Genomic DNA, 54951 nt, shown 5'->3' with positions numbered 1-54951 from the left:
TGGTTGTTTTGACGAAAGCCACCCTTTGTCGCGCAGCAAACATGGGGTCCAGTAGCGCACTCAATCGCGGTGGTCCGGCATTCCGGCAGAGTCCCCTCCGACAACGGGCTGTTCATCGTCCTGCTCTGCCGGGCGCTTGCGCAGTTCGCTGACGATCACGCCCAGCACGATCAGGGCGCCGCCCAGCAGCGCCAAGCCTGGCAGGCGCTCGCCGGCCAGGCGGCCGACAATGCCGGCCCACACCGGCTCGCCGGCGTAGATGACCGTGGCGCGGGTCGGCGAGACGCTTTTCTGTGCCCAGTTCATTGCCACCTGGATCACCGCGCTCATGGCGCCCAGGCCCAGGGCGGTGCCCAGCAGCAGCCAGGAAAAATCGGGCAGGCGCTCGCCGGTGGGCACCACCATCAGGAAGGCCAGCAGCGAGGCGGTGGCCAGTTGCACCACGGTGACCCGGCGCACGTCGACCTGGCCTGCGTAGGCGCTGATCATGATGATTTCGGCTGCAATGGCCACGGCGCTGATGATGGTGGCGATTTCGCCAGGGCTGAAGTTCAGCGCAGCGCCTTCAGGGCCTGACAGCAGCATCAGCCCGGTGAAGGCCAGGGCAATACCCAGACTCGGCATCAGGCCGGGGCGGCGACCCAGTATCAGCCATTGCAGCAACGGCACGAACGGTACGTACAGCGCGGTGATGAACGCCGACTGACTGCTGGGGATGGTTTGCAGGCCCACGGTCTGCAACCCGTAGCCGAGCATGATCGCTACCCCGATGAACACCCCGGCACGCAGCTCCAGCGCCGTCAGGCCGCGCATGACGTTCATCGAGCACAGCGCCACGATCGCCGCGGCGGCGGCAAAGCGCAGGCCGACGAAAAACATCGGCCCGCTGACGGTCATGGCGTGCTGCACCAGCAGGAACGTGCCGCCCCAGAGCATGGTGATAAAGATCAGGACAGCTTCTGCCTGGCTGACGCGCGGCAGGCGGCGAGGAAGTTTCATGGCGGTACCGGACAGGAAGGCTTGCAGGAGCAGGAAAGAGCGACTCACACTGTGTCGCAAAGTTGGGCAGTATAATGCGCAATGGCCTTGAGTGAGCACCCTTATGCACAAAGAAAATTCCCCGCGCCCGCCTGTGTTGCAACACGTCAGCCACAACGTGCGTCGCCTGCGCAATGCCGCCGGTATCAGTCAGAGCGCCTTGGCCGACAAGTCCGGGGTCAGCCGGCGCATGCTGGTGGCCATTGAGGCCGGCGAGAACAATGTCAGCCTGGCGACCCTGGACCGGGTGGCCGAAGCCCTGGAAGTGGCCTTCAGCGACCTGATCCAGGCCCCGGAGCTGCGCGATCACAGCCGCATCAATGAACTGGCCTGGGCCGGCACCCGGCCGGGCAGCAAGGCAGTGCTGTTGTCCAAGGCCACGGCCCGGCGTGAAGTGGAGCTGTGGGAGTTCACGCTGGAGCCGGGCGACCACTACGACGCCGAGCCGGACCCCGACGGCTGGAGCGAACAGGTGTATGTGATCGAAGGCCATTTGCGCCTCACGCTGGGCGGGCGTGAACCGTCACAGCAGGTTGGCCCCGGCGAGTTCTTCATGTTTCCCAGTAACCAGACCCATGTGTTCAGCAACGACGGTACGGTGCTGCTGCGTTTCGTGCGCAATGTGGTGCTGTAACGACCAGGCCCGAGAACGGCTTCAGGACGGGTCAAGCAAGCGTGGCCCTGGTCCCTGGCTGGCCAGTGTGTCACCCCAGTTGCGCAGTGGGCAGGCCTGCATCGACAGGCAGCCGCAACCGATGCAGCCGGTCAACTGGTCACGCAGGTCGGTCAGGCGCTGGATGCGCTCGTCCAGTTCGGTTTTCCAGCGCATCGACAGGTTTTCCCAGTCTTCAGCTGTCGGGGTACGGCCCTGGGGCAGGGCCTCAAGGGCTGCGTGAATCGTGGCCAGTGGAATGCCCAGTCGTTGGGCCACCTTGATCAAGGCCACCCGGCGCAGCATTTCCCGGGCGTAGCGACGCTGGTTACCGGCGTTGCGCTGGCTGCTGATCAGGCCTTTGCTCTCATAGAAATGCAGCGCCGTGACCGCCACGCCACTGCGTGCGGCCAGTTGTCCGACGCTTAGCAAGGGGTGAGGGCTGCCAGTCGATGGCTTGTTCATGGAGTTATTTCGCGCTTGACCTCAAGTTAACTGGAGGTTTTACCCTGCGCAGCCATGACCTGCAACTATCCGGAGCCATGACCCATGGAGATGCCCATGCCTGCCTACAGCCAATCTGTCGAATTCAGCGTCGACCCACGCCAGCAAGCGGCTCTGGTAACCGCATTGACCTGGGTGGATGAGCAGTTCACCTCGACGTGCCCCGGCTTCATGGGTGCCCGCGTGCAGGCCAGCGAAGACGGGCAGCGGGTATTGCATCAGGTGCTGTGGCAGTCGCGTGAGTCGTGCGAGGCAGCACTGCGCAACCTCGAGGCCGGCGTGCCGGATGTGCAAGCGCTGATCCGCCAGCATCGTGTACAGGCGGCGCGCTTTTCCAGTTATCAGGTGGCCAGCCAGACCACGCCCCGGACGTGAGTGGCTTCAGACCGACAGATTGAGCACCCTGCCGCCTTGCAGGTTCTCGCCGGCGCGGCGCTTGTTGACGCTCAGCTCACCGATGCGGATCAGGTGGCTGCGCGTCACATGACGGGTCAGGCCCAGCAGGTTGGCGGTGTGCACCTGGTTGCGATGGCAGAAGTGATAAGCGGCACGTACCAGCGCATCCTCGACTTTCTCGTGCAGGGCGCCGGCCTGTTGCTCGAACAGTTTGCCGAAGGCCTGGGCCAGCAGGTCATCGGCGGATTGCCCGGCCGATGGCCCGCCAGGCGCCGGCGTTTCCTGACGCTCGATGCGCAAGCCCGACAGGCGCAGGTCCGCCGCCTCGATCAGGTCATTGCGGCACAGCAACAGGGTATGGTGAATGACGTTTTCCAGCTCGCGGATATTGCCCGGCCAGTCATAGGTCTTGAGCCGCTGTTCGGCGTCGGCGCTGATGCGCACCGGGGCAAAGCCCAGGCGCTGGCGGTAGATGTCGATGAAGTGGCGGGTCAGCGGCAGAATGTCACCGGGCCGCTCACGCAGCGGGCTCAGCGGCAGCGTCACGACATTGAGCCGGTAGAACAGGTCTTCGCGAAAGTGTCCGGCGTTGATGGCCTTTTCCAGCTGCACGTTGGTTGCGGCCAGCACCCGCACATTGATGGGCTGGCTCTTGCGCGAGCCAAGGCGCACCACCTCACGCTCCTGCAGCACGCGCAGCAGCTTGACCTGCAAGGCCATCGGCATGTCACCGATTTCATCCAGAAACAGCGTGCCGCCATTGGCCGCCTCGAACCAGCCGGCCTTGGCGCAATGAGCCCCGGTAAAGGCGCCTTTCTCATGGCCGAACAGCTCGGCCTCGAACAAGGATTCGGAAAAGGCCCCGCAGTTGACCGCCACGAAGGGCGCGGCCCGGCGCGCGCTCAAGTCATGGATCTGCCGGGCGACCAGCTCCTTGCCGGTGCCAGTGTCGCCGATGATCAGCACGCTCGCTTCACTGGGCGCGACCTGGCGGATGTGGCCCAGCAAGGCGCGGGACCTGGGGTCTTCGAACACCTGGGCGACGGTCGGCGCGCTGGCCAGGGCGGTCAGGGGCAAGGCCATCAGCGGTCCTGCCGGGGGGGCAGGTCGTTGGCGATCATTTCGCCAAACGGCCCGGTCAGGTTGGTGATGCCGCGCCCGGCCAGGCTGGCGTAAGGCTCGGGCAGCAGCGGGAACACCAGCTCGGCAAAGCGGTAGGCTTCTTCCAGGTGCGGATAGCCGGAGAAAATGAAGCTCTCGATGCCGAGGTCGGCATATTCCTTGATCCGGTCGGCCACTTCCTGCGGGTTGCCGACCAGTGCAGTACCGGCTCCGCCACGTACCAGGCCGACGCCGGCCCACAGGTTGGGGGCAATTTCCAGGTTGTCGCGGCGCCCGTCATGCAGGGCTGCCATGCGCCGCTGGCCCTCGGAGTCGAAGCGGGCGAAGGATTTCTGCGCCGCGGCGATGGTTTCGTCGCTGATGGCGGCAATCAACGTGTCGGCCGCCTGCCAGGCCTGTTCGCTGGTTTCACGCACGATCACATGCAGGCGAATCCCGAACTTCACGGTACGACCCTTGCGTGCGGCACGCTCACGGACATCGGCGATTTTTGCCGCCACCGCCGCCGGGGGCTCGCCCCAGGTCAGATACACATCCACCTGATCGGCCGCCAGATCATGCGCCGCCTCCGAGGAGCCGCCAAAGTACAACGGCGGGTAGGGCTGTTGCAGGGGCGGGTAGAACGCCTTGGCGTTCTCGACGTGCAAGTGCTTGCCCTTGAAATCCACCGCTTCGCCTTGCATGACCCGGCGCCAGATCTGCAGGAACTCGTCGGTGACTTCATAGCGCTCACTGTGGCTGAGGTGAATGCCGTCGCCACGGTTTTCGTCAGGGTCGCCGCCGGTGACCACGTTGATCAACAGCCGCCCGCCGGACAACCGGTCCAGGGTCGCAGCCATGCGTGCCGAAACTGTGGGCGAAATGATCCCCGGGCGGATCGCGACCAGGTAACGCAGGCGCTGGGTCAGCGGCGTCAGGGCCGAGGCGACGACCCACGAGTCTTCGCACGAGCGCCCGGTGGGAATCAATACCCCGTAATAGCCCAGGTCATCGGCGGCCTGCGCGACTTGCTTGAGGTAGTTGAGGGTGACAGGGCGAGCACCTTTGGTAGTGCCCAACAGATGGCCGTCGCCGTGGGTGGGAAGAAACCAGAACACATTCATGACAGATCCTTTGGCTGTAGGCGGCGCAACACCGGTGCCGCGAAAGGCCTGTCGCGTGGCGGACAGTGGGCAGCGGTGCGTGAGTGACAGCCTTTATAAAGGCTTGCGAATATTCCGTAAAAGAACGTAAATCCATATTTTTAGATCTTAAGTGAATATGGACCGTCATCAGTGTGCCTGTGCCTACAGTGGTCACTGTTGCTCTGCCAACACTCTGCTGGCGGGCTCGGGCCTACAGCCCGCCACGCCTGTCAGGGCAGCGAAACTTTTGCACCATGACCTGAGTCATCCCTGAACATCACCGGCAGGGAGTCAGGCAATGGCAAGGGCAATCTGGAAAGGCGCGATCAGCTTCGGACTGGTGCACATCCCGGTGGGGCTGGTATCGGCCACCGCCTCGCAGCGGGTCGATTTCGACTGGCTGGACAAGCGCAGCATGGACCCGGTGGGCTACAAGCGGGTCAACAAGGCCAGCGGCAAGGAAGTCAGCGCCGAGAATATCGTCAAAGGCGTGGAGTACGAGAAGGGCCGCTACATCGTGCTCAGTGAAGAAGAAATCCACGCCGCCCACCCCAAGGCCACCCAGACCATCGAGATCTTCGGCTTTATCGACAGCCGGCAGATTCCCCTGCAGAACATCGACACGCCGTATTACCTGACCCCCGACAAGCGCGGTGAAAAAGTCTATGCGCTGCTGCGCGAAACCCTGCATGACACGCGCAAGGTAGCTTTGGCCAATCTGGTGCTGCACACCCGCGAGCATCTGGCCGCCGTGGTGCCGGTGGACGCCGCACTGGTGCTGGTGCTGTTGCGCTGGCCCAGCGAAGTGCGCGACCTGGCCGACACCCTGGAACTGGATGAAGCGGTGACCGACGCACCCTTGACCAAACGTGAACGTGACATGGCCAAACGGCTGGTCAAGGACATGAGCGTCGACTGGCAACCGGACGATTACCGCGACACCTTTCAGGACAAGATCATGACGCTGGTCGAGACCAAGGCCCGCGACGGCAAGCTGCAAGCCGTGGGTGATGAACAGCAAGAGATCGAGCGGCGTGGGGCCGATGTCATTGACCTGACCGACCTGTTGCGCCGCAGCCTGGCCGGCAAGGGCGGCAGTACCCCGCGCGCAGCGGGCAAGTCAACTGCCAGGGCCAAGGTCGCCAGCAGCAAGGCTGCCAGCAAACCGGCTGCGAAGAAGGCCGGTAGCGACAAAGGCAAGGCATCACGCAAGGCTTCATAAGAGGTTGAAGGAGGTCCACCGCCATGGCCAAGCCTGTCAGTGAATACACCCGCAAGCGTCATTTCGACATTACCTCGGAACCGCCAGAGTCCAGTGCCCCGGACGACCGCAAGGGCAAAGACGCGGCGCTGGCGTTTGTCGTCCAGAAACATGATGCACGTAACCTGCACTACGACTTTCGCCTGGAACTGGATGGCACGCTCAAGAGCTGGGCAGTGCCCAAGGGGCCGAGCCTTGATCCGACGCAAAAGCGCCTGGCGGTGCATGTGGAGGATCATCCGCTGGGCTATGCCCGTTTCGAAGGCAGCATTCCGGCTGGCCAGTATGGCGCCGGCGATGTGATTGTGTGGGATCGTGGCATCTGGCAACCGCATGGCGACCCGCACCAGGCTTATGCCGCCGGCAAGCTGGAGTTCACCCTGGTGGGCGAGAAGCTGAGCGGCGACTGGGCGCTGGTGCGCACCCGGCTCAAGGGCAGCGGCAGCAAGGAACAATGGCTGCTGATCAAGGCCCGTGACGCCATGGCCCGCCCGGCCGAGACGTTCGACATTACCCGCGAGCAGCCTGACAGCGTGCTGGGCGGCGGATCGGTGGGCGTCAAGGCTGTCAATTCAGCCAAGCCTGCGAGCAAGGCCAAACGCAAACCGTCGAGCAAGCAGGCAGGCAAGCTCGTAACCGAAACACCGCCGGCCTTTCCCGACAGCCTCACGCCGCAACTGGCCACGCTGGTCGACAGCCCGCCAAGCGGCGAATGGCTGTATGAGATCAAGTTCGATGGCTACCGGATCATGGCCTGTGTCCAAAGCGGCAAGGTGCGTCTGCTCAGCCGCAACGGCCATGACTGGACCCGGCGCATGCCGGCACTCGCCAAGGCGCTGGCGGCGCTCAAGCTTCAAGACAGCTGGCTGGACGGAGAGGTCGTGGTGCTCGATGACCAGGGCTTGCCGGACTTTCAGGCGCTGCAACGCGCCTTCGAAGACGGTCGCGACCAGTCGATTGTCTATTACCTGTTCGATGCGCCCTGGCTCGATGGCCACGATCTGCGCCAACAGCCTCTGGAAGCACGACGTGACGCCTTGGCCAGGGCCCTGGCCGGGCACGAAGGATCGTTATTGCGTTTTTCCGCTGCGTTTCGCTCCAGCGCCGCGGAGATCATCGAGAGCGCCAATGCGCTGGGCCTTGAAGGGGTGATCGGCAAGCACAGGGGCAGCCGCTACACCGGGCGTCGCAATGCCGACTGGATCAAGCTCAAGTGTCGCCTGCGCCAGGAGTTCGTGATCGTGGGCTACACCGCGCCACAAGGCAGCCGTTCTGGTTTTGGTGCGCTGTTGCTGGGGGTGTATGAAGAGCGCGCGCTGGTGTATGCCGGACGGGTCGGCACCGGTTTCACTGCGGCCATGCTCAGGTCCTTGAGCGAACAGCTCAAGCGCCTGCGGCGTGAGCGCTCGCCGCTGGCGACGCCCCTGAGTGGTGCCTTGAGCCGTGGCGTGCAATGGGTCGAGCCGCGTCTGGTGGGCGAGGTGCAATTTGCCGAGTGGACCCGCGAAGGGTTGCTGCGCCAGGCGTCGTTTGTCGGCTTGCGCACCGATAAACCCGCCACGCAAGTGGTGCGCGAGCATCCGCAACGACTCGACCAACAGGGCGCGCATGATCCTGACGACGCACTCGATGCACCGGTGACGCCGGTGCGTACAGCCCCGCACAAGTCGGTGATTGCCGGCGTACCGATCACTCACCCTGAGCGGGTCATCGACCCTGATACTGAAACGCAAAAACATCAGCTGGCGCAGTTCTACGCGTCGATCGCCGACTGGCTGCTGCCTGAACTGGCCCGTCGCCCAGTAGCATTGTTGCGTTGCCCGGAAGGCGTGCAGGGCGAGCAGTTCTTTCAAAAGCACGCTCAGCAAATGGCATTGCCGCACATCACCCGGCTTGACCCGGCACTGGATCCTGGCCATGCGTCGCTGTTGCAGATCGACAGCCTGGCGGCACTGATCGGCGCGGTGCAGATGGGCGCTATCGAGTTTCATACCTGGGGTGCGACCAGTGAGCGTATCGAGGCACCGGACCGGCTGATCCTGGACCTGGACCCTGACCCGGCTTTGCCGTGGCGCAGCATGATCGAAGCCACGCAGATGCTGCTGGCGGTGCTCGACGAGCTGGGGCTGGATGCGTTTCTCAAGACCAGTGGCGGCAAGGGAATGCATGTAATCGTGCCCTTGGCGCGGCATGCCGGTTGGGACGAGGTCAAGGGCTTTGCCAAGGCCATTGCCGGTTTCATGGCCGGGCAACTGCCTGAGCGCTTCAGCGCCACCGCCGGTCCGAAAAACCGGGTCGGCAAGGTCTTCATCGATTACCTGCGCAACACCCGTGGCGGCAGCACGGTGGCGGCCTGGTCGGTGCGGGCACGGCCCGGCCTGCCGGTGTCGGTGCCCATCGCCCGGGAGGAGCTGGCAGGCCTGGTATCGGCGGCGCAATGGCATATCGGCAATGTGCAGGCGCGCCTGCAATCGCTGCATCAGGACCCCTGGGCGGGCTATCAGCACCGGCAGCGCATCACACGCGCCATGTGGCGTCAATTGGGAGCGACCCCGCCCGTACGGCGCTGAACGTTTTTGCAATCAAGGCTTCATCAACGGGGCTCAGGGTCTAGGCTTGGTGTTTTGTCGCACAGACGGTGACCGGACTTTGCGCGTTCGTAAAGCCCAGCGCCTGTGCAAGGAGCATTCAATGTGTCCATCACGCCTGACGCGTCGCCATGTGCTGACGCTGGCGGCCGCAAGCGTTGCCGCCCTGGGTTTCGATTCGGCCGCTGGCAGCCCGGCATTCACATCGTCCGCACTTGCGTCACGCACCGTAGGAGGCCCCGCCATGCAGACCCGTGTCATTCCATCGAGCAACGAGCTTTTACCGGTCATCGGCCTGGGCACTTATCGCGGCTTTGACGTGGACAAAGGCAGCGAGGCCTATCAGCCCCTGCGTGCCGTGCTTGACGCATTATTTGCCGCTGGCGGCAGCGTGATTGACAGCTCGCCGATGTATGGCCGTGCCGAAGCCGTTACCGGCGAGTTGCTGTCAATCCACGAGCCACGCTCACCGGCCTTTCTGGCGACCAAGGTCTGGACCCGCGGCCGTGAAGAGGGCATTGCGCAGATGGAAGAATCATTCCGGCTGTTGCAGACCGATCGCATTGACCTGATGCAGATTCATAACCTGGTCGACTGGCAGACGCACCTGCCGGTGTTGCGTGAGTGGAAGACGCAAGGCCGGATTCGCTATATCGGCATCAGCCACTACACCGCCCAGGCTTATGATCAGGTCGAAGCGGTGCTCAAGGCCGAGGCGCTGGATTTTCTGCAGATCAACTACGCGCTGGATGACCGTGAGGCCGAGAAACGCCTGCTGCCCTTGTGCCGCGAGCGCGGCGTGGCGGTGATCTGCAACCGGCCGTTTGGCGGCGGTGGGCTGCTCTCGCGCCTCAAGGACAAGCCATTGCCCAAGTGGGCGGCGCAAGTGGAGGTCAACAGTTGGCCACAACTGGCGCTGAAGTTCCTGCTGGCTCACCCGGCGGTGACCTGTGTGATTCCAGGCACCGGCAACCCGCGCTACATGGCGGAAAACGCCGGTGCCGGCACCGGCCCGAGCCTGACCGATGCCCAACGCCAGCAGTTGATTGCCCTGGTGGGCTGAACACGGTCCGGTAGGAGCGCGCTTGCCCGCGACCGAGTGCGAAGCGCTCGCAGAAATCTCGGAAACGCCACAAATTTACGACTGCTGACGCAGCCGGTCGCGGTGGTCCGGCATACCGGCAAGCGCGCTCCTACGAAAGGCGTCCTTATGCCCGGGGCTTTTTCGGCACCGGTGGCAGCGGGGCGAACAGGGCTTGCAGGTCTTCCTCGCCCAGTTTCCAGTCGCCGCTGGTGCGGCCGTCCAGCACGCCGGCGGCCAGGGCGGTCTTTTCCTGTTGCAGGCGCTGGATCTTTTCTTCCACCGTGCCCCGGGAAATCATCTTGTAGACGAACACCGGCTTGTCCTGGCCGATCCGGTAGGCGCGGTCAGTGGCCTGGTTTTCGGCGGCCGGGTTCCACCACGGATCGTAGTGGATCACCGTGTCGGCGGCGGTCAGGTTCAGGCCGGTGCCACCGGCCTTGAGGCTGATCAAAAATACCGGCAGGCGACCCTCCTGAAATTCGCGGATCGGTGTGCGCCGGTCGCGGGTGGCGCCGGTCAGCAGGGCATAGGCAATGCCGCGCTGCTTCAATTCCTGCTCGATCAGGCTGAGCATCGAGGTGAATTGCGAGAACAGCAGAATGCGTCGCCCTTCGGCCAGCAGCTCTTCGAACATTTCCATCAGGCTGCCCAGCTTGGCCGAGCTGCCGTGGCGCGGGTTGATCGGGTTGTCATTGACCAGGCGCAGGTCGCAGCACACCTGACGCAGCTTGAGCAGCGCTTCAAGGATCACGATCTGGCTGCGCGCCATGCCTTTGCGGCCGATCTCGTCGCGGACCTTCTTGTCCATCGCCAGGCGCACGGTCTCGTACACATCGCGCTGGCTGTCGTTGAGCTCCACCCAGTGCACGATCTCGGTCTTGGACGGCAGCTCGGTGGCCACCTGTTCCTTGGTGCGGCGCAGCAGGAACGGCTTGATGCGTGCATTGAGGTGCAGCAAGCGGTCGCGGTTACCGTGTTTTTCAATGGCGGTGCGGTAGTTGCTGTTGAACTCCTTGCTGCTGCCCAGCCAGCCGGGCATCAGGAAGTGAAACAGCGACCACAGCTCGCCCAGGTGGTTTTCCAGCGGCGTGCCCGACAGGCACAGGCGCTGGCGCGCGTTCAGCTCGCGGGCCGCTTGGGCGGCCTTGCTCTTGGGGTTCTTGATGTACTGCGCTTCATCGAGAATCAATACATGCAGTGGCAGTTTGGCCAGGTGCTCAAGGTCCCGGGGCAGCAAGGCGTAGGTGGTCAGGATCAGGTCGTAGTCGTGCAGGTCGGCGACGTCCTGATGGCGCTGCGCGCCGTACAGGGCCAGGACCTTGAGCTGCGGGGTGAAGTGCGCCGCTTCGTCCAGCCAGTTGCCGATCAGGCTGGTGGGCATGACCGCCAGGGCCGGCCGGTCGAGGCGCCCGGACTGTTTCTCCAGCAGCAGGTGCGCCAGGGTCTGCAAGGTCTTGCCCAGGCCCATGTCATCGGCCAGTACGCCGCCCACTTCCAGTTCACGCAACGACTGCATCCAGCTCAGGCCCTCCAACTGGTAAGGCCGCAGCCGCGCATTCAAGCCCTCAGGCAGGGCCACGGGCGCGTCCTTGATATTGGCCAGGCGCTCGGCAAACTGACGCAGCCGGTCGCCGCCGCGCCAGGACAGCGGCAGATCGTCGAGTTCGGTGAGGCGGGCGGCATCGGCGGTGTTCAGGCGCACCGCATTGCTGGTGTTCTCGCGCCAGTAGAAGTCGCCCAGGGTCGCCAGCACCGGCTTGAGCCGGCCATAAGGCAGGGCGATCTGCACCGGTGCGCCGTCTGCAATGCCTGGCGGGCTCAGTTGCACCAGCAGCTGTTCTTCATCGCCACGCCTGGCCACGGCGGCCGGGCTGGTCAGTTCGGGGTGGCTGCGCAGCAGGTTGATCAGGATCGGCAGCAGGCTCAGGCGCTCGCCGTTGACGATGATGCCCAGTTCCAGGTCGAACCAGTTGCGGTCGGTCTGTTCGTCAATCTCCGCATACCAGTCATCGACCGGCGTGACATTGAAGCCGAACGTGTCCTGCTGGTGAATTTCCCAGCCTTGCTCACGCAGCGTGGGCAACTCGTCAAGGACGAAATGCAGCCAGGCCTTGTCGTTGGGCAGCTCGTACATCTCGCCGGCGCTGTCGGGCAGGGCCTTGCTTTGCCGGGTGGCAATCTTGAAGCCCAGGTTGGCCAGTTGCTGGCGGTACAGCCGCTCTTGTTCGCCCTGGCGGCGAATGCGCAGGGTCTCGGTGGCGGTGTGCTCGATGATGTCGCTTTTCTGGTTGACCAGGTCGCTGCCCAAGGTGCTGGTCAGGATGCTCACATGCGTGGTGCCGACCGCATAGTGCTTGCCATAGGCGAACGCCAGGGCCGCCCGGTGCTGGACCTGGCGCTGCATGCGCCCGTTGCGCGGTTCGAAGGCGCTGAATTCAATGCTGGCCAGAATCAGCCGTGGCTGTGGCATCAGGTCGTCGATCAGCCGCTCCGGCAGGGTGGCACGCGCTTGTGGCGCGGCGGTCAGCCCCAGGGTTTCACGGTTGCGCGGGTCTTCCAGAAAGTACAGGGCCGCCACGCAATGCTTGCAGTCCTTGCGCACCGGGCAGGTACAGGTGCACACCAGGTATTCGGTGAAGTGGGCGGGGTCCTTGAGCACCAGGGTCTGGGTGTAGCGGTCCAGCCCGCTGCCACGGCATTGCGTGCGGATGACCTGGGCACTGCTGTGCTCCAGCACGATCCGCTTTTGCCGGGCGTAGTCGCGCCCGCGCTCGAGCGTCTGGGGTTTGAACAGGTATTTCCAGGGGCGAGCCAGGATTTTTTCAAGAATGGATGACACCGGTGTAAGAAGCCCTTGCGCTGCTCAAAAAAAGACGAGCGCCGCAGCGCTCGCCCCATGGACGAAGAACGTGGTCAGAGCGGCGAAACCTTGACCAGCAGGGCCAGGCTGCCGTAGTCCAGGAACGTCAGTTCGCCGTTCTTGATGCGGGCGCTCTGCTTCAAGCGCTCGCTGCTGACCAGTACGCCATGGGCGTCCATCTGGTTGACCCAGAAGTCGGCCTCGTAATCGGTAAAGCGCCCGATGGCCAGGCTCAGCGTGCCTTCGACCGGATAATGCCCGAACTGCCCCTGGCCGTCGGTGACCGCCATCACGCTGGGCTCACTGCCGATCGATTGCTGCCAGGCGCGGTGCAGCAAGACCTGATACTGGCCGCTGGCCTGGAGCTTGTCGACCATGGCACTGAGCGCCGGGCTGCGTTGGTTCTCGCTCGTGACCCGGTTCGCGCCGGCGTCCCAGTGTTCCGGAGCCCGTTGCGGCGTGGCGGGGGCCTCGCCGAGCTGGCGGAACAGGATGGTTTCAACCTGATACAGCCCGTCGGCAAAGGCGCTGGGCGCAATCAGCGTCAGGGCCACGGTCAGCAGCAGGGTCAGTGAACGAAACAGGCGCATCAATCCATCCTTCAAGCAGTTTTCGGGGTCAGGCGCTCAAGCAGCGCCTCGATCGTGTTGAAACGCTCTTCAGGGCGTTCCATGGGCACCATGAACTTGAACAGGGTGGCCCCTTCGAACTTGTAGCGATTGGGCTGGCCCTGGATCAGCTTGATCAGGGTCAGCGGCTCGACCGGCGTGGTGGCAGAAAACTCCAGGCGTCCGCCCTGGGGGCCGGCGTCGATCTTGGTGATGCCCAGTTGTTCGGCCACCAGCTTCAGGTGCGTGATGCGCACCAGGTGCTTGGTGGGCTCGGGCAACAGGCCGAAGCGGTCGATCATCTCGACCTGCAAGTCCTTGAGCGCCTCTTCATCGGCGGCATTGGCGATGCGCTTGTAGAGGATCAGCCGCGCATGCACGTCCGGCAGGTAGGCTTCGGGAATCAGCGCCGGCACCCGCAGGTTGATCTCCGGCCCTCCGCCCAGCGGCTGGTCGAGGTTGGGCTGTTCGCCCTTGCGAATGGCCTTGACCGCCCGCTCGAGCATTTCCATGTACAGGGTAAAGCCCACCGCCTGGATCTGCCCGCTCTGGCCGTCGCCGAGCAGTTCGCCGGCGCCGCGGATTTCCAGGTCGTTGGTGGCCAGTACAAAGCCTGCGCCCAGGTCCTGGGTGTTGGCGATGGCCTCCAGGCGCTTCTCGGCGTCCGGGGTGATCTGCTTGCGCGGCGGGGTCAGCAGGTAGGCGTAGGCCTGGTGGTGACTGCGCCCGACCCGGCCACGCAGCTGGTGCAGCTGGGCCAGGCCGAACTTGTCGGCGCGCTCGATGAGAATGGTGTTGGCGCTTGGCACGTCGATGCCGGTTTCGATGATGGTCGAAGCCACCAGCACGTTGAAGCGCTTGTGGTAGAAGTCGCTCATCACCTGTTCGAGCTCACGCTCGCGCATCTGCCCGTGGCCGATGCCGATGCGCGCCTCGGGCACCAGTTCGGCGAGATCGGCGGCGCATTTCTCGATGGTCTTGACGTCGTTGTGCAGGTAATACACCTGGCCACCGCGCAGCAGTTCACGCAGCAGCGCCTCCTTGACCGTCGGCTTGTTGTGCTCCATGACGAAGGTGCGCACCGACAGGCGCCGGGCCGGCGGGGTGGCGATGATCGACAGGTCGCGCATGCCCGACACCGCCATGTTCAGCGTGCGCGGGATCGGCGTGGCGGTCAGGGTCAGGATGTCGACTTCGCTGCGCAGGGTCTTGAGCTGTTCTTTCTGGCGCACCCCGAAGCGATGCTCTTCGTCGATGATCACCAGGCCCAGGTTCTTGAACTTGACGTCGTCCTGCAACAGCTTGTGGGTGCCGATGACGATGTCGAGCTTGCCCTCGGCCAGCTCGGCCACCGCCGCATTGACTTCCTTGGCCGACTTGAAGCGGCTCATGACCTCGACCTTGACCGGCCAGTCGGCGAAACGGTCGCGAAAACTGTTGTAGTGCTGCTGGGCGAGCAGGGTGGTCGGCACCAGCACTGCCACCTGGCGGCCGCCATGCACGGCAATAAAGGCTGCGCGCATCGCCACCTCGGTCTTGCCGAAGCCGACGTCGCCGCACACCAGGCGGTCCATGGGCCTGGCAGCAAGCATGTCGGCGCGTACCGCGTCGATGCTCGACTGCTGGTCGGGGGTTTCCTCGAATGGAAAGCCGGCGCTGAAGGTGGCGTAGTCGGCCTTGGGGTCTTCGAAGGCGTAGCCCTCGCGGGCTGCGCGACGGGCATAGATGTCGAGCAGTTCGGCCGCGACGTCCCGCACCTGTTCGGCGGCCTTGCGCTTGGCCTTTTGCCAGACTTCCGAGCCCAGCCGGTGCAACGGGGCCAGTTCGTCGTCGCTGCCGGTGTAGCGGGCAATCAGGTGCAGGTTGGCCACCGGCACATAGAGCTTGGCTTCATCGGCATAGACCAGGGTCAGGAACTCGGCGACCTGGTTGTCGATTTCAAGCGTTGCCAAGCCCTGGTAGCGGCCCACGCCGTGATCAATGTGCACCACCGGCGCGCCTTCGCGCAGCTCGGTGAGGTTCTTGATCACGGCATCGTTGTTGCCGTGGTCGGCGCGCTTCTCGCGGCGCCGGCGCTGCATGACCCGCTGGCCAAACAGCGGGCTTTCGGCGACCAGGGCCAGCGACGGTTCGTCCAGCACCAGGCCTTCGTCGAGCGGCGCAATGGTAATGGCCAGGCGGTCCTTGCCGGTGACGAATTCCTGCCAGCCGTCGACGGTCCTGGGGCGCAGCTTCAGGCGTTCGAGCAACTCCAGCAATACTTCGCGACGGCCGGCCGATTCAGCGGTGAACAGCACCCGCCCGGCAAACTGGTCAAGAAAGTTCGACAGCGCTGCCAGAGGCTGGTTGGCCTTGGCTTCGATGGCCAGTTCCGGCAAGGGCCGGGCCGGGAAACGCTCACGGCCGACACCGGTCTCGACGTCCTGCTGGCTGACCACGACCCGCGGGCAGGCCTTGAGGCGCGCAAAGCAGTCTTCGACCGGCAGGAACAGCTCGGCCGGCGGCAGCAAGGGTCGGGCCGGGTCAACGCGGCGTTCTTCATAGCGATTGCGCACGTCGTTCCAGAAGTTCTCGGCGGCCTGCTCGATGCCCGGCAGCGAAAACACCTGGGTGTCTTGCGGCAGGTAGTCGAACAGGGTCGAGGTCTGTTCGAAGAACAGTGGAATGTAGTACTCGATCCCGGCCGGGGTAATGCCGCTGTTGAGGTCCTGGAAGATCGGGCTGCGGCGGAAGTCGACGTCGAAGCGCTCGCGAAAGCGGGCCTTGAAGCGCACAACTTCGTCTTTATGCAGCGGAAATTCCTTGGCCGGCAGCAGGCGCACCGACTCGACCTTGTCGATCGAGCGCTGGGTGTCGGGGTCGAAAGTGCGCAGGGTTTCGATTTCGTCATCGAACAGGTCGATGCGGTACGGCACCTTGCTGCCCATCGGGAACAGGTCGATCAACGCACCGCGCACGGTGAACTCGCCGTGCTCGTAGACGGTGTCGACGTAACGATAGCCGCTGGCCTCCAGGCGCGTGCGCATGGCTTCGACGTCGAGCTTCTGGCCGATGTCGAGCACCAGGCTGCTGCCGAGCAGGAACGACGTCGGGGCCAGGCGGTGCAGGGCGGTGGTAATCGGCACCACCAGCACACCATGGCTCAGCTCGGGCAGGCGGTAGAGGCTGGCAATGCGCTGGGAAATGATGTCCTGGTGCGGCGAAAACAGGTCATAAGGCAGCGTTTCCCAGTCAGGGAAATGCAACACCGGCAGGTCCGGGGCAAAGAACTTCAGCTCTTGCTCCAGGCGTTCGGCGGCCTGGCTGTCGGCGGTCAGCAACAGGGTGAAACGCCGGGCGGCATTGGCGGCCTCGGCAATGGCCAGGCTCAGCGCGGCACCGGGGAGATTGCCCCAGTGTTGTTTGCCGGCAGCGGCGGGCAGATGCGGTAGACGCAGGACAGGCACGGAAGGTCCGACTCCAGGCAGTGCGACAGGGGCGGCGATTGTAACGGGCCAGGGCAGTGGCTGTCAGTTTTCCAGCGCCATTGGCCGATTTTGAGGGCGAAATTTATGTAGTGCCAAAACATCTGATCGCCGTGCATTGCTCAGAAACACTGGCGCGGTCATAATGTAGCCCCTTTTTTCTGCCCCTACATGTGGAAGGTTCCCGTGACTCAGAAGCCCGACCAGTGTCTTGGTGAATGGATCGACCGTGAAGCCCTCGCCGAAGCGATGATCCCGCTTATCGGCCAGTTGTACCGCAATAACAATGTGGTCTCCTCGATCTACGGCCGCAGCCTGATCAACCGTTCAGTCATCGCCATTCTCAAGGCCCACCGCTTTGCGCGCCATCGCCAGGCCGATGCCAGCGAGCTGTCGGTGCACGAGACTTTCCCCCTGCTCAAGGCCATGAGCGAGCTCAAGCTGGGCGCCGCTTCCGTGGACCTGGGCCGTCTGGCCGTCAAGTTCAAGACCGAAGGCAACGGCCGCAGTGCCGAAGAGTTCGTGCGTGCAGAACTGGCCAGCGTCGTCGGTCAGCAGAAGACTTCCGAGCGCAAGGGCACCGACGTGATCCTGTACGGTTTCGGCCGTATCGGTCGTCTGCTGGCGCGTATCCTGGTCGAGAAGACCGGTGGTGGCGACGGCCTGCGCCTGCGTGCCATCGTGGTCCGCAAGGGCGCCGAGAACGACCTGGTCAAGCGCGCCAGCCTGCTGCGCCGCGACTCGGTACACGGCCCGTTCGATGGCACCATCACCATCGATGAAGCCAACAGCACCCTGACCGCCAACGGTAACCTGATCCAGGTCATCTACGCCAAGAACCCGTCCGAGGTCGACTACACCCAGTACGGCATCAAGAACGCCCTGCTGGTGGACAACACCGGTGTATGGCGCGATGCCGACGGCCTGAGCCAGCACCTGGCCTGCCCGGGTGTCGACCGTGTCGTTCTGACCGCGCCTGGCAAGGGCAAGCTGAAGAACATCGTTCACGGCATCAACCACGGCCAGATCACCGCTGATGACAAGATCGTGTCTGCTGCCTCTTGCACCACCAACGCCATCGTGCCGGTGCTCAAGGCCGTCAACGACAAGTACGGCATCATCAACGGTCACGTCGAAACCGTTCACTCGTACACCAACGACCAGAACCTGATCGACAACTTCCACAAGGGTTCGCGTCGTGGCCGCAGCGCCGCGCTGAACATGGTCATCACCGAGACCGGTGCTGCCACCGCCGCTGCCAAGGCCCTGCCTGAACTGGCCGGCAAGCTGACCGGCAACGCGATCCGCGTGCCGACGCCGAACGTGTCGATGGCCATCCTCAACCTGAACCTGGAAAAGGCCACCACCCGCGAAGAGATCAACGAATACCTGCGCGACATCGCGTTGTATTCGGACCTGCACAAGCAGATCGACTACGTCAGCTCCCAGGAAGTGGTATCGACCGACTTCGTCGGTTCCCGCCACGCCGGTGTCGTCGACGCCGAAGCGACCATCGCCAACGATAACCGTGTTGTCCTGTACGTCTGGTACGACAACGAATTCGGTTACAGCTGCCAGGTTGTGCGCGTGATGGAAGACATGGCGGGCGTCAACCCGCCGGCCTTCCCGTTGTAAGCGGGACGGCAGCGGCAGGTTTTTGGCTGCAAGCTGCAAGAAGGTGTTGCCCGGGCTGATTGGGCAAGGCCAAAAAAAAACGGGTCGATTATTCGACCCGTTTTTTTATGCGCAGATTTCAAGCCTGGCGCGCACTGCTTTTAACGTGCCTCTTGAAGCTTGTGGCTTGCCGCTGCGCCGCTCCTGAACAGGAACAGCGTCGCCATGAGGCCCATGATGGCGGCACCGGTCAGCCAGATGCCGGGGGCGGCCTTGTTGTCCAGGGCGTGGATCAGGTAGGTGCAGGCCGCTGGTGTAAAGCCGCCAAAGGTGGCCGTGGCCAGGCTGTAGGCCAGCGAGAAGCCGGTGGTGCGCACCTCGACCGGCATGATTTCGGTCAGGGCCACGACCATCGCGCCGTTGTAGGAGCCGTACAGGAACGACAGCCACAGCTCGACCGTCAGCAGGTGGCCGAAGCTTGGGTGGGCAACCAGCCACGACAAGGCCGGGTAGGCCGTGGCAATGGCCAGCACCGTGGCGCCGATCAACAGTGGCTTGCGGCCGATGCGGTCGGACAGCGCGCCCATCACCGGCAGCCAGACGAAGTTGGACAGCCCCACGCAGACGGTGACCAGCAGGCTTTCCAGGTCTGAAAGGTTCAGCTCGTTCTTGCCGAAGGTCGGGGTGTAGGCCGTGATCAGGTAGAACGACACGGTGGTCATGACCACCAGCGCCATGCCGGCGATGACCAGGCCGAAGTTCTGGCGGATCGAGCGCAGCACTTCACTTAAGGTCGGACGGTGTTTGCGTGCTTCGAACTCGGGTGATTCTTCCAGCGAGCGGCGAATGACAAACAGCGCCGGCACGATCATGCAGCCAATGAAGAACGGCAGGCGCCAGCCCCAGTCGCCCATCTGCTCCGGGCTCAGCCAGTGGTTGAGGCCTACGCCCAGCAGGCCGGCGAAAACCACGGCTGCCTGCTGGCTGGCCGATTGCCAACTGACGAAAAAACCCTTGCGCCCTGGCGTGGCGATTTCGGCCAGGTACACCGAGACGCCGCCCAGTTCTACGCCGGCCGAGAAACCTTGCAGCAAGCGCCCCAGCAGCACCAGCAAGGGTGCCGCCAGGCCAATGCTGGCGTAGCCGGGCACGCAGGCGATCAGCAAAGTACCCATGGCCATCAGCGCCAGGGTAATCAACAGGCCTTGGCGCCGGCCATGACGGTCGATGTAGGCGCCCAAAAAGATCGCGCCCAGCGGACGCATCAGAAAGCCGGCACCGAAGGTGGCCAGCGACAGCATCAATGAAGCGAATGCGCTCTGCGCCGGAAAGAAAGTCTTGGCAATGGCCGTGGCGTAGAAGCCGTAGACCATGAAGTCGAACATCTCGAGGAAGTTGCCGCTGACAACGCGAAAGATCGCCTTGCCTTTGCTGGTTGTTGAGGTCATCGGAGCTGACTCTTCGGGCTGATTATTGGAGGAGGGGGTCAGTCTGTCGGCTGCAGGTGCAGCACTCCGGGTCTGCGCCCGGATGCGGAAGTCATTTGTAACAATATGTTTTAAAGAAGGCGGAGACAACCGTTGCAGAGCGGTTGCGGCACTCAGGGACGTCTGGTTCAAGCTTTGTTCAGGTTGGTAAAAGCAATCCAGCGTCCGTTTTCAGGAGAAAAATTGGCCATCGACTCGACCAAGGGGTAATGTTCCCCGCTTCGACGCAGCGCTAGACTGCGCCGCGTGATTTAGCCCGGGAAGCCAGAGTGGCAGCCCGGCCTGTTCTAAAGGAGTACGCATGGCTGTCTACAACTACGATGTCGTGGTATTGGGGTCCGGTCCTGCCGGGGAAGGGGCGGCGATGAACGCTGCCAAGGCGGGTCGCAAGGTGGCCATGGTCGACAGCCGTCGCCAGGTCGGCGGCAACTGCACCCACCTGGGCACCATCCCCTCCAAGGCATTGCGTCACTCGGTCAAACAGATCATCCAGTTCAACACCAACCCCATGTTTCGCGCCATCGGCGAACCACGCTGGTTCTCGTTCCCCGATGTGCTGAAAAACGCCGAGATCGTCATCTCCAAGCAGGTGGCCTCGCGCACCAGCTATTACGCCCGTAACCGTGTCGATGTGTTCTTCGGCACCGGCAGCTTTGCCGACGAGAACAGCATCAATGTGGTCTGTGCCAATGGCGTGGTCGAAAAGCTCGTGGCCAACCAGATCATCATCGCTACCGGTTCCCGGCCTTATCGCCCCTCCGATATCGACTTCTCCCACAAGCGTATCTACGACAGCGACACCATTCTCAGTCTGAGCCATACCCCGCGCAAACTGATCATTTACGGCGCAGGCGTCATCGGCTGCGAATACGCCTCGATCTTCAGTGGCCTGGGCGTGCTGGTCGAGCTGGTGGACAACCGCGACCAGTTGCTGAGCTTCCTGGACAAGGAAATCTCCCAGGCGCTGAGCTATCACTTCAGCAATAACAACGTGATGGTGCGTCACAACGAAGAGTACGAGCGGGTCGAAGGCCTGGAAAACGGTGTGATCCTGCACCTCAAATCGGGCAAGAAGATCAAGGCCGATGCCTTGCTGTGGTGCAACGGCCGTACCGGCAACACCGACAAGCTGGGGCTTGAGAACATCGGCCTTAAAGCCAACGGCCGTGGCCAGATCGAGGTCGATGAAAACTATCGCACCAAGCTGGGCAATATCTACGGTGCCGGTGATGTGATCGGCTGGCCGAGCCTGGCCAGTGCCGCCTATGACCAGGGTCGTTCGGCGGCCGGCAGTGTGGTCGAGAACGGCAGCTGGCGCTATGTCAATGACGTGCCGACCGGGATCTACACGATTCCGGAGATCAGTTCGATCGGCAAGAACGAAAGCGAGCTGACCGAGGCCCGAGTGCCTTACGAAGTCGGCAAGGCGTTCTTCAAGGGCATGGCGCGTGCACAGATTTCCGGCGAGCGCGTCGGCATGCTGAAGATCCTGTTCCACCGCGAGACCCTGGAAGTGCTGGGCGTGCATTGCTTCGGCGACCAGGCTTCGGAGATCGTGCACATTGGCCAGGCGATCATGAACCAGCCCGGTGAAGCCAATACCCTCAAGTACTTCGTCAACACCACCTTCAACTATCCGACCATGGCCGAAGCCTATCGGGTGGCGGCGTACGACGGGCTCAACCGGCTTTTTTGAGCGGCTCCGGCCGGTGGCCTGAGCCGGCCGGAGAAACCGGATTCAGCGATTCCCGAGGGTGGCGCTGGCCAAACCGGGAAAGTCTGTAATCAGGCTGTCCACGCCGAAGTCGGCGAGCCTGCGCATCAGCGCCGGCTCGTTGACTGTCCACACCGACACGTGCAACCCCTGGCGCTGCGCTTTTTGCAGGCGCTCGGGCGTGCACAGCGTCCAGTTCAGCGCCAGAATCTCGCAGCCATAGCCTTGCGCGACCTTCAGCGGGTCCAGCCAGGCGTACTCGGCCACCAGTCCGCGAGCAATGTCCGGCGTCAGTTCCAGTGCGGCACGCAGCACTTCGCGGGAGCTTGACGTGATGGTTACCTTGTCCAGCAAGCCGTGGCGCTGCACCAGTTCGCGAATCGCCAGCACCGTGTTGGCCGCACGGGTGCGTGAGGCACTCTTGACCTCCAGTTGCCAATGCTCGAAATCGCACTGCTCGAACAGCGTCTCCAGGCGCGGAATGGGGCAGGGTTGTGCCCAGCCCGGACCCCCGTGGCGTGCGTCATAGGTTTCCAGGTCACTTGCCAGATGCTCGTTGACCTTGCCGCCGCGCTGGGTGGTGCGCTTGAGGGTCGGGTCGTGGATGACCATCAGCTCGCCGTCGCGCGACAGGTGCAGGTCCAGCTCGCAGCGCCGCACGCCTTGTTGCAGGCATTGCTGGAAGCTGGTGAGGGTGTTTTCCGGTGCTTCGCCTTTGGCGCCGCGATGGCCGTAGATCAGGGTCACAAATACTCCTCGGGTTTGAACAGAGCGGCTCAGGATTGCGGCGGTTCCGCCTGCTCCAGGGCCTGGCGGCGCTGTTGGGCCTGACGCTGCAAGACGTGTCGGGCCAGCAATTGTCGCTGGGCATCGGGCAGTTCGACAAATTCTGTATCGATTTCGTAATCGCCGTCTTCCCGGGTTTCACAGCTCACCACCCGGGCCACCAGCATCATGCCGGCCGCTTGTGGCATTAATACCATTTTGATCGACAGTAGCGTGTCCACGGCATAGGGCTGTGCTGCATGAAACTGCACGCCGGCCTCGGACAGCAATACCGGCTGCGGCGTGCCCAGCTCGCCCAGCGCCGTGTGCGCCACGACCTGGCCGAGCAGGTCGATACGCTTGCTGAGAGCCTTGAGAAAACTGTTGAGCACCCGGTCGCGCTCGTCGAGCTGGCGCAGCAGATGCTGGGATTCGAACTCGCTGACATGCAGCTCGCTGAGCAGTTCGAACAAGGCCGTGATGCGGGGCATGGCGCAGCTGGCGGCCTCGGTCAGAGGGTTAATTTCCAGTGCGACGCTGTCCTCGATACGGTAGTATTCGCGGCGTCTTTCTTCATCTAGTGTCGACATGGCGAACCCGTGCTAACGGCTATGGTCAGAGAGCTTCGAGTGTAAGGCCGAGCGTTTCGGCCCGCCACACGGATGTCCCATTCCTGCGAACAATTCCCTACATGTTCAGACCTCTTTTTGCATTCATCGGCACGCGTTATACCCGTGCCAAGCGACGTAATCATTTTGTCTCCTTCATTTCCCTGACCTCAATCATTGGCCTGGCGCTTGGCGTGGTGGTGATGATCGTAGTGCTGTCGGTCATGAACGGCTTCGACCACGAGATGCGGACCCGGGTGCTGGGCATGGTGCCCCACGCCACCCTGGAGTCCGATGAGCCGATCCGCGACTGGCCCGCCCTGGCGAGCAAGGTCGGCGCTCACGCCGGGGTCGTCGCCGTGGCGCCGTTCACCCAGATGCAAGGCCTGCTCAGCCACGCCGGCACGGTGCAAAAGGTCTTGCTCAATGGTATTGACCCGGCTCAGGAACCCAAGGTTTCGATCATCGATCAATTCATTCGCCAGGGTGCCCTGAGCGCGCTGGCGCCGGGTGAGTTCGGCATCATGATCGGCGACAAGGCCGCCGCCAGGCTGGGCGTTGCCGTAGGTGACAAGCTGACCTTCGTGGCCCCGGAAGTGGCGGTGACCCCGGCCGGCATGTTCCCGCGCATGAAGCGCTTTACCGTGGTGGGCATCTTTCATGTCGGCGCCGGCGAAATCGACGGCTACCTGGGCCTGACCAATATCGAGGACCTGGGCCGCCTGCGCCGCTGGCAGCCCGATCAGGTCCAGGGCCTGCGCCTGAAGTTCGATGATCTGTTCCAGGCACCGAAGGTGTCCTGGGAGATTGCCCAGCAACTGGGCAGCGACCACTATTGGTCGCGCGACTGGATGCGCACCCACGGCAACCTGTACCAGGCCATCCGCATGGAGAAGTCCATGATCGGCCTGCTGCTGTTGCTGATCGTGGCGGTGGCGGCATTCAACATCATCTCCACGCTGGTGATGGTGGTCAACGACAAGAAGGGCGATATCGCCATCCTGCGCACCCTGGGCTCCACGCCCGGGCAGATCATGGCGATCTTCATGGTCCAGGGTACGGTGATCGGCGTGGTCGGCACCCTGATCGGCGCGGGCGTCGGCATCCTGGCTGCGCTCAATGTCAGTAGCGCCATCGCCGCCCTCGAAGGCCTGATCGGCCACAAGTTTCTCAATGCGGATGTCTACTTCATCGATTACCTGCCTTCGCAGTTGATGGCCCAGGACGTGTTCCAGGTCTGCGGTGCCGCATTGGTCCTGAGTTTCTTCGCCACCTTGTATCCGGCCTGGCGCGCAGCGCGTACCCAGCCGGCAGAGGCGTTACGTTATGAGTGAGTCGGGCATGTCTGAAAAAGCCGTATTGAGTTGCCGCAACCTGGGTAAATCCTACGAGGAGGGCCCTGAGTCGGTGGTGGTGCTGTCCAACCTGCAACTGGAGCTGTTTCCCGGCGAGCGGGTGGCGATCGTTGGCAGTTCCGGCTCTGGCAAAAGTACTTTGCTCAACCTGCTGGGTGGCCTGGATACGCCGTCCGAGGGCAGCGTATGGCTGGCTGGCGAGCAGTTGTCGGCGCTGAACGAGAAGGCCCGTGGCCTGTTACGCAACCGGGCGCTGGGGTTCGTGTACCAGTTCCACCACCTGTTGCCCGAGTTCACTGCACTGGAAAACGTCTGCATGCCGCTGCTGATCGGCAAGACGGCCATCCCCGAGGCGCGCAAGCGGGCCACGGCGCTGCTGGAGCGGGTCGGCCTGGGCCATCGCCTGGCGCACAAGCCGGCCGAGTTGTCCGGTGGCGAGCGTCAGCGTGTCGCCATCGCCCGGGCGCTGGTCAACGAGCCGGGGCTGGTAATGCTCGACGAGCCCACCGGCAACCTTGACCACCACACCGCACAGGGTATTCAGGACCTGATGCGCGAGCTGAGCACGGCCTCGCGCACGGCGTTTCTGGTGGTCACCCATGACCTGAATCTGGCCAGGCAGATGGATCGTATCCTGCGTCTGGAAGACGGCCACCTGGTCGCCGTCTGATTCATCCGGCCTGACGCCCGTTGAGCGGGTGCCGGGCCGATCTTTTTGCCAAGGTGCCCTGCGAATGTTCCGACCCTTATCCATCTTCATCGGCGCCCGCTACACCCGGGCCAAGCGCCGCAAGAACTTTATCTCGTTCATCTCCATGACCTCGATGATCGGCCTGGCCCTGGGGGTGCTGGCCATGATCGTGGTGCTGTCGGTGATGAACGGCTTCCAGCGTGAAATGAGCTCGCGCATCCTCGGCATGGTGCCGCATGCGGCGATCCTCGGCGTCAAGCCGCTGGATGACTGGCAAGCCACGGCCGACGCCGCCTTGCGCAACCCGGAAGTGGTGGCCGCCGCGCCGCTGACCGAAATGGAAGGCATGCTGTCCTACCGTGGCCTGATGCAGCCGATCCAGGTCAGCGGTATCGATCCTGCCCGTGAGCATGCAGTGTCGATCGTGACGCAGCACATCACCCGTGGCAGCCTCGATGGCCTCAAGCCCGGTGAGTTCGGTGTGGTGCTGGGCGAAATCACCGCACGGCGCTTTCGGGTCAATGTCGGCGACGCCCTGACCCTGATCGTGCCGGAAATCAGCAACGCCCCCGGTGGCATCACGCCGCGCTTGCAGCGCCTGACCGTGGTCGGGCTGTTCAAGGTCGGTGCCGAGCTGGACGGCTCCATGGCGCTGATGCACATCGCCGACGCCGGGCAGATGCAGCGCTGGCAGCCCGGCCAGGTGCAAGGCGTGCGCCTGGCGCTGAAAGATCTTTACCAGGCCCCGAAAATCTCGACCGACATCGCCAAGGCGCTGGGGCAGGGCTACCGTGCCGATGACTGGACCCACACCCAGGGCAGCCTGTTCAGTGCCATGAAAATGGAAAAGACCATGATCGGCCTGTTGCTGCTGATGATCGTGGCGGTGGCGGCGTTCAACATCATTGCCACCTTGATCATGGTGGTCAATGACAAGGGGGCTGACATCGCGATCCTGCGCACCATCGGCGCCACGCCCCGGCAGATCATGGGCATCTTCATTGTCCAGGGCTCGCTGATCGGTGTGGTCGGCACCCTGATCGGCGGGGTGCTTGGGGTGATCGCCGCGCTGAATGTCAGTGCGCTGGTCGGCTGGTTCGAACGGGTCAGTGGCCAGCATGTGTTCAGTGCCGACGTGTATTTCATCAGCAACCTGCCTTCCGAACTGCAAGGCGGCGACGTGCTGCTGATCTGTGGGGCCGGTTTTGTCCTGAGCTTCCTGGCGACCATCTACCCGGCCTGGCGCGCCGCCAGGATCGAGCCGGCGCACGCCTTGCGCTACGAGTAGGCTGTCAGAGTCGAATCACGAAGCGGGTCAGCCCGGCGGCCGACTCGCTGTGAATCGTGCCGCCGTGGGCCTGGATGATCGAGCGGCTGATCGCCAGCCCAAGCCCTGCGTGGGCCTGGCTGTCGGGCCGCGCCGGGTCGACCCGATAGAAACGGTCGAACAGGCGTGGCAGCACCGCTGGGTCAAGGGTCTGGCCCGGGTTTTCTACGCTCAGCTCCACGCCAGCGGCCACGGCCTGCAACGTGACGCGCACCTGGCCGCCGGTCGGGGTGTAGCGCACGGCATTGTCCAGCAGGTTGGACAACACTCGGCGCAGCAGTGCCCGGTCTGCGCGTGCGGTTGCCTGACCTTCGCGGTGCAGGGTGATGCCGGCGTCTTCAGCCAGCGGCGTGAAGTACTCCAGCACCGCATCGACCTCTTGTTCAAGGTGCAGTCGATCATGGACGGGGGTCAGCAGGCCCTGTTCGGCCTTGGCCAGCAACAGCATGTCGTTGACCATCTGTGTCAGGCTTTGCAGTTCTTCAAGGTTGCCCAGCAGCGCCTCGCGGTACTGCTCCCGTGCGCGGGGACGGGCCAGAGTGACCTGGGTCTGGGTCAGCAGGTTCGACAGCGGCGTGCGCAATTCATGGGCAATGTCGGCGCTGAACGCTGACAGACGCTGAAAGCCCTCCTCCAGGCGCGTGAGCATGGCATTGAAGGCACGGGTCAGTTCGGCCAGTTCGGCGGGCATCTCGTGTTCGGGCAGGCGCGTGGTCAGTGAACTGGCCGAGACGCCGGCGGCCACCTTACTCATGCGTTGCAAGGGCCGTAGGCCGCTGCGCGCCGCCCAGGCACCGAGCAGTGCGGTGACCAGTGCGCACAGGCCGACCGTCAGCCAGATCAGGTGCTGCATGCGTTGCAGGAAATGCTGGTGATGGGTGATGTCCAGCACCAGGGTCAGCAGGGGCGAGTCGGGGTGCCCAGGGTGCAGGGCGGTGGTGAAGACCCGGTAAGCGCCTTGTGCATTGCTGAAGGCATGCAGGCCGGGCACAAGCAGGGTGGCGGGCAGGGCAGGGGCCGTGTCCAGCCACGGCTGGCCTTGTGCATCGCGCAGGCGCAGCGTCATGTCGGCCGAGTGACTGGGCTTGCCCAGCAGTGGCTGGCGCGCCTTGAAGGCTTGCAGGCTGTCTACGCCCTGCAGACCGTTGCGCAGGCTGGCCACCTGGGCGTCGAACAGTTGCTGGTCCAGTTCGATGAAATGGCTGGCACTGGCCTGGCTGAACAGCAGGCCGGCGATCAGTGACACCCCGGCCGTGCAGCCGGCGAACAACAGTGCCAGGCGACTGCGCAGCGACAGCCTCATGGCGCCTGCTCCTGTAACACATAGCCCAGGCCGCGCACGGTATGGATCAGTTTGACTGCAAAGTCATCGTCGACTTTCATGCGCAAGCGGCGGATGGCGACTTCGATGACATTGGTGTCGCTGTCGAAATGCATGTCCCAGACCTGGGCGGCAATCAGTGACTTGGGCAACACCTCGCCCTGACGGCGCAACAGCAGCTCCAGTAAGGCAAACTCCTTGACGGTCAGGTCCAGCCGCTGGCCGGCCCGCTCGACCTTGCGTTGCAGCAAGTCCAGTTGCAGTTCGCCCAGTTGCAAGCGGGTGTCGGCTGGCACGGTCCTGCGTCGCAGCAGGGTGCGCACCCGGGCGAGCAATTCGGCAAAGGCAAACGGCTTGACCAGGTAGTCATCGGCCCCCAGTTCCAGGCCATGTACGCGGTCTTCGATGGCGTCGCGAGCGGTGAGAAACAGCGCCGGGGTCTGCAAGCCTGCGCGGCGCACCTGCTCAAGGATCTGCCAGCCGTCCACGCCGGGCAGCATCACGTCGAGAATCAACAAGGCGTGCTCGCCGCTCAGGGCGCGTTGCAGACCCGAATGACCGTCATTGATCCATTCGCTGTCGAAGCCGGCCTCGCTCAGTCCCTGGTGCAGATAATGACCCGTCTTGGGTTGATCTTCGACGATCAGTAGTTTCATCGCAGGCTCGTATGGATCGCAAAAGGGCTTTATAGCGCGTTGTGGCGAGCAACGGCACAAGCTGACAAGGTTGTAATGCTGATCGGTGTGGGCTGAAAGCACCACGCAAACCCGCTAGACTTGCGCGGTTCATTCTTGAAGTCCAGGTATCACCATGCACCCCGCCGCCGAACATTCGCCACTGGGCAAGTCCAGTGAGTACATTTGCACCTACACGCCCTCGCTGCTGTTCCCGATTCCGCGCACCGCGAAATGGGCCGAACTGGGGCTGACCGCGCAGACCTTGCCGTATCAGGGTGTCGATATCTGGAACTGCTACGAGCTGTCCTGGCTGCTGCCTTCGGGCAAGCCGGTGGTGGCCATCGCCGAGTTCAGCGTGCCGGCCGACTCGCCCAATATCATCGAGTCGAAGTCGTTCAAGCTGTACCTCAACTCCCTGAACCAGAGTGTGTTCGCCGATCGCCAGCACCTGCAGCAAGTGTTGGTGGCCGATTTGTCGGCCGCCGCTGGCAAGCCGGTGGGCGTGGTCATTCGCAGCCTGGATGAGGTTCAGGCGCAGGGCGTGGCCGGTTTGCCAGGCACGTGCATCGATGAGCTGGATATCGAGGTCAGCAGCTATGACCATCCGCGTCCTGAACTGCTGCGCTGCGATGCAGCGCGCGTGGTTGAAGAAAGCCTGCACACGCATTTGCTCAAGTCCAATTGCCCGGTGACCAGCCAGCCCGACTGGGGCAGCGTAGTGGTCCAGTACCGTGGTGCGGCGCTGGATCACGCCAGCCTGCTGGCGTACATCGTCAGCTTCCGCCAGCACTCGGATTTTCATGAGCAATGCGTGGAGCGCATCTTTCTCGACCTGCAACGCCTGCTCAAGCCACAGTCGCTGACGGTTTATGCGCGCTATGTGCGCCGTGGCGGACTGGACATCAACCCTTATCGCAGTACCGAGGCCATATCGGTGGATAACGGTCGCCTGGCGCGGCAATAAGCCGGTTGCACGAAAAAGCCCGTCATTCGACGGGCTTTTTCGTATCCGGGCGCCAGGTTTTCAGATGCCCATGCTGCCCAGCGTATTCATGATGTTTCGCAAGGTAGCGGCCACGCCGGGGTGCTCGACCTCGAAGCGCTCGACGGCGAGGTTGACGTTGTCGGACAGGCTGGAGTCCTGTTCCTGGGTCAGGTTTTCCAGCTCTATTTTAGTTTCAATTTGTTGCATGAGTTCGTGCATGCGGTCACGTTCTTCCTGCAACAGTGGCGGATTCTGCTCCAGTTGCTCGCGCAGGGTATTGAGCTGTTCTTGCAGTTCGCGGGCAGGCATACGGTGCTCCTTGATCGATAAGTCTGATTCATGGACTGCGCCGTCAGACGAAAGGTCCGTGATGCCTGTAAGACTAATCCATTGCCCGCCTTTCTGCCGTTGACCACCGTCAGGGTTTTTCGCCTTTGCGGCGCCGCAGGCTGATATCGGCCAGGCACGATTCCAGTTCGCCCAGATGATCGATGACCGAGTGCGCGCCCAGCGCATACAACTGCAGGGTGGCCTGGGCGCGCAGGCGTTCACGCTCGTGGCTGTCCAGTGCCTGCCATTGCGCCGGCGACAGGCCGCACAGCGGACCACAAGAGGCCAGGCCGATGGTCCACAGCCCGGCATTGAGCCCGGAGCGCAACAGGCGCGGCTCGCCGCTGACCAGTACGCACCCTTCAAGCTGATTGACCTTGAGCGCCATCAGCGCCAGCCAGCAGGCATCCGGCGCCGGCCAGCGCACCTGGCTGCGTGCGGTGGCGGTGATCAGGTTGCCCAGCGGGGCCGACAAGGTCTGGCTCAGCGGATCGGGCAGTTCATCCAGCCAGGCACAGGGAATGCCTTGTTGCCGCAGGTTTTGCAGGTTTTCAAGTGCGCCGGGCGTCAGTTGGGCGTGAGTGTCAGTGGCAAGGGCGGCGCCTTTGCTGGCTGTGCCGGCCTGTGCGCCAAAATCCACCAGGCAGCCGCTGAGGCCGAACAGCAGGGCAGAAAACGCCGGCAGGGGTGTGGCAACCGGTGCGAGCATGATGAAGATCTCTGAAATACTGATGCACGCTACCGACGGCTGATGACAGAAATATGAATATGTCATGACGGGCCGGTGTTTATTACAGGTCTGCCTTATTTAGCGGTGAACCCCTTATACTGCCCGTCTTTGCCCGAAGCCTCATGCCCGGGGCATTACTTTCTGACAGGAGTTTGCGTCATGCCCTTACCGCGTAGCGGCTTTATCGAGCGATTGACCCGGCTGTCCTTGTGCATCGGCGTCGCGATGCTCCCGGTAGCTGTCCAGGCTGCCGAAGATGACCCATGGGAAGGCGTCAACCGTGCCATCTTTCGTTTCAACGACGTGGTCGACACCTACACCCTCAAGCCGATCGCCCAAGGCTATCAGTACATTGCGCCGCAGTTTGTCGAAGACGGCGTGCACAACTTCTTCAATAACATCGGCGATGTCGGCAACCTGGCCAACAACGTGCTGCAACTCAAGCCGGCTGATGCCGGTGTCGACAGCGCACGGCTGATCTTCAACACGACTTTCGGTCTGTTGGGCCTTATCGATGTCGGCACTTACATGGGCCTGCAGCGCAACGATGAAGACTTCGGCCAGACCCTGGGTCGCTGGGGCGTGGGCAGCGGTCCGTACGTGGTGCTGCCGTTGTTCGGCCCCAGCACCGTGCGCGATGCCCTGGCCCGTTACCCGGACACCTACACTTCGCCTTACCGCTACATCGATCATGTCCCGACCCGCAACACGGCGCTGGGCGTGAACCTGATCGACACTCGTGCCAGCCTGTTGTCGGCCGAGCGCCTGGTCACTGGTGACAAGTACACCTTCATCCGCAATGCCTACCTGCAGAACCGTGAGTTCAAGGTCAAGGACGGCCAGGTCGAAGACGACTTCTGATCAGAGGATGCTCGTCGATCGACCTGCATGGCAGCTCGATCGACGCAGCGTCAGGTTCAGCTTTGGGCAAACGCCTTCAGCGCGTCGCCTTCCATTCGGTAGCGCACCCATTCGTTCTGCGGCTGCGCGCCGATCGATTCATAGAAGCGGATGGCCGGTTCGTTCCAGTCCAGTACGCTCCACTCGAAACGTCCGCAGCCGTTGTCGCAGGCTTGTCGGGCCAGGTACTTGAGCATCTGCTTGCCGGCGCCCGTGCCTCTATGCTCCGGTGTGATGTAAAGGTCTTCCAGGTAGAGGCCATTACGGCCCAGCCAGGTCGAGTAACTGAAAAAGTACACCGCAAATCCGATGGGCCGATCGTTGTATGAGCCGATCAGCGCCTGGGCACTGGCCTGTGGGGCGAACAGCGTGCGCTCAATGTCGGCAACGCTGGCAATGACTTCGTGCCGGGCCTTTTCATAGTCGGCCAGTTCAGTGATAAAAGTCAGGATCTGTGCTGCGTCGTCCGGGCGGGCGGGGCGTATGTGCAGGCTCATGGGGCGACATCCGTCAAAGAAGAAGCGTTCATGCTAGGCGAAGCCATAAACTGCATGTACTGCAATTTCTTCAGGTCTTATTGAATATCATGCATCCCGCCCTGCGCCGTCTCGATCTGAATCTGCTGCTGGTTTTCGACACGCTGTACCGCCACCGCACCGTCGCTCGCGCCGCGCATGAACTGTCGATCAGTGCCTCGGCTTTCAGTCATGCCCTGGCCCGCCTGCGCGAAGCGCTTAGCGATGAGTTGTTCGTGCGCCACGGCAATCGCATGCACCCCACCCAGCGCGCCGACGCGCTGGCAGTGGCGGTCACGCAGAGCCTCAAGGTGTTGTCGGATCAACTGGAGCAATGGGAGCCTTTCGAGCCCTCAAACAGCGAGCGCGTGTTTGTGTTTGCTGCCACCGACTACACCGCGCTGCAACTGTTGCCGCCATTGCTGGAACGCCTGCAGCAGGTGGCGCCTCGGTTGTGTGTGAAGGTGGTGCATTCCGAGCGCAAGGTGTGCATTGAGGACCTCGCCAGTGGCCGGATTGATTTTGCCCTGGGCTATGGCGAGGATCGCGACAGCCTGCCGGCAGGGGTGGAGAGTGAGGACTGGATGAGCGGCCATTACTGCGTGATCGCCCGCCGTGATCATCCAAGGGTCGGTACGCAGCTTGACCTGCAGGGGTATCTGGCTGAGCGGCATGCCGTGGTCACGCCGTGGGGCGAGGCGTGCGGGGTGGTGGACCTGGCCTTGCAGGGCATGGGGCTCAAGCGCGATGTCGCCTTGCAGTTGCCGTTCGTGATGTTGTGTCCGTTCATCATCGCGCGCAGTGACTTGCTCATGACCCTGCCTGAACAGGCGGCCCGTCTGTTGAGCGCTTCAGCAGACATCGTGTGCCATGCGCCACCGTTCCCCCTGGCGCCCTATACGCTGCGGCTCTACAGCCATCGCAAATATGCACGCAGCGACGCGCATCTATGGATGGCCGGGCAATTGCGTGCGCTGTTCACACAGTCAAGGACGTCTTGAGGGTGTCAGCTCATTGCCACGATCGACAGGCCCAGTTTCTGGCCACCATCATCCTGGTCGGCAATCCACACCACTTCAGTGTCGGCCTCCAGGCCCGTAAGCGCCGGGTGGTCGGAGTCGATGCGCACGCTGAGTTTGTCACCCACCTGAAAGGCCCGTGGTGCCTGAACCTGCATGCCGCTGCTGGACAGGTCCAGGCACACGGCCGAGATGACCTGCCCTGCGTGAATGATGCTGATGTCGGCGTCGACGCGCATGCGAATGAAGTCGCGCTTCTCGGCATAGCCTTGATCGATTCGGCTCATGGTGGGTCCTATGTTTTGGTTGCTGATTTGTGCGTTCTTATAACTCCCGGTGATTTGCGATGTAAAGTCGCAAATCGAGCAGGGCAGTACGCTTGAAACGCCCGTCGGATGGGAGTACCGTCTGCGCCTTGAAGGGCACCTCTGAAGACCGACAGCATGGCCGAATCCTGACGGCCTGTTTTCGCAGAGTGGCTAGAAAGCGAATCCAGTAAGCAGAACCCGGAACCTACCGGGTCGCCTACCTCAACCTGATCTGGCGCCGTTTGCCCACATGCCTAAAACCAGTGCAACGCTGCTGATTATCGACGACGACGACGTGGTGCGCGCAAGCATTGCGGCCTACCTGGAAGACAGCGGCTTCAATGTCCTGCAGGCCAGTAACGGCTTGCAAGGCGTGCAGACGTTCGAGCAACAACGCCCTGATCTGGTGATCTGCGACCTGCGCATGCCGCAAATGGGCGGGCTCGAGCTGATCCGTCAGGTCAGCGCCATCGCCCCGCAAGTACCGGTGATCGTGGTGTCCGGCGCAGGGGTCATGAGCGATGTGGTCGAGGCCTTGCGCCTGGGCGCTGCCGATTACCTGATCAAGCCGCTTGAAGACCTCGCCGTCCTTGAACATTCGGTCGGCCGGGCTCTTGACCGTGCGCGGCTCGAGCAGGAAAACCGGCTTTATCGCCAGAAGCTTGAGACCGCCAATCGCGAGCTTGAAGCCAGTCTGCACCTGCTCCAGGAAGACCAGGATGCCGGTCGCCAGGTGCAGATGAACATGCTGCCGATCAGCCCGTGGTCCATCGAGCAGTTCAACTTTGCGCATGAAATCATCCCGTCGTTGTACCTGTCGGGCGATTTCGTCGATTACTTTCGCGTCGATGAGCGCCGCGTGGCGTTCTACCTGGCCGATGTCTCAGGCCATGGTGCGTCTTCGGCGTTCATCACCGTGCTGCTCAAGTTCATGACCACCCGGCTGCTGTTCGAGTCCAAGCGAGGCGGTGCGTTGCCGGAGTTCAAGCCCTCCGATGTGCTGGGCCACCTCAATCGTGGGCTGATCAGCTGTAAGCTGGGCAAGCATGTGACCATGGTTGGTGGCGTGATCGATGAGCTGGCCGGGACGCTGACCTATGCGGTGGGCGGCCATTTGCCGCTGCCGGTGCTGTATACCGATGGCAAAGCCAGCTATCTTGAAGGGCGTGGGCTGCCAGTGGGTCTGTTCCAGGAAGCGACCTACCAGAACTACACGATCGAGTTGCCTGCGTCATTCAGCCTGACGCTGTTGTCTGATGGCATACTGGATCTATTGCCCGGTGATACACTCAAGGAAAAGGAAGCCGCTCTGCCTGTACAGGTCGAGACGGCGGGCGGCAGCCTGGATGGTCTGCGCGGGGTTTTTGAATTGGCTACGCTAGGGGAGATGCCGGATGATATCGCCTTGTTAGTGTTAAGCAGGAATCTTTGATGAGTACCGGTAGAATCCAGTTCGCCGAGCAGGAAGGCACTTTCGTTCTCAAGTTCGTGGGCGAAGTGCGTTTGACTTTGTGCTCGGCCTTGGATGCGACGATCGAGCGCATCTTTACAGCGCTGAATTTTTCGGCTGTCGTGATCGATCTGACCGAAACACGCAGCATCGACAGCACGACCCTGGGCCTGCTGGCCAAGCTGTCGATCCTGTCGCGGCAGAAAGTCGGGCTGTTGCCCACGGTGGTCACCACCCACGAAGACATAACGCGGCTGCTGCAGTCGATGGGCTTCGATCAGGTGTTCAACATTGTCGATCACCCTGTGCCGTGCCCTGAGTGCCTGACCGACCTGCCATCCCAGGACCAGGGTGAGGAAGTGGTCAAGGCCAAGGTGCTGGAAGCGCACAAGATCCTGATGGGGCTCAACGAGTCCAATCGCGAGGCGTTTCATGACCTGGTCAACGCGCTTGAAGGGCAGCGCTGACAGCGGCACAACGCGTTTGCCGTCTCAATGAGAAAGGGCGATACCCATGGGTATCGCCCTTTTTGCATCAGGCCTTCGCGGCGAGTAAAGCTTCGAGCTTTTCCTGATCGCGGGCAAACTGGCGGATGCCTTCGGCCAGTTTCTCGGTGGCCATGGCGTCTTCGTTGGACAGCCAGCGGAATTCACGCTCGCCAAGGCTCTGGCGTGGTTCACCGGCCTGACCGGGAACCAGTTTGCGTTCCAGGGTGCCCTGGTCTTCAGCCAGTTGCTTGAGCAGTTCGGGGCTGATGGTCAGGCGATCGCAGCCGGCCAGTTGTTCGATCTGACCGATATTGCGGAAGCTGGCGCCCATGACCACGGTGTTGAACCCGTTGGCCTTGTAGTAGTTGTAGATGCGTGCGACCGACTGTACGCCCGGGTCTTCAGCACCGGTGTATTCCTGGCCGGTGGACTTCTTGTACCAGTCGTAGATACGACCCACGAAGGGTGAGATCAGGAACACGCCAGCCTCGGCACAGGCCACAGCCTGGGCGAAGGAGAACAGCAGGGTCAGGTTGGTCTGGATGCCCTGCTTCTCGAGCGTCTCGGCGGCACGGATGCCTTCCCAGGTCGACGCCAGCTTGATCAGGATGCGCTCGCGACCGACACCGGCCTCTTCATACAGGCCGATCAGGCGTTGGCCGCGCTCGATCAGGGCCGGTGTGTCGAAAGACAGGCGGGCATCAACCTCGGTGGACACGCGGCCTGGCACGACATCCAGGATCTTGCGGCCGATGGCCACGGCAAAGCGGTCGCACGCCAGGCCGATGTCGCCCTGGCTGCCACTGAACGCTTCACCCAGCAGTGCGGCGTTGCTTTCGCTGGAGGCCGCTTTCAGCAGCAGGGAAGGGTTGGTGGTGGCATCGACCGGCTTGAGGCGGGCGATGGCATCGAAGTCGCCGGTATCGGCCACGACGGTGGTGATTGCTTTGAGTTGTTCCAGCTTGGAAGTCATGAGTGTGCTCTGTCCTTTGGTGGAGTGACATTACCCGAGCGTAGTCGACCGCTCAAGGGTACGGTCGTGGCGGCGCTTGCACGCCATGCAGACTAGGTTGGAGCATCAGGGCCGCGGCTTGTTCCCGGAAAATGCCGACCTGCACGCGCCGGGCCTGAACCGTCGAGTGTACGCTTGCCTGTCTGACGATCCAGACAGGCGCCGTTAAAAATAAACAAGGCATGACGCCTTGTTGCAACGCTTTACCTTAGACTGATGGCGCACACAATCATCAAGGACGTATGACCATGCCCGAACTTTCCAGCCTCCTGGCGTTTGCCCTGATCTCTCTGGGTATGGTGCTCACGCCTGGCCCCAACATGGTCTATCTCATCTCGCGCTCGATCTGCCAGGGACGCATGGCCGGGCTGATCTCGCTCGGTGGCGTAGCGCTGGGTTTTGTCTTCTACATGCTTTGTGCTGCTGTAGGTATCACGGCCCTGGTCATGGCCGTGCCTTACGCCTACGACACCCTGCGGCTGGGGGGCGCACTGTACCTGCTGTACCTGGCCTGGCAAGCGGTCAAGCCCGGTGGCCGCTCACCGTTCCAGGTACGCGACCTGCCCAAGGACAGCCCGCGCAAGCTGCTGCTGATGGGCTTTGTCACCAACCTGCTGAACCCGAAGATCGCGGTCATGTACCTGTCGTTGCTGCCGCAATTCATCCAGCCTGAAGGTCACGGCAGCGTCCTGCTGCAATCGCTGATCCTGGGTTCGACCCAGATCCTCATCAGTGTCAGCGTCAACGCGGTGATCGCAGTCATGGCCGGTTCCATCGCGGTGTTCCTGGCCGGTCGGCCGGTGTGGCAGGTGGTGCAGCGCTGGTTGATGGGCACGGTGCTGGCGGGGCTGGCGGTGCGGATGATCGTGGAGGGGCGGCGATAAGCGAGGATCATCAATCCAGGCGCCTTGTAGATCGAGGCGCTGGACGATCAGGATTTTTCCTGGTCGATCTTCTCGACATTCAGCCGCAGTTTCTTGCTTCTGGCCGCGTTCACGACGGTCTCGGAAATCAGCGGATCAAGCCATACTATGTTATCGACAAAGAAAAAGTCGGGTGCTGTGCCTTCACGCATCTGGAGGTGAAGCTTCTTTATTCCCCTGGCCTTGTAGTCGGCCGCCAGCGTGCCGTTGGCCAGCCTGGCCAGCACCATGGGCTTTCCTGCGTATTCTGAATTCAGGTAATCGAAACAGGCCATCTTGTGGCGGGCGTGAATCAGGAAGTAGCTGTTCTCCGTCGCCTGTGCGCTGGAGTAACGTGCATCTGCTTCCAGGAAAAGCAGATCGTTTTCAAGGTGCTCCAGCACCGTTTTCATGGCGGCGGATACGAAGAACGCGCCGCACGTCGTCAGAAAAAAATCGGCCTTCAGTTTTTTTACGCGCTTGTCCAGCACCAGGCCGATTCGGGTCCCGGGCCTTATGATGTCTTTACCCACCTGGTAGTAATCCGGGAGCGCAGGCGAGAACGTCACGTCACCATCGATAAAGGATCCCTCTGGAGACTCATGACGAAGAATGTAGTACTGCAATGGTATCTCTCCTGTTTTTGTAGAGCCCGTGCGGCATACGCTATGTCCTTGCTCGTGGCCGAATATGAATGGCCAGACATGCCGCGCCAGCAAAGATGGCCAGCGCACCGACCGGGCCTGCCGCATTCATCGTCGCGCCAAACAGAGGGGTGCCAATGGCCTGACCCAGCGCCAGGCTGAGAAACGGAAGGCCCAACCCCAGGTCGGGTCGATCTGAAAGCAGATTGATCCCTTGAATCAGAAAGGTCCCGGAGGACACGATATAGGCGGCGCCGAACAGACTCATGGACACAAAGCCATACGCGGGAGAAAAGGACGTTGCCGCCAGGCCCAGGGTGCCCGCAGCGATCCCGAGCAGTGCGCAGCCATGTACGCGTGCTGTACCCAACCGATTGGTCAGCAGACCGGTCAGCGACCCGCAGACCCCCGACGCACCGACAACAATCCAGACCCAGGCCAGGCGGGTATCGGTAAAGTGGAAATCACTGCGCAGGATGTCGGCGCCAAACGTCCAGATGGCGGTGCTCGATAGCCCCATCAGCGCGCTGCTGGTACACAGGGCAAGTACGCCAGGCCGACTGAAGATTGAAAGCAACGGTCTATTGGCTTGCTGGTCGTTCCGGCAAGGCGGTACGGCAAACCAGACCCATGCCGTGACGCCCGCGCCGATTATCGCAAACAGGCCGTAGAGCTCGCGCCAGGCACCTGCAGCCAACAGGGCTGCGATGCCGGAAAATACGATACCGGCTGCGGTACCTGCGTTGATGGTCCCGTTTGCCTTGGAACTGTCGCGGTCACTGAACCGGGCGGCCACTGCGGTCGCGAGGGGCGGCGAGGTCAAGCCCGTGCTCAATCCAGCCAACCCGATGCCCAGACCCAACGTCCATCCTGACGAAGAAAATGCCACCACGCCCATGCCGACCGTGGCTGCAAGCGCGGCTGACAGGGCAATGAGGCGAGTTCCCAATGTGCCTATGCTGCAAAAGGCCAGAATGATTCCGACACAGTAAGCCGCAAAGGCGCTACCGCCAATCCATCCCGCAGCGGTGTAGCTCAGCGACAGCTCATCTCGAATCCGGGGCAGCAACAAGCCATAGGCAAACCGTGCCAGTCCATAGGACAGCGCGGTCAAGGTGAAAGCTGCCGCGACCAGGTTCAGGCCGCGCCTCATGGTTGGCCTGTAGCGAGCGTCAAGAGTGACCGTGCAGCGTTCCCGGCCTCGTCGATAATCGATGCGCCAGCAACACTGGCGGCTGCGGTTGCGCCCTCGAACAGTAACCAGATCTGGGTGACGAGGCGTTCATCGCTTCGGCCCAGGACGAGACGTATGCGTTGTGCTACCTCGCTGCGAAATTCGGTTTTCTGACGATGAACGAGCGCGACGATTTCGCTATTTGCCTGGGCATATTCGCTGCGTGCTCGTAGCAACATGCAGCCAAGCGTACCGTGTCCCTCGACCCAGTCGCGCAGCGTATTGAACAGCGCCTCGATGTCACCTGGCTGCTTTTCGAGCTGCTGCATGAACGCGCGATGCCTGGCCTCGAGAACCGCAAGAACCAGCCCGTCGCGTGAGCCAAAGTGCTTGTAAAGCGTGCGGGTGGAAACACCGGAGGGCGCAATCACACGATCGATGCCAATGCCTCGAAACCCTTCTGCCTCAAAGAGGCGAGTAGCCCCTGCGATTATTTCAGTACGTTTATCCATGTACCGAATGTACAACGATCGTTTTACATGTCAAGCAGGGCATCGTTCAAGCCAGCACGAAACGAGACCCCAGGCCTGAAAGGATGCGAGAGGGTGGAAGAAGATCGTGGGTAGCTACAGCTTGAAAACCGTAAGTTGTTAGTGGAGAGTCACAGGCGGATAGCTGAAAAAGGAAGCTGACGTGAGACTGCAAGAGAAACACCGCTCATTGAGCCTCGAAATTGCTGCATTGGACGCGCAACTGTGCGCGAAAGAGTCGCTTGCAAAGCAGATTGGCCTGGTGCCTTTCATTCTGGGTGCCTTGAGCGCAGGCGCGGCCCTCACCGCCGCACATCTCCTGTACGCCCTGTAATCGCCCCAGCCAGCGCCTTCACATTCGGTGTGGGGATTTGGATTCTGCATCAAAGTAATTGACTATCATGCGCCAGCAAACGCCGGCCGGTCTCGCGCACCTGATGGGTCGGTTTGATGTCGAGCCGGGCTCGCGGTGGAAGGCCTGGCTTTCCTGATAGACTGTCTGACCATCGCGATCAAGCCTGATCTGTGCGGTGTAGCTGACCGAATTGTCCTTGCGTTTGCGTGCTGTGATGCCTGCCATTTACTGATTGCTACATGGCTGATGACGATTGCTGAATTTAGCACTGACTTCCTGCCGCTCAATAATTCCAGTCCCGATCCCCTCCAGATTCCTCGCCTCACCTGCCATTAGTTACCGGTTTGCGTCGCTTCCGGATGTGTCGGCGTCAGCACCTTAGGGTATCTGCTGTGCGGCGTGCTTCACCTGCAAAATCTCCACAACGCGTGAGTCCTCAAGCACCCGGTAAAAAACAATGTAGTTTCTATGGGCTACCAGTTCGCGGATGTCCCCAGACACCCCAGGCCGTCCCGAGCGGCCACTGTTCGGGTACTGGCCAAGCTGCAGGGTCTTGTCGCGCAGTTGCTTGCCGAAGCTGAGTGCTCGTGCAGGGCTGTCTTTGCCAAGGTACCGAATGATAGAGCGCAAATTTTCACGGGCCATCGGTCGCCATTCGATACGGTAAGGGGGTTGTGCTTTGTCCATCAATCCACTCGCCGCGCTCAAGCGCGATCCCTTTTGGCCGCTGCATGATCGGCGGTGAGGGCGGCGATATCAGCCTCCATCTCAGCCATAACGTCATCATGCGAGATATTCGGTCTGGGGTCGTCGATTGATGCCTGGATATCGGCTGCGAGCCATTTGTTATAAGCCGCCGACTGGTGAGCCTCGCGCAATGCGGCTGAGCGGCCTCGAATACCCGCTGCTGGCTCCTTCTCGTCAGGATTCCACTCGCTGGCATCAAAATGCCCGACGGTGATACCAATACCGCGCAAGACGTTCAAGGCAGCGGCGGGGTTGCCAAAGCGACGGGCCTCCGTGCTGCGTGCTTTCGCCAAGACAGCGCCACCCCCACTGAGGGTGTCGATCTGGACGAGAAACGAGCCGCCACGGCCTTTGAGGGTGACGCAAGAAACGCCGCCGGCATCGCTTGCGGCGCGTAGCTGTTCAAGGGTCATGCTTTGCATGGTTTGCTCCGCCGTGGGGTTGGGATCTATATTTATGGTGCATGAAATGTAGAATACCTACAATTTTTTCTAAAAGATGTGTTGTCTCTTTTGTGCAAACTCCTCTTGGCTGCAGGCATGAACCTCATGTCAAGAGGCTTCAATGGTGGGTGAGGTGTGGCTGATGATCAGACGGCCCCTGCCAGCAGGCGGTCATAAGGAATGCGCAAGCCTTCATGCAGACGCTTGATCATGGCCAGGCTCAGTTTGCGCTTGCGATTGAGCACTTCGGAAACCCGGCCGCTGGTGCCGATATAGGGCTCCAGATCGGTGGGGGTGAGTCCTTGCTGATCCATCAGGAATTTGATCGCCTCGATAGGATCCGAGGCGGGCATGGGATAGCGCTCGGCCTCGTATTTCTCGATCAGGATCGACAGGATTTCCAGCTCGTCACCCTCGGCCGTGTGGCGTGGCGCACCCCATAAAGCCTCGACCCGCGCCAGGGCAGCGTTGAGGTCGTTGTCGTTGTGAATCGGTTTGATGTCCATTTTTACACGGTCTCCGCGTCGACTTTGTCGTGTCCCAGAATGCTTTCCATGTCCCTCATGCAATCACTCTCGGCGGTGTTCCTCCCAATTTGGGAGAAACGCTACTCGCCTCAGCGCGAACCCTCAAGACACAGTTGTAACCCGCAATCATGACAGCCGCCTTCGGGGCGGCTTTTTCGTTTTGGAGTAAAGATGACACCTCGTGGCGTACGCAACTGCAACCCCGGAAACATTGACTACAACCTTCGCAATGCCTGGGTAGGGCAGCTCGGCCTGGAGCTGCAAATGGGGCGCCTGGCTCCACGCTTTGCCCGGTTCGACACGGCAGAGAACGGCATCCGCGCACTGGGCAGGCTGTTGCTCAACTATCGCGGCAGAGACGGCATGCCCGGTGTAGGCGGGCCGGGTATCGATACCGTGCGCGAAACCATCAGCCGCTGGGCCCCGGGCAACGAAAACGACACCGAGGCCTATATCGCTGCCGTGGCCAGCAAACTGGGCGTCAGTGCGGATGCAGTGATCGATATCCGTGACCCACGCACCCTGCGGATCATGGTCGGCTCGATCATTGCCCATGAGTGCGCCAACTACCGCTACCCGCAGGCCGTATTCGAGGAAGGGCTGCGGCGGGCATTGCAATGATCGGCCTGCAGCGTGGTGGTGGTCTTGCTGTTGCGACCTTGTTGCTGGGCTTGGGCGTGGGCACTGCAGCGGCCTGGTTATGGCAGGCCAACGCCTACAGCGCCCGGCTGGCCAGCCAGGCGGCCGCCTATCAGGCTGACCTCAGCGCCATTGCCAACGCAGCCGCCGTCCAGGCTCGCCAGGCACTGGAAGCGCAGCAGCGCAGCCAACAGGCCTTGGCTCAACTCGACCGAAAATACACTCAGGAAAAGGACAAGGCCCATGCCGAAAACAAATCTCTGCGCCACGCTGTTGCTGACGGCACTCGCCGGCTGCGCATCGCCGGGGCCTGTGAGGGTGGAAGCCGGGAGCTGCCCGCGGCCACCGGCACCGCCGGCCTGGGCGATGCAGGAACCGTCGAACTCGCTGCAGGTGCTGGACGACGTATTCTCGATATCCGGGCCGGGGTTATTGCGGATCAGGCAGCGTTGAGGGTGTTGCAGGCGTATGTTAGTGATGTGTGTTTATCTGGCTGATGGGTTAGTTGTATTTCAGCTATAGAGTTAGTGGGCAAGTGCAGACTCACGAAAGGTAGGATGCTAAGATTTGCAGTAATCGAACAATTTCAATGGTGAGCGTTAATAATTCTCTAAGCACAAGAGTGCTCCTTCATAAAGGTGTGGTTGTCTGCTGGTGTCTTGAACTGCTTGCCTGGTTTAACTCTGCGAAGCTGTTGTTTAGGTACAGACTTTTATATTTTCTTGTGACGGCTTGCTCAAAGGCTATCGGTAAATGATCAACCCTTAAGTCGAAAAAATAGCGCTATTTTTTTGCTCGTGGTGATTTGGTCAAAGCAGTGGGTGGTGAGAAAGTAGTTATTATTTTCCGAGAAGTCAACAGGTTGTTTTTGGATGATTTGCGGTTGGCTTTCTAGGTGTTTTCAGGTAAGTGATGCTGGTCGTAAAGAGCAGAAGAGCTATTTCTTCATTTCTTCATTTCGTTACTTAGTTATTTGGTGTGGGTTTCAGGTTGGGAGGTTTTTAATATTGAAAGTGTATTGATTGAATATTTGATTTATGTGGTTTATTGCGATCATCAGTCTCCATTTTCAAGAGGGTAAAAACCGGTTCGGGCGTTTCGAAAAACGGCATTTCATGCGTCATAGCATCTCACCTACCGGCTACGCAGCGATTCGGCTGTATTCTGCCTCCCAATGCGATACCCATCCTCTAGCGCCTCTTGTGGGGGCGCGTTTGTTCTGTGATGGCAGAATCAACAGGACCCGCGACGACTGTTTGGTTCCTGGTTTTAACCATCGAAGATGGCTACCTGCTTAAGCTGCCTGAGGTGTTGGCCATGCTTTCGCAGATCAATAACCTCAGCTATGAGGGGACTTGCTGTCGAAATTTCCTACATTTTTCGTTGACCACAGTCGGGGTCTGGTAGTTAACTGTATATCCATACAGTTTTTTACATCCACCATAAAATGTCGAAGGCCCCCCTCATGAGTGTCACCATCCTTGGCTCGCTGGAAGAAGGGGGCGTGAAGCTCCCGATGTATTCCTCGATGGTCCCCGCAGGCTTTCCTTCACCGGCAGCAGACCATATCGAAAAGCACATCTCCCTGGATGAGCTGTTCGAGATCCGGGCACCGCATGTCTATCTGGTCAAGGTTCATGGCGACAGCATGCAAGGGGCGGGGATCTTCGACGGTGACCTGGTGATCGTGGATTGCAGCCGCTATGCCGAGCACGACGATATTGTCATTGCCTCGCTCAACTCTGAGCCGCTGTGCAAACGCCTGTACATGCAGAGTGAAACCGTCATTCTGCTGTCCGAAAGCTCCAAATACCCGCCGCTGCACATTCTGGAAAACGACGAGCTGACGATCCTGGGCGTGGTGAAATACAGCGTCCGCGATCATGGCAAGTGATCAGGTTTTCGCGCTGATCGACTGCAACTGTTTCTACGCCAGTTGCGAACGAGCGTTCCGGCCTGATCTGGCCAGGACGCCCATCGTGGTGTTGAGCAACAACGATGGTTGCGTGATCGCCAGGTCCTATGACGCCAAGCCTTTTATAAAAATGGGCGAGCCGTACTTTCAGATCAAGGACAAGTTGCATCAGCACGGCATTGCCGCGTTCAGCAGCAACTACGCGCTCTATGGCGACATGAGCGAGCGTGTCATGACGATCATTGAATCGAAGGTGCCGGCCTTGGAGGTCTACAGCATCGATGAAGCCTTTGCCGACCTGACAGGTATGCGTGACAACCTGACCCGGTTCGGCCGGGAGCTGCGCAGCTACATCCTGCGCTGCACACGAATCCCGGTCGGGGTTGGCATCGGTCCGACCAAGACCCTGGCCAAGCTGGCCAACTACACGGCCAAGCGGTTGTTGGTGAACACCGGCGGAGTGGTCGATATCTGTGATCCGTTCAAGCGTGACTGGGTATTGCGCAATACCGACGTCAGTGAAGTCTGGGGCGTGGGCCGGCGCATGAAGGCTCATCTGCAGGGCATGGGCATCACCACCGCCAAGCACCTGGCTCAGGCCGACCCGTGGACCCTGCGCAAGAAATTCAGCGTGGTGATCGAGAAAACGGCGCGTGAGCTGGCCGGCACCGCGTGCCTGGAACTGGGCGAGGCAGAACCACCCAGGCAAGAGATCTGTAGCAGCCGCATGTTCGGCATGCGCCTGACCGAGATCGAGCCGATCAAAGAGGCCGTGGCCACCTATGTGATGCGCGCGGCTGAAAAGCTGCGTGCTCAAGGCTCTGTGTGCAAGCGCATGCGTATCAGCATCCGCACCGGCATGTTCAACCCCGATGAAGCCAAATACGCCCAGGGCGCGCTGGTGGAGTTGCCTTACCCCACCAACGACACGTTGCTGCTAACCCGAATGTCAGGCCAGGCGGTCGAGCGCATATTTCGTCCCGGCTTTCGCTACAGCAAGGCTGAAGTGCTGCTGCTGGATCTGCGCCACCCGGGCGAGTTCACCGGCGACCTGTTCGCGTCGCGACAATCGCCCCAAATGGATCAGCTGATGAAGGTGGTCGACGAGATCAACCGCCGGTGGGGACGGGGCACGGTGAGGTCCGGCAGTGTGCCGGCCGATCCGGACTGGGCCATGCGGCGCGAGTTCATGAGCCAGAGCTACACGACCCGGATTGATCAGTTGTGGACGGTGAACTGCAAATGAAACCCACGGCGCATCAGGTCTGGATCAAGGCGATCGAGGACCAGAGTACGTTGCTTTTGACGCCTGTGGCCCGGCACAGATACTTGCTTACGCTCGTTGTGCTGGCGAAAAGGCAGGGTGTCCCTGCTGACCTGGTAATCGAGATGTTTGAAATCACCGATGCTGCGTTGATGTGGGCTCAGGAAGAATTGATGTGATGGAGCCGTGGGCTGCCTTGTTTTTAAGGCAGCCCGGTTGATTGATCGAGCATTGGCCAGTTATTGCTAAAGCAGACGTTCGTTTTCAACGCCTCAATTTCGCTGATTCGTGATTGCTCAGTCTTTTGGTCAAGGCTGATGAAATAGCCAATAGTTGTTGTGGCGTGGCCCCGTCAACATCTTGAATCCACTGAGTAAGCGTCTGCAGGTTCATCACCATGGCATCCATGGGAATTGACGATAGTTGAGGGGTGCCATCTTCTGCAAAGCGCACTAGCCAACGTCTGTGCCTGATAATGGCCGATGCCATGCCGTCGGCGGCTTGTTGGGCTTTCGCCTCGTCCCATTCAACAGGCGCAGCGCCTGCCTTTTTCAACGACTCTCTGCACTGGTGCAGGTAATCGAGTGTAAGGTCAGCACATGCCTTCCTGACAGGCGCCATGGGATCCTTGGCTCGGTCAGTCACTTCAATGCCACCGCCCAGGTGGATGAGCCACAACCTGAGTGGCTCAACGTGTTTGGTCGGCGCGATGAGACAAGCCTGGTCCAATCCTCGCTGATTGATTGCATGGATATGGCGCTGCCCAAATTGCATTTTGATGCGAAAATTCGGATCGATCATGCGCAACATACTGGGTGTGTCTTTTAGTCCCAAGGCATGCACGACATCAATGGCGGCATACCAACGCTCGTTACCTATTTCATTGAATCTGAAATGTCTGCCTGCATAGATCACATTCAAGCTGCTGCATTTATCATGCATGTTGTTTTAGCTCCTGAAGATGTGTATTGGCACTCGTTTTGCCTACTCCAGAATCTGAAAATAACTGAATGACCGTCAATGAAGGCAGTTTGAGATATGTGCGAGGTTTTGGCTAATGTAAGGAGGGCGGAAGAAGGGAGTGCACGATTGATTGTTTCAGGCTTTTTATTGGTGCGCTGTTCAAGTTCGGTGTTTTACAGGGCTGTAGGAAGTTGAAGAGGGTGATTTTTCAGTAATACATACTTTGTATGATTTCTCTGGTGAGAACGCAAGGATGGGATCCTATAAGAATGAGGGCAATCTCATACATGGTTTGTCAGCAAAAAAATTATGAGTGAGGTAGCAAATTTCATGTTTTCTCAGGATGTGATGACTGCTAACGACGGCTGGCCAACCATCACATCCCTTCAGTCAGATCTATCAGATTTTGTCGAGCCACTCCCAGTCGGCATAGGGATCGGATCGACCTCTCAAATGCGTGTACCGTCGTAAAGAGTTCCAGTCCCTGTGCCCCGACACGCTCGATACCCTCGGAATGTCCCAGTCCATTTCAAACAGCCGGCTCACGCCGTCGTGACGCAGGTCATGGAAGCAAAGTCCTTCGATATCGAGAAACTGACAGGCTTTGGTGAAAGACGCTGATATCGAGCTGGAGTTGTAGGGAAAGATCTCGTCCGCCGTCTTCGGCATCCTGTGCAGAATTTCCCAGGCTTCGTCAGGCAAGTGGCACCACACATCGTTACCGATCTTCTGGCCCGGGTTCTTCATATCGCGTACCAACACGGCCTGGCGTGCGTGATCAAGATCGGCCCAGCGTATCCTCGTGATTTCTTCCTGGCGCCGCGTAGAGAAGATGGCGAAGGCAATGATCTTGGGCATATCAATTCGGCCCTTGCGGCGCGCCTGCATTTCGACATAGTGATTCAGGAGCCTGTCGAGCTCATCCAGGGCTGGGCGGCGGTTGCGCTCCTTGCTGCGTGAGACCATGCCCAGTTTGCGCAACACCTTGCGAGCGTCGGACATGGCGTGTGGATCGACCGCATAGCCCCAGGCGGGTCTGGCGACAGAAAGTACGGCGCCCAGATGGGCCAGATCGTTGCCAACCGTCTGCGCCTGGATACCGCCACCCTCCGGTGTCATGCGCCATTGGGCGTACTCGACGATGTTCTGACTGGTCAGCTTGATATCGACGATCTCGCCCAGCCATGTCTTGCCGATGGCATTCAAGGTGGCTCGCTTGGTTTTGCCGAGCGGGCGCAGGGTTTCGTATTCAGTCAGGTAACGGTCGATCATCTGGGTGATGGTTGCGCTTTTGTTGTTGGCGCGTTCAATCGCACCCGGCTGGGCGAGTTCAGTTTCGCGTCGCTTGAGCCAGGCTTGCGCCAGCTGCTTGCGGTGGAAGGTCTGGCTTTCCTGATAGACTGTTTGGCCATCGCGATTGAGCCTTATCTGTGCGGTGTAGCTGACCGAATTGTCCTTGCGCTTGCGTGCTGTGATGCTTCCCATTTTCCGATTGCTACATTGCTGATGACGGTTGCTACATTGTAGCAATCGCTCTAAAAAAACCCTCAAAAACGCCTAAAAATTGCTACAAATCGACCAATGAAAATGCCACCAGATATTGCCCCAAACCCCCAGCCTACAAGGCCTGCGCTGTCGCGACGGTTCTCCGTGGCGCCGATGATGGATTGGACGGATCGTCATTGCCGTTACTTCCTGCGCCTGCTGTCAAAAAACGCTTTGCTGTACACCGAGATGGTCACGACCGGTGCCGTGTTGCATGGCGATCAGGAGCGTTTTCTGGGCCATAACGAAACCGAGCATCCCTTGGCTTTGCAATTGGGCGGCAGCAATCCTGCCGATCTGGCCGCTTGTGCAAGGCTGGCCGAGGCGGCCGGTTATGACGAGGTCAACCTGAATGTTGGCTGCCCCAGCGACCGGGTGCAGAACAACATGATCGGTGCCTGCCTGATGGGACATCCAGCGCTGGTCAGCGAGTGCGTCAAGGCTATGCTGGATGCGGTGAGCGTGCCGGTTACGGTCAAGCATCGCATCGGCATCAACGGCCGTGACAGTTACGAGCAGTTGTGCGATTTCGTCGGCCAGGTGCGTGAGGCCGGATGTCGCAGTTTTACCGTGCATGCCCGCATTGCGATTCTCGAAGGGCTGTCGCCCAAGGAAAACCGCGATATTCCACCCTTGCGCTACGACGTGGCAGCGCGCCTGAAGACGGACTTTCCGGACCTTGAGATCATTCTCAATGGCGGCATCAAGACCCTGGACGACTGTCGTGAGCATTTGCAGGTGTTCGACGGGGTGATGCTGGGGCGCGAGGCCTACCACAATCCTTATCTGCTGGCCGGGGTCGATAGCCAGTTGTACGGCTCAAGCCAGCCACCGATCAGTCGATCCGAGGCCCTGGCCGCCTTGCGCCCTTATATCGCCGACTACATTGGTCGCGGCGGCAATATGCATCACATTACCCGCCATGTATTGGGCCTTGCCCAGGGCTTTCCGGGCGCCCGGCGCTTTCGGCAGTTGTTGTCGGTGGATATTCACAAGGCTGAAAGCCCCCTGGCGTTGCTCGACCAGGCGGCGCAGTTGCTCGAAGGCCGCTAGCCATCTGTTTCTACGCAATGGTGCCAGCACGCTGTCTGCAAGGCGATCGCATCAATACCACCCATTAAATTGAGCGTGGAGGCGTATTCCATTTCGTGTACGTGCCAGTAATCAGAGAGCAGAAGGCAAAACGTAACGGTCAGCCGGTATAAAAAGGGCCGTTGATTGCCACAGGTCAAGGGAGTGACTGATCACACTGGCCGACTGCCCCTGTGATGACTATGTTCATGGCATACCCACTTGCAGGAGAGCAGTCATGCACAAGGTTCTGGTTCCTTTCGATGGTTCGGTCCATGCCCGGCATGCGCTGGACTATGTCATCAACCTGGCCGGGCAGATGGCCCGACCGCTGGAAGTGCATGTGCTCAATGTCCAGTCCAGCCCGATCGTGTACAGCGACTATCTGGCGCCAGACATGATCGAGGGCGTCAAGACCGGGTTGTTCAACTCGGCCAAGGGCGTACTCGAACAGGCCAGTGCACTGCTCAAGGCCAGTGGCGTCGCTCATCAGACCCATGTCGATCTTGGTAATGTCGCCGAGCAGATTGCCGTCGTCGTCAAGAAGCTCGAATGCGATACCGTGGTGATGGGCACCCGTGGTCTGGGCAGTTTCGGCGGTCTGCTGCTCGGTTCGGTGGCCAACCGGGTCATTCATGACGTACCGGTGCCGGTCGTGCTGATCAAATAAGTCCGCGCTTCAAGGCTGCGCCGGCCCTGTGTGCTGGCGCAGCAATTCGATCGATTCGCTCGGCACCAGTTGCCGCAGTCTTTTGTACAGCGCCCGGGTTTCCAGCAGGTTCCAGATACGCAGCATGGTTTCCAGTGCATCCAGGGGCTTGCTGATGAAGTCGCGGGCACCCAGCGCCAGGGCGCGCAGGCGCGTGTCGCGGGTGGCATCGGCGGTCAGCACCAGGATGGGCAGGTAGTCGTTGGCAGGAATGCGCCGGTTCAGTTGCTCCAGCACGGCAAAGCCGTCGAACTCAGGCATGTGCAGGTCGAGGATCACCAGGTCCGGCTCGAAGCTGTTGAACAGGTCAAGGGTACGCAGCGGCTCGCTGCTGCTCAGCACGTTGTGCAGTCCTTCGCGGGCCAGCAACTGCTCCATCAGCTCCAGGTTGGGACGCTGGTCATCGATGATCAGGATACGAAAGTCGGCGTTCATTCAGGTTCCGGTAAGTACTGGTCCAGATAGGCGAGAAAGCCCGGTACATGCAAGGGCTTGACGAGGATCGCGGTGGCGCCCGCCGCCTGCAAGGTGTTGCGGCACGCGTCACTGGCGTCTGCCGTCAGGATGATCACCGGCGTCGAGGCTGTGGCCCGCCACTCGCGCAGGCGGCGCAACACGTCCAGGCCCTGCAGGTCCGGCAGGTCGATATCCAGCAGGATCAGTTGCGGGGCATGCTGGCGGGCCAGGTCCAGGCCCAGTTGGCCGAGCATGCTCGACAGCAGGCGAATGCCTGGTCGACGTTGCAGCAGGGTCTCGATCAGAGCCAGGCTCGACAGATTGCCTTCGATGCACAGCACCGTGCCGCGATTGTGCAAGGCCGGTGCCGCAGGCAAGACTGGCGGGTGCAGGGGGCGGGCTGTCGGGCGCTGGACCTGCGCGGCGGGCAGCTCAAAGGTAAACCGGCAGCCCTGTCCGGGTGTGCTGTGCACCACCAGGCTACCCTGCATGGCGTGCAACAGGCTCTTGCTGAGGGCCAGGCCAAGCCCTGTGCCTTCTACTCGCGGGTCGGCCTCAAGGCGTTCGAAAGGCGTGAACAAGCGGTCCAGCTTGTCGGTGGCAATACCATGCCCGGTGTCATTGACCGAAATACCCAGGCGTCCGGCCTGCACCTGCACCTCGATCCAGACACGGCCGGCCGGCCGGTTGTACTTGATGGCATTGGACAGCAGGTTGAGCAGCACCTGGATCAGCCGTTGTCGGTCGGCGAGCACGCCCTGATCAATGATGTGCGCCGGCAAGGGGCTCAATTCGATACCCGCTTCCTGGGCCATCGGCCAGACCAGGGTCAGTGCTTCCTGCAGGGCCGATACCAGCGCTACCGGCTCCGGGTTCAAGGCCAGCCGGCCGGCTTCGATGCGGGCGATGTCCAGCACTTCATTGATCAGGGTCAGCAGGTGCTGTCCGGCGCGCAGGATATGCCTGGCATGGTTGGCCTGGCCGGGGGCGCCATCCATGTCCAGCAGTTGTGCAAAGCCCAGGATGGAGTTCAGGGGCGTGCGCAGCTCGTGACTCATGCGCGACAGGAATTCGCTTTTTGCCCGGCTGGCGCGCTCGGCCTGTTCACGGGCGGTGCGCAGGTCGATTTCGGCGGCGCGGCGGTCGGTGATGTCGCGGGTAATCTTGGAAAAACCGCGCAAGGCACCGCTGGTATCGTATTGGGCGGTGATGACCACGCTGGCCCAGAAACGGCTGCCATCCTTGCGGCAGCGCCAGGCTTCTTCCATGTAGTGACCGTCACGAGTCGCGGCGGCCAGGGCCCTGGCCGGATGCTCCGGGCATTCATCGAGCAGGTAGAACACGGAAAAGTGCTGGCCGATGATTTCCTGTTCGGTATAGCCCTTGATGCGTTCGGCCCCGACGTTCCAACTGGTGACGCAACCGTGGATGTCCAGGGCGAAGATGCCATAGTCCTTGACCCCGTCGATGATCAGCCGCAAGCGTTCCTCGTTGTCACGCAGGGCGCGCTCGCGCTCGGCCAGCAAGTGACCGGCTTCCACCAGGCGACTGCCCAACTGGCCCACTTCATCCTTTTCCGGCGGCTGCGGCCACAGCGGCTGGCCGAGCGCCAGGCGTTGGGCGTTGCCTTGGACCTGCTGCACCCGGGCGACGATGCCGCGCGAGAGCAGCAGCACGGCGATGATCGCACCGAACAACCCGCAGCCGGCGGCGAGCAGGGTCGAGAACAGCAGGCGCTGGCGGATGGCGGCAGCGGCGGCGGTGCGTTCGGCCAGCAAGGTGTCTTCGCGGGTGCGCATGGTGTCGATGTGCCGGCGCAGTTCATCCAGTATGGCCTTGTTCTCCACCAGGATCGCCGAGATCGAGGCATGGTCAGCCGGCTGCAGCTGGCGCAGGGCGGCCAGGCCCTCAAGCTTGGTCGTGATCATCGGCGCAATGGCGTGCAGGTGTTCGCGCATCTGTGGGTCGCGTACGTTGTCGTTCAGGCGCTGGCGGGCCGCTTCGATCAGAGCGCCAGCCTGCCGGTAGGCTGGCAGGAAATCCTCGTGCCGGGTCAACAGGTAGCCGCGCACGCTGGCAGCCGCTTCGGCCAGTTGGGTGTGGACGGTCTGGATGTCGCCCTGGACTTGCAGCACCCGGCGCACATCTTCCTCGGCCCGGGTGGTCTGGCGCTCGGTGATATAAATCAAGACCAGCGAGCCCATCAGCAATACCAGCGGCAGGGAAATGGCCACCAGGGCCTTGCCGCGCAGGGGCAGGTCGGCCCAGCGGCTGGCAGGCGTTTGCACCATCAGGCTCACTGGCCGGGCACCAGGCCCAGTGCCACGCCACGCACGGCCGCTTGCGTGCGGTCGGACGCGCCCAGCTTGCCGATGACCCGTTCGACATGGGCCTTGGCGGTGCCGGTGGTGATGCCCAGGCGTTCGCCGATCACCCGGTTGCTGCACCCGCCGGCCACCAGCGCCAGGACCTGGCGCTCGCGTGCCGTCAAGGTTTCCAGGGCCGGTGCGGCCTGGCCGCCGCGTTCGGCCATGCGCCGCAGCAGGCGGGCGCTGACGGCTCCGTTCAGGGCTTCCTCGCCACGCGCCACGCGTTGCAGGCTGGCGATCATTTCGTCGCGCCGCGCATCCTTGAGCAGATAGCCCACGGCCCCGGCACTGATTGCCGCTTCCAGATGGTCAGTGCTGTCGTCCATGGTGAACATCACCACTTTCAGACCGGGCATGCGTTGCTGCAGCAGACGGGCGGCGCCCAGGCCGTTGAGCACCGGCATGCGGATGTCGAGGATGGCAATATCCGGTTGCAGGGCCACGCACATGTCCACCGCCTGCTGGCCGTCACAGGCCTCGCCGACCACGACGAATTCGGGATGGCCGGCCAGCATGGAAATGAACCCGGTGCGGGTCACTTCATGGTCATCGGCCAGCACCAGGCGCAGGGGCGTCGTCATGCGCGCACCGCTTGTGCCGGTGCCAGCGGCACGACTGTCTGCAGGCATGTACCGCCCGCCGACGGGCGGGTATAGCTGAAGTGTCCGCCCAACAGGCTGGCGCGCTCCTGCATGGTGACCAGGCCCAGTGAGCGGGCAGGATGATGAGGTTGCAGGCTGTCGATATCGAAGCCGCAACCGTCATCGCTCAGGTGCAGGGCAACCTGTTCGGGTTGGCGTTGCAGGCCAAGCTCCACACACTGGGCGCCGGCATGCTTGAGGACGTTATTGATCCCTTCCTGGGCAATGCGAAACAGGGCGATTTCCACCGGGGCCGGCAAGCGCTCGTGCGAACGCGCCTGCCACTGCACGTCGATACCGGCGTCGCGCAGGCGGTCGGCCTCCTTGTCGATGGCGCGCCACAGGCCGAAGTCGTCCAGCACGCTGGGGCGCAGCCCGCCGATCAACTCACGGGCTTCGCCCACGCAGTGCCGGGCCAGGTCGAGGATGTTTTCCAGGTCGTTGTCCAGCGGCGCGGGCAGCGGCGGACAGCGCCCGGCAAAGCCTTGCAGGCGCTGGTGCAAGCCGGCCAGGGTCTGGGCCAGGCCGTCATGCAGGTCATAGGCCATGCGCTTGCGCTCGTCCTCCTGGGCGGTGAACAGCCGGTGCACCAGCTCCGACATGCTGCGCTCGCGGGTCATCAGTGCCTGCAGCAGGCGGTCGTTTTCCAGATGGGCGGCCAGCAGCGTGGCCAGCAATTGCAGTGACTCGATGTCTTCGCTGTCGGGGGCACTGATGGGCAGGCTGTTGGCCAGGAGCAACAGGCCGAAGGTGCGATCGTCTGCGCCACGCAGGGGCAATTGCAGCACGGTGTTGAGCGGCGTGTCCGGCGCTTCCAGCCAGGCGGGCTGGCGCAATGCAGTGTCAGCGTGTGCGATCAGGCTGCCCAAGTGCTCATGGCTGCCAAGGCTGGCCGTGCAACACGCGGTCTTGCCGGGAGGCCATTCCAGCAGCAGGCCGTGATCCATGGCCACGAAGGCGCACGCGCGCTGCAAGACTTGCTGGCGCATGGTATCAGGGGGCTGGCCGGTCAGTTGCTGGCCGGTGTCCACCAGCAGGCGCAGGCGTGCGGCGCGGCTTTGCGCCTGACGATACTGTGCGCGGATGGCCAGGGCACTGGCCGGATCGTGTGGCGGGCTGGACATGTCTGGGGTTCCTGCAGGGGCGCTTGTGCGGACAATCGTGCGCTATTAGAACCTGTCGGGCCTGTGCCTGCCTATCTGCCGAATGGCATAGGCAAAAGACGCCGGTTGGCCGATGGCCCGCTTGCTGATGCCGGGCACAGTAGCACCCTGATCAACGAGCAGGAGTGCTGTCATGAAATTGAAAGTTGCAGTTATTGCGCTGGCCCTGGCCCTCGGTGCCCCTCTGGTCCAGGCCGCGCAAACCACGCCTTATGTGTACCGCAGTGTGGCCGAACTGCCGAGCGACGCCAGCGAGCGTGAAATTGCCGGGCTGTTCGATCAGTGGAATGCCGCACTCAAGACCGGCAGCGCGAAAAGCGTGACCGGTCTGTATGCCACCAATGCGGTGCTGCAACCGACGGTGTCCAACGAAGTACGTGCGACCCCGGCACAAATCACCGATTACTTCGATCACTTTCTGGCACTCAAGCCGGTCGGTCGCATCAATTACCGGGAAATCCGTCGCCTGGGTCCTACGGCGGCCATGGACAGCGGCGTCTATACCTTTACCCTGACCGCTGCCGACGGCAAGGTCAGTGAAGTCCAGGCGCGCTACACCTTCCTGTATACCCAGGTAGACGGGCAGTGGAAGATCCTCAATCACCATTCTTCGGCGATGCCGCAGGTTCAGCCCTTGCTGCACGCCAGTCACTGACCGGGATAAAAAAAGGCGGACTCCGCCTTTTTTGTGCCTGCAGGGTCATCATTCAGCGCTTGCTCAGCGCCTTGAGCAATGCGTCGACATCCTGTTGCAGACCGGCCAGCGGATCATCGTTTTCGCTGCCCAGTACCAGCAACTGGCTGCCGGCTGCGCTGATGGCCGTCTTCACCGGGGCGGGCGGATCGCGGTGGTCGAGGACCACGGCGACATCGTTGTCCTTGAGAGTGGTGGTCAGC

55 protein-coding genes and 1 pseudogene (1 of these 56 only partly in view) are annotated in these 54951 nt (G+C 61.6%); 25 read left to right on the top strand and 31 right to left on the bottom strand.

Annotated features, from left to right (window positions below):
* Positions 1-60: 60 nt before the first annotated feature.
* The gene (locus DGA31_RS09925; protein WP_109512438.1) at positions 61-999 is read right to left on the bottom strand and encodes a DMT family transporter; all 939 of its coding nucleotides are present in this window, start codon (positions 997-999) and stop codon (positions 61-63) included.
* Between the two features lie 103 nt (positions 1000-1102).
* Between DGA31_RS09925 and DGA31_RS09920 the strand changes: the two genes are divergently transcribed.
* Entirely contained in the window at positions 1103-1672 is a 570-nt protein-coding gene (locus DGA31_RS09920; RefSeq protein WP_109512409.1) for a helix-turn-helix domain-containing protein, read from the top strand.
* A gap of 21 nt (positions 1673-1693) precedes the next feature.
* Here the strand turns inward: DGA31_RS09920 and soxR are convergent, their stop codons facing one another.
* Positions 1694-2155 carry a redox-sensitive transcriptional activator SoxR gene (gene soxR / locus DGA31_RS09915; RefSeq protein WP_056840118.1) on the bottom strand — a complete coding sequence of 154 codons (462 nt, stop codon included), beginning with the start codon at positions 2153-2155 and terminating at the stop codon, positions 1694-1696.
* A gap of 96 nt (positions 2156-2251) precedes the next feature.
* Between soxR and DGA31_RS09910 the strand changes: the two genes are divergently transcribed.
* On the top strand, positions 2252-2569 hold the full coding sequence (locus tag DGA31_RS09910) for an antibiotic biosynthesis monooxygenase (protein ID WP_161959172.1): 318 nt from the start codon (positions 2252-2254) through the stop codon (positions 2567-2569).
* A gap of 6 nt (positions 2570-2575) precedes the next feature.
* On the opposite strand, the gene DGA31_RS09905 is transcribed toward DGA31_RS09910, so the two are convergent.
* Together DGA31_RS09905 and ssuD are read right to left on the bottom strand one after the other, a co-directional pair.
* Entirely contained in the window at positions 2576-3673 is a 1098-nt protein-coding gene (locus DGA31_RS09905; protein WP_109512407.1) for a sigma-54 interaction domain-containing protein, read from the bottom strand.
* Complete coding sequence (gene ssuD / locus DGA31_RS09900) at positions 3673-4815, bottom strand: FMNH2-dependent alkanesulfonate monooxygenase (protein WP_109512406.1); 1143 nt, start codon at positions 4813-4815, stop codon at positions 3673-3675. The genes DGA31_RS09905 and ssuD overlap by 1 nt, the downstream gene beginning before the upstream one ends.
* A gap of 319 nt (positions 4816-5134) precedes the next feature.
* Between ssuD and ku the strand changes: the two genes are divergently transcribed.
* The 3 genes from ku (at position 5135) to DGA31_RS09885 (ending at position 9748) form a co-directional block, all read left to right on the top strand.
* The gene (gene ku / locus DGA31_RS09895) at positions 5135-6058 is read left to right on the top strand and encodes a non-homologous end joining protein Ku (protein ID WP_056840114.1); all 924 of its coding nucleotides are present in this window, start codon (positions 5135-5137) and stop codon (positions 6056-6058) included.
* A 23-nt stretch (positions 6059-6081) separates the two neighbouring features.
* Positions 6082-8667 carry a DNA ligase D gene (gene ligD / locus DGA31_RS09890; RefSeq protein WP_109512405.1) on the top strand — a complete coding sequence of 862 codons (2586 nt, stop codon included), beginning with the start codon at positions 6082-6084 and terminating at the stop codon, positions 8665-8667.
* Between the two features lie 262 nt (positions 8668-8929).
* Complete coding sequence (locus DGA31_RS09885; protein ID WP_056840194.1) at positions 8930-9748, top strand: aldo/keto reductase; 819 nt, start codon at positions 8930-8932, stop codon at positions 9746-9748.
* Between the two features lie 145 nt (positions 9749-9893).
* On the opposite strand, the gene DGA31_RS09880 is transcribed toward DGA31_RS09885, so the two are convergent.
* The 3 genes from DGA31_RS09880 to mfd all read right to left on the bottom strand — a co-directional run bounded on the left by DGA31_RS09880 (position 9894) and on the right by mfd (position 16683).
* Positions 9894-12608: a DEAD/DEAH box helicase gene (locus tag DGA31_RS09880; RefSeq protein WP_056840112.1), complete on the bottom strand. Its 2715-nt coding sequence runs from the start codon at positions 12606-12608 to the stop codon at positions 9894-9896.
* Positions 12609-12682: 74 nt separating this feature from the next.
* Positions 12683-13219 (bottom strand): CsiV family protein, encoded by a 537-nt coding sequence (locus DGA31_RS09875; RefSeq protein ID WP_109512404.1) that lies wholly within the window; start codon positions 13217-13219, stop codon positions 12683-12685.
* Positions 13220-13230: 11 nt separating this feature from the next.
* Complete coding sequence (gene mfd, locus DGA31_RS09870; protein ID WP_109512403.1) at positions 13231-16683, bottom strand: transcription-repair coupling factor; 3453 nt, start codon at positions 16681-16683, stop codon at positions 13231-13233.
* Positions 16684-16872: 189 nt separating this feature from the next.
* Between mfd and DGA31_RS09865 the strand changes: the two genes are divergently transcribed.
* Entirely contained in the window at positions 16873-18336 is a 1464-nt protein-coding gene (locus DGA31_RS09865; protein WP_056840109.1) for a glyceraldehyde-3-phosphate dehydrogenase, read from the top strand.
* A gap of 140 nt (positions 18337-18476) precedes the next feature.
* Here DGA31_RS09865 and tcuC read toward each other — a convergent pair whose 3' ends face one another.
* Entirely contained in the window at positions 18477-19763 is a 1287-nt protein-coding gene (tcuC, locus tag DGA31_RS09860) for an MFS transporter (RefSeq protein ID WP_109512402.1), read from the bottom strand.
* Positions 19764-20103: 340 nt separating this feature from the next.
* On the opposite strand from tcuC, the gene sthA reads away from it, so the two are divergent.
* A complete protein-coding gene (gene sthA / locus DGA31_RS09855) occupies positions 20104-21498 on the top strand; it encodes a Si-specific NAD(P)(+) transhydrogenase (RefSeq protein ID WP_056840107.1) in 1395 nt (464 codons plus the stop codon).
* Between the two features lie 42 nt (positions 21499-21540).
* Here sthA and DGA31_RS09850 read toward each other — a convergent pair whose 3' ends face one another.
* Together DGA31_RS09850 and DGA31_RS09845 are read right to left on the bottom strand one after the other, a co-directional pair.
* Entirely contained in the window at positions 21541-22263 is a 723-nt protein-coding gene (locus tag DGA31_RS09850) for a glycerophosphodiester phosphodiesterase (protein ID WP_056840106.1), read from the bottom strand.
* 29 nt (positions 22264-22292) lie between these two features.
* A complete protein-coding gene (locus tag DGA31_RS09845; protein ID WP_109512401.1) occupies positions 22293-22871 on the bottom strand; it encodes a PilZ domain-containing protein in 579 nt (192 codons plus the stop codon).
* Between the two features lie 101 nt (positions 22872-22972).
* Here DGA31_RS09845 and DGA31_RS09840 point away from each other — a divergent pair, with 101 nt between their 5' ends.
* The 3 genes from DGA31_RS09840 (at position 22973) to DGA31_RS09830 (ending at position 26223) form a co-directional block, all read left to right on the top strand.
* Complete coding sequence (locus tag DGA31_RS09840; RefSeq protein ID WP_056840104.1) at positions 22973-24223, top strand: lipoprotein-releasing ABC transporter permease subunit; 1251 nt, start codon at positions 22973-22975, stop codon at positions 24221-24223.
* 7 nt (positions 24224-24230) lie between these two features.
* Positions 24231-24914, top strand: a complete 684-nt coding sequence (gene lolD / locus DGA31_RS09835; RefSeq protein WP_177339471.1) for a lipoprotein-releasing ABC transporter ATP-binding protein LolD — start codon at positions 24231-24233, stop codon at positions 24912-24914.
* Positions 24915-24978: 64 nt separating this feature from the next.
* Positions 24979-26223: a lipoprotein-releasing ABC transporter permease subunit gene (locus DGA31_RS09830; protein ID WP_109512400.1), complete on the top strand. Its 1245-nt coding sequence runs from the start codon at positions 24979-24981 to the stop codon at positions 26221-26223.
* Positions 26224-26227: 4 nt separating this feature from the next.
* Here the strand turns inward: DGA31_RS09830 and DGA31_RS09825 are convergent, their stop codons facing one another.
* Positions 26228-27565 (bottom strand): heavy metal sensor histidine kinase, encoded by a 1338-nt coding sequence (locus DGA31_RS09825; RefSeq protein WP_109512399.1) that lies wholly within the window; start codon positions 27563-27565, stop codon positions 26228-26230.
* A complete protein-coding gene (locus tag DGA31_RS09820) occupies positions 27562-28239 on the bottom strand; it encodes a heavy metal response regulator transcription factor (RefSeq protein ID WP_056840100.1) in 678 nt (225 codons plus the stop codon). The genes DGA31_RS09825 and DGA31_RS09820 overlap by 4 nt, the downstream gene beginning before the upstream one ends.
* A gap of 154 nt (positions 28240-28393) precedes the next feature.
* Between DGA31_RS09820 and queF the strand changes: the two genes are divergently transcribed.
* Positions 28394-29224, top strand: a complete 831-nt coding sequence (gene queF / locus DGA31_RS09815) for an NADPH-dependent 7-cyano-7-deazaguanine reductase QueF (protein ID WP_109512398.1) — start codon at positions 28394-28396, stop codon at positions 29222-29224.
* A 60-nt stretch (positions 29225-29284) separates the two neighbouring features.
* Here queF and DGA31_RS09810 read toward each other — a convergent pair whose 3' ends face one another.
* Together DGA31_RS09810 and DGA31_RS09805 are read right to left on the bottom strand one after the other, a co-directional pair.
* Complete coding sequence (locus tag DGA31_RS09810) at positions 29285-29554, bottom strand: DUF4404 family protein (RefSeq protein ID WP_109512397.1); 270 nt, start codon at positions 29552-29554, stop codon at positions 29285-29287.
* A 109-nt stretch (positions 29555-29663) separates the two neighbouring features.
* The gene (locus tag DGA31_RS09805) at positions 29664-30284 is read right to left on the bottom strand and encodes an HAD superfamily inactivated hydrolase PcrP (RefSeq protein ID WP_109512437.1); all 621 of its coding nucleotides are present in this window, start codon (positions 30282-30284) and stop codon (positions 29664-29666) included.
* 180 nt (positions 30285-30464) lie between these two features.
* Between DGA31_RS09805 and DGA31_RS09800 the strand changes: the two genes are divergently transcribed.
* A complete protein-coding gene (locus DGA31_RS09800) occupies positions 30465-31166 on the top strand; it encodes an MlaA family lipoprotein (RefSeq protein ID WP_109512396.1) in 702 nt (233 codons plus the stop codon).
* A 56-nt stretch (positions 31167-31222) separates the two neighbouring features.
* Here the strand turns inward: DGA31_RS09800 and DGA31_RS09795 are convergent, their stop codons facing one another.
* Positions 31223-31702: a GNAT family N-acetyltransferase gene (locus DGA31_RS09795; RefSeq protein WP_109512395.1), complete on the bottom strand. Its 480-nt coding sequence runs from the start codon at positions 31700-31702 to the stop codon at positions 31223-31225.
* 89 nt (positions 31703-31791) lie between these two features.
* Between DGA31_RS09795 and DGA31_RS09790 the strand changes: the two genes are divergently transcribed.
* Positions 31792-32721 (top strand): LysR family transcriptional regulator, encoded by a 930-nt coding sequence (locus DGA31_RS09790; protein WP_109512394.1) that lies wholly within the window; start codon positions 31792-31794, stop codon positions 32719-32721.
* Positions 32722-32726: 5 nt separating this feature from the next.
* Here the strand turns inward: DGA31_RS09790 and DGA31_RS09785 are convergent, their stop codons facing one another.
* Positions 32727-33026 (bottom strand): PilZ domain-containing protein, encoded by a 300-nt coding sequence (locus DGA31_RS09785; protein ID WP_056840093.1) that lies wholly within the window; start codon positions 33024-33026, stop codon positions 32727-32729.
* A 271-nt stretch (positions 33027-33297) separates the two neighbouring features.
* On the opposite strand from DGA31_RS09785, the gene rssB reads away from it, so the two are divergent.
* Complete coding sequence (rssB, locus tag DGA31_RS09780; protein WP_109512393.1) at positions 33298-34479, top strand: two-component system response regulator RssB; 1182 nt, start codon at positions 33298-33300, stop codon at positions 34477-34479.
* Entirely contained in the window at positions 34479-34964 is a 486-nt protein-coding gene (gene rssC, locus DGA31_RS09775; protein ID WP_056840091.1) for an anti-sigma factor antagonist RssC, read from the top strand. The genes rssB and rssC overlap by 1 nt, the downstream gene beginning before the upstream one ends.
* Before the next feature lie 67 nt (positions 34965-35031).
* Here the strand turns inward: rssC and tal are convergent, their stop codons facing one another.
* A complete protein-coding gene (tal, locus tag DGA31_RS09770) occupies positions 35032-35958 on the bottom strand; it encodes a transaldolase (RefSeq protein ID WP_056840090.1) in 927 nt (308 codons plus the stop codon).
* 287 nt (positions 35959-36245) lie between these two features.
* Between tal and DGA31_RS09765 the strand changes: the two genes are divergently transcribed.
* Positions 36246-36881, top strand: coding sequence for a LysE family translocator (locus DGA31_RS09765; protein ID WP_109512392.1), 636 nt, complete (start codon positions 36246-36248; stop codon positions 36879-36881).
* Between the two features lie 47 nt (positions 36882-36928).
* On the opposite strand, the gene DGA31_RS09760 is transcribed toward DGA31_RS09765, so the two are convergent.
* From DGA31_RS09760 to DGA31_RS09750, 3 genes are read right to left on the bottom strand one after another with little or no spacing between them, the layout of a single operon-like run.
* Positions 36929-37525 (bottom strand): imm11 family protein, encoded by a 597-nt coding sequence (locus DGA31_RS09760; RefSeq protein ID WP_109512391.1) that lies wholly within the window; start codon positions 37523-37525, stop codon positions 36929-36931.
* Between the two features lie 40 nt (positions 37526-37565).
* Entirely contained in the window at positions 37566-38696 is a 1131-nt protein-coding gene (locus DGA31_RS09755; protein WP_109512390.1) for an MFS transporter, read from the bottom strand.
* The gene (locus tag DGA31_RS09750) at positions 38693-39229 is read right to left on the bottom strand and encodes a TetR/AcrR family transcriptional regulator (RefSeq protein WP_109512436.1); all 537 of its coding nucleotides are present in this window, start codon (positions 39227-39229) and stop codon (positions 38693-38695) included. Before DGA31_RS09750 ends, DGA31_RS09755 begins: the two co-directional genes overlap by 4 nt.
* A 208-nt stretch (positions 39230-39437) precedes the next feature.
* Between DGA31_RS09750 and DGA31_RS30080 the strand changes: the two genes are divergently transcribed.
* Positions 39438-39581 carry a hypothetical protein gene (locus DGA31_RS30080; protein ID WP_153811669.1) on the top strand — a complete coding sequence of 48 codons (144 nt, stop codon included), beginning with the start codon at positions 39438-39440 and terminating at the stop codon, positions 39579-39581.
* Between the two features lie 129 nt (positions 39582-39710).
* On the opposite strand, the pseudogene DGA31_RS30205 reads toward DGA31_RS30080, so the two are convergent.
* The 4 genes and pseudogenes from DGA31_RS30205 to DGA31_RS09730 form a co-directional block, all read right to left on the bottom strand.
* A pseudogene (locus tag DGA31_RS30205) lies at positions 39711-39827 on the bottom strand (site-specific integrase); the annotation flags it as partial.
* A 153-nt stretch (positions 39828-39980) separates the two neighbouring features.
* Positions 39981-40289: a type II toxin-antitoxin system RelE/ParE family toxin gene (locus DGA31_RS09740; RefSeq protein WP_109512389.1), complete on the bottom strand. Its 309-nt coding sequence runs from the start codon at positions 40287-40289 to the stop codon at positions 39981-39983.
* Between the two features lie 17 nt (positions 40290-40306).
* Positions 40307-40501 (bottom strand): type II toxin-antitoxin system RelB family antitoxin, encoded by a 195-nt coding sequence (gene relB / locus DGA31_RS31040; RefSeq protein ID WP_206606834.1) that lies wholly within the window; start codon positions 40499-40501, stop codon positions 40307-40309.
* A 437-nt stretch (positions 40502-40938) separates the two neighbouring features.
* Positions 40939-41298, bottom strand: a complete 360-nt coding sequence (locus DGA31_RS09730) for a helix-turn-helix domain-containing protein (protein ID WP_109512387.1) — start codon at positions 41296-41298, stop codon at positions 40939-40941.
* A 192-nt stretch (positions 41299-41490) separates the two neighbouring features.
* Here DGA31_RS09730 and DGA31_RS09725 point away from each other — a divergent pair, with 192 nt between their 5' ends.
* From DGA31_RS09725 to DGA31_RS09700, 5 genes are all read left to right on the top strand, one after another.
* Positions 41491-41940: a structural protein P5 gene (locus tag DGA31_RS09725; RefSeq protein ID WP_109512386.1), complete on the top strand. Its 450-nt coding sequence runs from the start codon at positions 41491-41493 to the stop codon at positions 41938-41940.
* Positions 41937-42455, top strand: coding sequence for a lysis system i-spanin subunit Rz (locus tag DGA31_RS30070; protein ID WP_206606833.1), 519 nt, complete (start codon positions 41937-41939; stop codon positions 42453-42455). The genes DGA31_RS09725 and DGA31_RS30070 overlap by 4 nt, the downstream gene beginning before the upstream one ends.
* A gap of 968 nt (positions 42456-43423) precedes the next feature.
* A complete protein-coding gene (locus DGA31_RS09710) occupies positions 43424-43852 on the top strand; it encodes a LexA family protein (protein ID WP_109512383.1) in 429 nt (142 codons plus the stop codon).
* On the top strand, positions 43842-45119 hold the full coding sequence (locus DGA31_RS09705) for a Y-family DNA polymerase (protein ID WP_109512382.1): 1278 nt from the start codon (positions 43842-43844) through the stop codon (positions 45117-45119). Before DGA31_RS09710 ends, DGA31_RS09705 begins: the two co-directional genes overlap by 11 nt.
* On the top strand, positions 45098-45316 hold the full coding sequence (locus DGA31_RS09700; protein ID WP_152035007.1) for a hypothetical protein: 219 nt from the start codon (positions 45098-45100) through the stop codon (positions 45314-45316). The genes DGA31_RS09705 and DGA31_RS09700 overlap by 22 nt, the downstream gene beginning before the upstream one ends.
* An 85-nt stretch (positions 45317-45401) precedes the next feature.
* Here DGA31_RS09700 and DGA31_RS09695 read toward each other — a convergent pair whose 3' ends face one another.
* On the bottom strand, positions 45402-46079 hold the full coding sequence (locus DGA31_RS09695; RefSeq protein ID WP_109512380.1) for a BRO-N domain-containing protein: 678 nt from the start codon (positions 46077-46079) through the stop codon (positions 45402-45404).
* Positions 46080-46499: 420 nt separating this feature from the next.
* On the bottom strand, positions 46500-47585 hold the full coding sequence (locus tag DGA31_RS09690) for a tyrosine-type recombinase/integrase (protein WP_109512379.1): 1086 nt from the start codon (positions 47583-47585) through the stop codon (positions 46500-46502).
* Between the two features lie 102 nt (positions 47586-47687).
* Between DGA31_RS09690 and dusA the strand changes: the two genes are divergently transcribed.
* Both dusA and DGA31_RS09680 read left to right on the top strand, forming a co-directional pair.
* A complete protein-coding gene (gene dusA, locus DGA31_RS09685; protein ID WP_109512378.1) occupies positions 47688-48698 on the top strand; it encodes a tRNA dihydrouridine(20/20a) synthase DusA in 1011 nt (336 codons plus the stop codon).
* Positions 48699-48954: 256 nt separating this feature from the next.
* Positions 48955-49386, top strand: coding sequence for a universal stress protein (locus DGA31_RS09680; protein ID WP_056840085.1), 432 nt, complete (start codon positions 48955-48957; stop codon positions 49384-49386).
* 9 nt (positions 49387-49395) lie between these two features.
* Here the strand turns inward: DGA31_RS09680 and DGA31_RS09675 are convergent, their stop codons facing one another.
* The 4 genes from DGA31_RS09675 to DGA31_RS09660 are packed head-to-tail and all read right to left on the bottom strand — an operon-like array spanning position 49396 to position 54015.
* A complete protein-coding gene (locus tag DGA31_RS09675; RefSeq protein ID WP_056840084.1) occupies positions 49396-49860 on the bottom strand; it encodes a response regulator in 465 nt (154 codons plus the stop codon).
* Positions 49857-52172 carry an ATP-binding protein gene (locus tag DGA31_RS09670; RefSeq protein WP_109512435.1) on the bottom strand — a complete coding sequence of 772 codons (2316 nt, stop codon included), beginning with the start codon at positions 52170-52172 and terminating at the stop codon, positions 49857-49859. Before DGA31_RS09670 ends, DGA31_RS09675 begins: the two co-directional genes overlap by 4 nt.
* 5 nt (positions 52173-52177) lie before the next feature.
* Positions 52178-52831 (bottom strand): response regulator, encoded by a 654-nt coding sequence (locus DGA31_RS09665; RefSeq protein WP_109512377.1) that lies wholly within the window; start codon positions 52829-52831, stop codon positions 52178-52180.
* Positions 52828-54015: a sensor histidine kinase gene (locus DGA31_RS09660; RefSeq protein ID WP_109512376.1), complete on the bottom strand. Its 1188-nt coding sequence runs from the start codon at positions 54013-54015 to the stop codon at positions 52828-52830. Before DGA31_RS09660 ends, DGA31_RS09665 begins: the two co-directional genes overlap by 4 nt.
* 172 nt (positions 54016-54187) lie before the next feature.
* Here DGA31_RS09660 and DGA31_RS09655 point away from each other — a divergent pair, with 172 nt between their 5' ends.
* The gene (locus DGA31_RS09655) at positions 54188-54709 is read left to right on the top strand and encodes an SgcJ/EcaC family oxidoreductase (protein ID WP_109512375.1); all 522 of its coding nucleotides are present in this window, start codon (positions 54188-54190) and stop codon (positions 54707-54709) included.
* 52 nt (positions 54710-54761) lie between these two features.
* Here the strand turns inward: DGA31_RS09655 and DGA31_RS09650 are convergent, their stop codons facing one another.
* Positions 54762-54951: the 3' end of a metal ABC transporter solute-binding protein, Zn/Mn family gene (locus DGA31_RS09650; protein WP_109512374.1), read on the bottom strand. The gene runs 758 nt beyond the window's last position; 190 of the gene's 948 nt are visible here — the last part of the coding sequence; its start codon lies beyond the right edge, outside the window — the gene reads right to left on this strand; its stop codon occupies positions 54762-54764.

Source organism: Pseudomonas ovata (assembly GCF_003131185.1).
GTDB lineage: Bacteria > Pseudomonadota > Gammaproteobacteria > Pseudomonadales > Pseudomonadaceae > Aquipseudomonas > Aquipseudomonas ovata.
This window is presented reverse-complemented; position numbering and strand designations above follow the sequence as displayed.

What these genes read in the sequence shown, in the direction of transcription:
- DGA31_RS09925 (WP_109512438.1), bottom strand. Translation starts at nt 999, where the DNA reads ATGAAACTTCCTCGCCGCCTGCCGCGCGTCAGCCAGGCAGAAGCTGTC.
- DGA31_RS09920 (WP_109512409.1), top strand. Translation starts at nt 1,103, where the DNA reads ATGCACAAAGAAAATTCCCCGCGCCCGCCTGTGTTGCAACACGTCAGC.
- soxR (WP_056840118.1), bottom strand. Translation starts at nt 2,155, where the DNA reads ATGAACAAGCCATCGACTGGCAGCCCTCACCCCTTGCTAAGCGTCGGA.
- DGA31_RS09910 (WP_161959172.1), top strand. Translation starts at nt 2,252, where the DNA reads ATGCCTGCCTACAGCCAATCTGTCGAATTCAGCGTCGACCCACGCCAG.
- DGA31_RS09905 (WP_109512407.1), bottom strand. Translation starts at nt 3,673, where the DNA reads ATGGCCTTGCCCCTGACCGCCCTGGCCAGCGCGCCGACCGTCGCCCAG.
- ssuD (WP_109512406.1), bottom strand. Translation starts at nt 4,815, where the DNA reads ATGAATGTGTTCTGGTTTCTTCCCACCCACGGCGACGGCCATCTGTTG.
- ku (WP_056840114.1), top strand. Translation starts at nt 5,135, where the DNA reads ATGGCAAGGGCAATCTGGAAAGGCGCGATCAGCTTCGGACTGGTGCAC.
- ligD (WP_109512405.1), top strand. Translation starts at nt 6,082, where the DNA reads ATGGCCAAGCCTGTCAGTGAATACACCCGCAAGCGTCATTTCGACATT.
- DGA31_RS09885 (WP_056840194.1), top strand. Translation starts at nt 8,930, where the DNA reads ATGCAGACCCGTGTCATTCCATCGAGCAACGAGCTTTTACCGGTCATC.
- DGA31_RS09875 (WP_109512404.1), bottom strand. Translation starts at nt 13,219, where the DNA reads ATGCGCCTGTTTCGTTCACTGACCCTGCTGCTGACCGTGGCCCTGACG.
- DGA31_RS09865 (WP_056840109.1), top strand. Translation starts at nt 16,873, where the DNA reads ATGTGGAAGGTTCCCGTGACTCAGAAGCCCGACCAGTGTCTTGGTGAA.
- tcuC (WP_109512402.1), bottom strand. Translation starts at nt 19,763, where the DNA reads ATGACCTCAACAACCAGCAAAGGCAAGGCGATCTTTCGCGTTGTCAGC.
- sthA (WP_056840107.1), top strand. Translation starts at nt 20,104, where the DNA reads ATGGCTGTCTACAACTACGATGTCGTGGTATTGGGGTCCGGTCCTGCC.
- DGA31_RS09845 (WP_109512401.1), bottom strand. Translation starts at nt 22,871, where the DNA reads ATGTCGACACTAGATGAAGAAAGACGCCGCGAATACTACCGTATCGAG.
- DGA31_RS09840 (WP_056840104.1), top strand. Translation starts at nt 22,973, where the DNA reads ATGTTCAGACCTCTTTTTGCATTCATCGGCACGCGTTATACCCGTGCC.
- lolD (WP_177339471.1), top strand. Translation starts at nt 24,231, where the DNA reads ATGTCTGAAAAAGCCGTATTGAGTTGCCGCAACCTGGGTAAATCCTAC.
- DGA31_RS09830 (WP_109512400.1), top strand. Translation starts at nt 24,979, where the DNA reads ATGTTCCGACCCTTATCCATCTTCATCGGCGCCCGCTACACCCGGGCC.
- DGA31_RS09825 (WP_109512399.1), bottom strand. Translation starts at nt 27,565, where the DNA reads ATGAGGCTGTCGCTGCGCAGTCGCCTGGCACTGTTGTTCGCCGGCTGC.
- DGA31_RS09820 (WP_056840100.1), bottom strand. Translation starts at nt 28,239, where the DNA reads ATGAAACTACTGATCGTCGAAGATCAACCCAAGACGGGTCATTATCTG.
- queF (WP_109512398.1), top strand. Translation starts at nt 28,394, where the DNA reads ATGCACCCCGCCGCCGAACATTCGCCACTGGGCAAGTCCAGTGAGTAC.
- DGA31_RS09810 (WP_109512397.1), bottom strand. Translation starts at nt 29,554, where the DNA reads ATGCCTGCCCGCGAACTGCAAGAACAGCTCAATACCCTGCGCGAGCAA.
- DGA31_RS09805 (WP_109512437.1), bottom strand. Translation starts at nt 30,284, where the DNA reads ATGCTCGCACCGGTTGCCACACCCCTGCCGGCGTTTTCTGCCCTGCTG.
- DGA31_RS09800 (WP_109512396.1), top strand. Translation starts at nt 30,465, where the DNA reads ATGCCCTTACCGCGTAGCGGCTTTATCGAGCGATTGACCCGGCTGTCC.
- DGA31_RS09795 (WP_109512395.1), bottom strand. Translation starts at nt 31,702, where the DNA reads ATGAGCCTGCACATACGCCCCGCCCGCCCGGACGACGCAGCACAGATC.
- DGA31_RS09790 (WP_109512394.1), top strand. Translation starts at nt 31,792, where the DNA reads ATGCATCCCGCCCTGCGCCGTCTCGATCTGAATCTGCTGCTGGTTTTC.
- DGA31_RS09785 (WP_056840093.1), bottom strand. Translation starts at nt 33,026, where the DNA reads ATGAGCCGAATCGATCAAGGCTATGCCGAGAAGCGCGACTTCATTCGC.
- rssB (WP_109512393.1), top strand. Translation starts at nt 33,298, where the DNA reads ATGCCTAAAACCAGTGCAACGCTGCTGATTATCGACGACGACGACGTG.
- rssC (WP_056840091.1), top strand. Translation starts at nt 34,479, where the DNA reads ATGAGTACCGGTAGAATCCAGTTCGCCGAGCAGGAAGGCACTTTCGTT.
- tal (WP_056840090.1), bottom strand. Translation starts at nt 35,958, where the DNA reads ATGACTTCCAAGCTGGAACAACTCAAAGCAATCACCACCGTCGTGGCC.
- DGA31_RS09765 (WP_109512392.1), top strand. Translation starts at nt 36,246, where the DNA reads ATGCCCGAACTTTCCAGCCTCCTGGCGTTTGCCCTGATCTCTCTGGGT.
- DGA31_RS09755 (WP_109512390.1), bottom strand. Translation starts at nt 38,696, where the DNA reads ATGAGGCGCGGCCTGAACCTGGTCGCGGCAGCTTTCACCTTGACCGCG.
- DGA31_RS09750 (WP_109512436.1), bottom strand. Translation starts at nt 39,229, where the DNA reads ATGGATAAACGTACTGAAATAATCGCAGGGGCTACTCGCCTCTTTGAG.
- DGA31_RS09740 (WP_109512389.1), bottom strand. Translation starts at nt 40,289, where the DNA reads ATGGACAAAGCACAACCCCCTTACCGTATCGAATGGCGACCGATGGCC.
- DGA31_RS09730 (WP_109512387.1), bottom strand. Translation starts at nt 41,298, where the DNA reads ATGGACATCAAACCGATTCACAACGACAACGACCTCAACGCTGCCCTG.
- DGA31_RS09725 (WP_109512386.1), top strand. Translation starts at nt 41,491, where the DNA reads ATGACACCTCGTGGCGTACGCAACTGCAACCCCGGAAACATTGACTAC.
- DGA31_RS30070 (WP_206606833.1), top strand. Translation starts at nt 41,937, where the DNA reads ATGATCGGCCTGCAGCGTGGTGGTGGTCTTGCTGTTGCGACCTTGTTG.
- DGA31_RS09710 (WP_109512383.1), top strand. Translation starts at nt 43,424, where the DNA reads ATGAGTGTCACCATCCTTGGCTCGCTGGAAGAAGGGGGCGTGAAGCTC.
- DGA31_RS09705 (WP_109512382.1), top strand. Translation starts at nt 43,842, where the DNA reads ATGGCAAGTGATCAGGTTTTCGCGCTGATCGACTGCAACTGTTTCTAC.
- DGA31_RS09695 (WP_109512380.1), bottom strand. Translation starts at nt 46,079, where the DNA reads ATGCATGATAAATGCAGCAGCTTGAATGTGATCTATGCAGGCAGACAT.
- DGA31_RS09690 (WP_109512379.1), bottom strand. Translation starts at nt 47,585, where the DNA reads ATGGGAAGCATCACAGCACGCAAGCGCAAGGACAATTCGGTCAGCTAC.
- dusA (WP_109512378.1), top strand. Translation starts at nt 47,688, where the DNA reads ATGCCACCAGATATTGCCCCAAACCCCCAGCCTACAAGGCCTGCGCTG.
- DGA31_RS09680 (WP_056840085.1), top strand. Translation starts at nt 48,955, where the DNA reads ATGCACAAGGTTCTGGTTCCTTTCGATGGTTCGGTCCATGCCCGGCAT.
- DGA31_RS09675 (WP_056840084.1), bottom strand. Translation starts at nt 49,860, where the DNA reads ATGAACGCCGACTTTCGTATCCTGATCATCGATGACCAGCGTCCCAAC.
- DGA31_RS09670 (WP_109512435.1), bottom strand. Translation starts at nt 52,172, where the DNA reads ATGGTGCAAACGCCTGCCAGCCGCTGGGCCGACCTGCCCCTGCGCGGC.
- DGA31_RS09665 (WP_109512377.1), bottom strand. Translation starts at nt 52,831, where the DNA reads ATGACGACGCCCCTGCGCCTGGTGCTGGCCGATGACCATGAAGTGACC.
- DGA31_RS09660 (WP_109512376.1), bottom strand. Translation starts at nt 54,015, where the DNA reads ATGTCCAGCCCGCCACACGATCCGGCCAGTGCCCTGGCCATCCGCGCA.
- DGA31_RS09655 (WP_109512375.1), top strand. Translation starts at nt 54,188, where the DNA reads ATGAAATTGAAAGTTGCAGTTATTGCGCTGGCCCTGGCCCTCGGTGCC.